Here is a 46,624-nt window from a genome sequence, read left to right as displayed (position 1 = left end):
GGAGTTGGAGTTGGAGTTGGGGTTGGGGTTGGGGTTGGGGTTGGAGTCGGGGTCGGGGTCGGCGCCGGCGCCGTCTGATCGCCACCCTCGTCGCCCCCGCCACCCCCGCACGCGGACAGCGCCACACTGGCGCTCACAAGCGCGCAGCAAAGTTTCTTATTGAATAACGTCATGGCGTTGAAGTTCGATGAATGCACGCGCCGCTTCATTGCAGGGTCTCCATGCGGACGTTGGCGGGAACGAGGCGCGGCAGATAGGCCTTGCCGAAAAAGTAGCCCGTATGGCCAGCCGACTCGATATGGAACGCGCTGTTGTGCTGGACCATCGGACCGATGCCTTGCGCGCGTCCTTCGCCGGGGTTGGCGAAGTTCGGGAAGTAGCTGCCGAGCAGTTCGCTCATGTCCGGGCGCACCGGACCTTGCCACGTAACGGCAAACACCACGTTGGTGGGCAATACGTATTCGCGGATCGTCACGCCGTCGGCGTCCTTCGCCTCGCGCACCGTGTACGACGCAGCCGAAGCGCCGGTTGTCACCGACGACTGCAGCAGCGATCGCGACGCCGCCATCGCGTGCGTGCGCGCGACTGGCGCCGCGCCCAATGCCGCGTAAGCGGCAAGCGGCGCCAACGCCGCGAGCGCCAGCGCGATCTTCAAAGATTTCATCTCAATGCTCCGGAAAACAGATCGGAGCATGATGCCCGTGGGCCGTTATTGGGATTGCAGGAAAATTCAGAATGGAGGATGGGAAAGGGCGTTGGATGGCGCGATCGGCTAGCGTCGCTCACGCATTCGTGCTGTCGTTAGCACGCGACGAACAGCCCGCTCCGTTGGCCGGTCGTCACAGTGCCGATCAGCGTATAGACGCTGGGGCCATGGAAGGACGACAGTCCACAAAGGCGCATGCGGTTGTCGATGGGAGCTACGAAGTAACGGCCGGCGTTGCCGAGCACCGCGTTGCCGGTTGCCATCAGGTTGTAGGCAGGCTGGTTGAAACGAAGCGGAGAAGCACAGAAGCGACGAACCAAAGCGCGCATGCCCCTACCTCTGCCCACCCCCATCCGGCACCACCCGTCGCCCAGGCTTCCCCGCCGCGCCTTTAGCCGCCAGCCCCGGATGCGGCACCGTCGGCGCCTGCGGCAGCGCGGTGAGCGTGCCGTCGTCGAGCGGCGACAGCAGCGCGCCCAACTGCAGCACGTCCTGATCCGTGAGACTCGCGCTCGACGCCTTCAGCTTGAGACTGTTGACCAAGGTGTCGTAACGCTCCTTCGCGAGATCGCGGCGCGCCGAAAATAGTTGGTCCTGCGCATTGAGCACGTCGATGTTGATCCGCACGCCGACCTGATAGCCGAGCAGATTCGATTCGAGCGACGTACTCGCGGACCGCTCGGCGGTCTGCAGCGCGCGCACCTGCGCGAGCCCGCTCACCACCCCGAGAAACGCCTGCCGCGCCGACAGCGCCGCGTTGCGCCGCGCCGTGTCGAGATCGGCGGCGGCCTGGTCTTCGAGCGCGAGCGTTTGACGCACGCGGCTTTGCGTGGCGCCGCCCGCAAAGATCGGAATCGTCACCTGCACGCCGATCGTGCTGTTCGTGTACGACGACCCCAGGTTGCCCAGTTCCGCAGCCAGCGCCGGTGTGCCACCCGGCAGCGTGTTCGCGCCGCTGCCGAAGCCGTTGCTATTGCCGGAAGAAGCGGGGAAGCCGCCGCCGAAATCGGTGTTCTGGCGGCTGCCGGTGAGCGATGCCGAGACTTGCGGCAGCAGCCTGGCGCGAGCGAGCGGCAGTTCCTCGCTGTTGGCAGCGAGCGCCGCGCGCGCGCTTTGCAGTTGCGCGTCGCTGGCGAGCGCCTCGTCGTAGAGTTGGGGCAGGCCAACGGCCCACACGGCAGCGTGCGAAACGCGCCGGCCAGCGTCAGCGCAGAACGGCCGCGCGGATCGGCGCCCGCTGGCGCGTCATCGCGGCAGTGAGCTCAGTAGGTGGGAACGGACGGATCGACCTGGCGTGACCACGCGTCGATGCCGCCTTGAAGATTGAACACGTTGGTGTGGCCGCGCGATTCGAGGAACATCGCGACCTGGGCGCTGCGCGCGCCGTGATGGCAGACGCAGACGATCTGCGCGTCGTCGTTGAGTTCTTCGCTGCGCGCGGGAATTTCACGCATCGGGATCGACACGGCGCCGGCGATCGACGCCGTTTGCAGTTCCCACGGCTCGCGCACGTCGAGCAGCACGGGCGCGGGACGCGAAGTGTCGGCGAGCCATTCGGCGAGCGCCGGAGCGGTCAGATTTTGCATCAGCGGAACATCCAGTTCAGATGACGGCCGCGTGGCGGCCGTGCGGATCGACGTATAGCGTTGTGTATCGCTTAGAACTTGAAACGCGGCGGCTGCACCGCGTTGATCAGCGGCTCGACGTAGGTTTCGAACACGTCGGCGATGCGGTACTGCTTCTCGTCGATACGCGTGATGATCTGCGCCTTCATGACCGGCGCGGTGCCGACGAAGGCCGCGAGGCGCCCGCCGATCTTCAGGTGTTCGAGGATTTCCTGCGGCAGCACCGGCAGGCCGCCCGACACGCAGATCACGTCGTAAGGCGCCGCGCCAGCCCAGCCGCGCGACGCGTCGCCAGTCACGACTTCCGCGTTCAGCACGCCGTTGGCGATCAGGTTGGTTTTGGCCAGCTCCGCCAGTTCGGGTTCGATATCCACCGTCAGCACGTGCTGCGCGCGGTGCGCGAGCAAGGCCGCCATGTAACCCGAGCCCGCGCCGATTTCGAGCACGCTTTCGTGCTTCTTCACCGCCAGTTCCTGCAGCACGCGCGCTTCGATGCGCGGCGCCAGCATGTGCTGGCCGGCCGGCAGCGGCACTTCGAAGTCGACGAAGGCCAGCTCGTGGTAGACGGCGGGGACGAAATTCTCACGTTTGACGATCGAGAGCAGATTCAGCACGTCCTGGTCGAGCACTTCCCAGGGGCGGATCTGCTGTTCGATCATGTTGAAACGCGCTTGCTCGATGTTCATGGTGGATTCGGCGGTTTTGGTTTGGCGAGCGGGCGACGAGCTTGACCGTGGATTTGGCCGGGGTTGGCCCCCAAGCCCGGCCAACGCCGCCGCTGACTTTTTGCCTCTGACCGGCCGCTTCGCGAAAACGATTCGGGATGCAAGCCGCGCCAGGGTAACTGCGGGATTGTACCAAATGGCGGCGGGCAGCCGGGTTCTCGCGGGCAGGGCGGCGGGCTGCGTGGAACATGGCTCGCGCGCCGGCGCGGCCCGTCGTCAGCCGTGGGGGCCCCCGTGTTAATCCCTAGCGATCTGTCCTTGCGCTTCGCGCTTCGATCACTCAAAAATGTAATCGATTACATTTTCGGCGCGAACTCACTTGACCAGATCGTCGTCCAAAGCGGCCCCGGCGCCCCAGTCCGGAGCGCGACCTCCGCCCGGGATTCGGCCGCTGCGCGCCGCCGATGGTCTGTCGATCGCCGGCGTGGCCGAGCAGGCGGGGGTCTCGGTGGCGACGGTGTCGCGCGTGCTGAACGGCCACGAGAACGTGCGGCCCGCCACGCGCGACAAGGTGCTCGCCGCGATCGACGCGAGCGGCTACCGTGTCAACGAACTCGCGCGCAATCTGCGCACCGCCGAGAGCCGGCTGCTGCTGACCATGGTGCCCGACGTCGGCAATCCGTTTTACGCGGAGATCGTGCGCGGCATCGACAGCGTCGCACGTCAGCACGGCTACTTCATGCTGCTGTGCGACACGGGCGCCGACCCGGGGCGCGAGCGCAGCTACTTCGACCTGCTGCGCCGCCGCCGCGCCGACGGCGCGATCTGTCTCGACCCGGCCACCATCCAGCAGGCGCTCGGCGAGGCGTCGCACGCGCTGCCGTGGGTCGCATGCTGCGAGTTCGATCCGGCGGTCGGCGTGCCGTACGTCGGCATCGACAACTACCGCGCGGCCGGCGACGCGGTGCGGCACCTGCTCGCGCGCGGCCACCGGCGCATCGGCCTGATCAATTCCGACGTCGACTACCTGTACGCGCGGCAGCGTCAGCAGGGCTATCTCGACGCGCTGACCGAAGCGGGCATTGCGCCGGACCCGCGCTGGCGGATGAACCTGAACAGTCTCGACTACGAAGCGGGCGCGTCGGCCGCCGTGACGCTATCCGAGCAGCCGCACGCGCCTAGCGCGATTTTCGCGGTGTCCGACACGCTGGCGATCGGCGTGATCCACGGCTTGCGCAGCGCGGGCAAGCGCGTGCCCGACGACGTCGCGGTGGTCGGCTTCGACGACATCTCGCTCGCCGCGCAGATCGATCCGCCGCTTACTACCATCGCGCAGCCGATGCGCGAACTGGGTGAAACCGCCGCGCGTCTGCTGTTGCAGCGTCTCGCGAATCCGTTGGCGAACGTGCCGGGCGTGCTGCTGCCGCATCGGCTGGTGATTCGCGGGAGCGCGTGACCATGAGCCTCGCGATCCGCTTCGACGACATCCGCAAAGACTTCGGCCCGGTGCGCGTACTGCACGGCGTGAGCTTCGAACTCGCGCCGGGGCGCATCTACGGTTTGCTCGGTGAGAACGGCGCGGGCAAGTCGACGCTGATGAAAATTCTCGCGGGCTACGAAACCGCGACGTCGGGCAGCTTGCTGGTCGACGGCCGCACGCAGCAATTCACCGGCTCGCGCGACGCCGAAGCGCAAGGCATCGTGCTGATCCATCAGGAGTTCAATCTCGCCGAGCATCTGACGATCGCGCAGAACATGTACCTCGGCCACGAGAAGCGGCGCGGTTGGTTCCTCGACGATGCCGCGATGCGCGCCGACGCCGCGCGCTATCTCGCGCAGGTCGGGCTGGAGAAAGCGCCGGAGACGCGGGTGCGCGAGCTGATCGTCGCGGAAAAGCAGATGGTGGAGATCGCGAAGGCGCTGTCGCGCAGCGCGCGTCTGCTGATCATGGACGAGCCGACCGCGACGCTCACGCCGTCTGAAACCGAGCGGCTCTTCACGCTGATGGCGAAGCTCAAGACCGACGGCGTGACGATCGTCTACATCTCGCACAAGCTGGACGAAGTGGAACGCATCACCGACGAAGTCATCGTGATGCGCGACGGCCGCTTCGTCGCGCGCGGCGAGACCGCGTCGCTCTCGCGCCAGCAGATGGCGAACCTGATGGTGGGGCGCGAGCTGTCCGACATGTTCCCCGACAAGCTCACCGTGCCCGCCGACGCGCCGCTTGCATTGAAAGTCACAGGGCTCGCGGTGCCCGAGTGGGTGGAGGATCTGAGCTTCGACGTGCGCGCGGGCGAAGTGCTCGGCTTCGCGGGCCTCGTCGGCGCGGGCCGCACCGAGGCGTTCGAAGCGATCATCGGTCTGCGCAAGCGCACGGCGGGGCAAATCGAAATCGCGGGACGGCGCGCCGATCTGAAGAGCCCGCGCGACGCGATGCGCCACGGTCTCACGTACCTCAGCGAGGACCGCAAGGGCAAGGGCCTGCACGTGAACCTGAACCTGCAGGACAACGTCACGCTGATGACGCTCGAACGCTACGCGCATCCTTTATTGGACCTGAAAGCGGGACGCGCGGCGTTGACGAAAGCGGTCGGCGAATTCGGCATCCGCACCGGCGATCTGTCGAGCCGCGCGCGCATGCTCTCCGGCGGCAACCAGCAGAAGCTCGCGCTCGCCAAATTTTTGCAGCCGGACCCGAACGTGATCGTGCTCGACGAGCCGACGCGCGGCGTCGATGTCGGCGCGAAACGCGACATCTATTTCCTGATTCACCGGCTCGCCGCGCAAGGCCGCGCGGTGATCGTCATTTCATCCGAACTGATCGAGCTGATCGGCTTGTGCCACCGTGTTGCCGTGATGCGCGCGGGGCGCCTGCAAGCCACGTTGACGCTCGAACATCTGACCGAAGAGGAGTTGATCGCTCATGCGACCGGCACCCACTGAAGCCGTGCAAGCCGGCCGCGCGCTGCGCTTCGCGCATCGTCTGTATGCGCTCGGGCCGCTCGTCGGGCTGATTCTGCTGTGCGTGATCGGCACGCTGCTGAACCGCGATTTCGCGACCGTCGACAACATGATGAACGTGCTCACGCGTACGTCGTTCATCGGCATCATCGCGGTCGGCATGACCTTTGTGATCATTTCGGGCGGCATCGATCTGTCGGTCGGCTCGATGGCCGCACTGATCGCGGGCAGCATGATCTGGCTGATGAACGGGCTCGCGTCGGGCTCGGCCGGGCACACGTTCGCGCCGCTCGCGATCGTGTCGATCGGCATCGTCGCGGCGCTCGTGCTCGGCGGGTTGTTCGGCTGCGCGCACGGATTGCTGATCACCAAAGGACGGATCGAGCCGTTCATCGTCACGCTCGGCACCCTGGGGATCTTTCGCGCAGTGCTCACATGGCTCGCCGATGGCGGCGCATTGACTCTGGATAATTCGTTATCCGATCTATACGGCCCGGTGTATTACGCGAGCCTGTTCGGCGTGCCGGTGCCGATCTGGGTGTTTCTCGTCGTGGCGGCGGGCGGCGCGCTGATCCTCAATCGCACCGCGTTCGGCCGGCACGTGCAGGCGATCGGCTCGAACGAGCAGGTCGCGCGCTATGCGGCGATCCGCGTCGACACGGTGAAGATCGTCACGTATGTGCTGCTCGGCATCTGCGTCGGCGTGGCGACCGTGCTCTACGTGCCGCGGCTCGGCTCGGCCACGCCCACCACGGGGCTCCTGTGGGAGCTGGAGGCGATCGCGTCGGTGGTGGTCGGCGGTACCGCGCTCAAAGGCGGCGAAGGGCGCGTGATCGGCACGGTGATCGGCGCGATTCTGCTTTCGGTGATCGCCAACATTCTGAACCTGACCAGCATCATCAGCGTGTATCTGAACGCGGCGGTGCAGGGCGTGGTGATTATCTTCGTCGCGTTCGTGCAGCGCGGACGGCGATAGTTTTAGTGCTTCAAGCTGCAATACCGGGTAACACCAGGCAATAGCAGGCAAAACCAGCAGGTCCAAAAATCGGGGCGCCGGAACGCCTCACCAACTGGATGGAGACACAACCATGAAACACGTCATTCGAGCGGTCGGCGCCGGCATGCTGGCGTTGGGGATACTGGGTACGGCAGGCGCTGCGCGCGCCGACGACAAGGTCACACTGGGCGTGGCGATTCCGACAGCCGACCACGGCTTCACGGGCGGCATCGTCTGGTGGGCGAACAAGGCGAAGGCCGATCTGGAGAAAGCGCACCCCGATCTGAAAGTGATCGTCAAGACCGCGGCCGGTGCGCCCGAGCAGGCGAACCAGTTGCAGGATCTCGTGACGGTCAACAAGATCAACGCGCTCGTGATCTTCCCGTTCGAATCGGCGTCGCTCACGCAGCCGGTCGCGCAGGTGAAAAAGAAGGGCGTGTACGTGACGGTGGTCGATCGCGGCCTGACCGACACCAGCGCGCAGGATGCGTACGTGGCCGGCGACAACACCGCGTTCGGCAAGATACCCGCCGAGTTTCTGGCGAAGGAGCTGGGCGGCAAGGGCAACATCGTCGCGCTGCGCGGCATTCCGACCACGCTCGACAACGAGCGCTGGGCCGCCTTCACCGGCGTGCTGAAGAACTATCCGGACATCAAGATTCTCGACGGCAAGTACGCGAACTGGAATCGCGACGACGCGTTCAAGGTGATGCAGGACTATCTGACCCGCTTCAAGCACATCGACGCCGTCTGGGCCGCCGACGACGACATGGCGGTCGGCGTCATCAAGGCGATCGATCAGGCCAAGCGCACCGACATCAAGATCGTGTTCGGCGGCGCGGGGTCGAAGGGCATGGTGAAGAACGTGATGGACGGCGCGCCGATGATCAAGGCCGACGTGTCGTACTCGCCGAAATTCATCTACGACGCGATCAAGCTCACCGCCGAGGCGCGTTTGAAGGGCGAGAAGCTGCCGGCGACGACGATCATTCCGTCGGTGCTGATCACGAAGGAAAACGCGCAGCAGTTCTACTTTCCGGACTCGCCATTCTGAGCGTGAGTGTTGAGTCAGCGCGCTCGCCGTGGTTTTGCCGCACTAGCATGGCGGGCGCGTGATCGTTCGAGGAACAGTACGATGAAAACCATCAAAGGGCCGGCGATCTTTCTGGCCCAGTTCATGGGCGACGAGGTGCCGTTCGACAATCTCGCGCATCTGGCGGGCTGGGCCGCGGGGCTCGGCTTCAAGGGCATTCAGGTGCCGTGCGATGCGCGCCTGATCGATCTGGAGCAGGCGGCCGCGAGTCAGGCCTATTGCGACGAACTGCGCGAGATCGCCGACGATGCGGGCGTGACGATCACCGAACTGTCGACGCATCTGCAAGGGCAACTGGTCGCCGTGCATCCGGCGTACGACACGTTGTTCGACGGCTTCGCCGCGCCGCAGGTGCGCGGCGACCCCGCCGCGCGCACGCAGTGGGCGATCGACCAGTTGAAGCTTGCGGCCAAGGCGTCGCAGCGTTTGGGCCTGAGCACGCACGTGTCGTTTTCCGGCGCGCTGGCGTGGCCGTATCTGTACCCGTGGCCGCAGCGTCCGGCGGGCCTCGTCGACGCTGCCTTCGACGAACTCGCGCGCCGCTGGAGGCCGATTCTCGATGCGTTCGATGAAGCCGGCGTGGATGTCTGCTACGAATTGCATCCGGGCGAGGACCTGCACGACGGCGTGACGTTCGAGCGCTTTCTCGACGCGCTCGGGCAGCATGCGCGGGCGAACATCCTCTACGATCCGAGCCATTTCGTTTTGCAGCAGCTCGACTACCTGGCGTTCATCGACATCTATCACGAGCGCATCAAGGCGTTCCATGTGAAGGATGCGGAGTTTCGGCCGAACGGCAAGCAGGGCGTATATGGCGGATATAGCGGCTGGGTCGAACGGGCGGGGCGTTTCCGGTCGCTCGGCGACGGCCAGATCGACTTCGGCGCGATCTTCTCGAAGATGGCGCAATTCGATTTCCCCGGCTGGGCCGTGCTCGAATGGGAGTGCGCGCTGAAGCATCCACACGACGGTGCGCGTGAAGGCGCGGAGTTCATTCGGCGGCACATCATTCGCGTGGCCGAGCATGCGTTTGACGATTTTGCGGGGAGTGGCGTGGATGATGCGCAGGTGAAGCGTGTGCTGGGGCTTTGATGAGGAGTAACGCGATGCCACACAGAAGGCTTGGCTTGGGCATGGTCGGCGGCGGGCAGGGTGCGTTCATCGGCGCGGTACATCGGATCGCGGCGCGGCTCGACGATCGTTTCGAACTGGTGGCGGGTGCCTTGTCGTCCGACCCGCAGCGCGCGCAGGCGAGCGCCGCCGAGGCGGGCATCGCGCGCAGCTATGCGGACTGGCGCGAGATGGCGCGCGCCGAAGCCACTCGCGACGACGGCATCGACGCGGTCGCGATCGTCACGCCAAATCATCTGCATGCGCCGGTCGCGACGGCGTTCCTCGAAGCGGGCATCCACGTGATCTGCGATAAGCCGCTGGCGATTTCACTCGCCGAAGGCGAAGCGCTCGCGAAGCTCGCGCGCGACAAGGGCAAGCTCTTCGCGCTGACTCATACGTACTCCGGTTATCCCATGGTGCGTCATGCGCGCGAACTGGTCGAGCGCGGCGAACTGGGCGAGATTCGCGTGGTGCAGGTCGAATACGCGCAGGACTGGCTGGCCGAACCGGTTGAGACAAGCGGCGCGAACAAGCAGGCCGGCTGGCGCACGGACCCGTCGCTGGCGGGACCGGCGGGCTGTCTCGGCGATATCGGCACGCATGCGTATCACCTCGCGTCCTTCGTCACGGCGATGACACCGCGGGCGCTGTCGGCGGAGTTGCACACCTTCGTGCCGGGACGCCGCATCGACGATCACGTGCAGGCGATGCTGCGTTACGCGAACGGCGCGCGCGGCATGTTGTGGGCGAGCCAGGTGGCGAGCGGCGCGGAGAATGCGCTGCGTCTGCGGGTGTATGGAACGAAGGCCGGCCTCGCATTCGATCAGGAGCAGCCGAACGAATTGTGGTTCACACCGCTAGGCGGGCTGGCGCAGCGCTTGACGCGAGGGCGCGTGCAAAGCGCGCTCGCCGCGCACGCGACGCGTGTGCCGTCGGGACATCCCGAAGGTTATCTGGAAGCGTTCGCGCAGTTGTACAAAGACGCGGCGTTGCAGATCGAAGCGCTGGACGAAGGCCGCGCGCTGCCTGCGGAGAGTCTGCTACTCACGACGGTGGACGATGGTGTCGCGGGGCTGCGCTTCATCGATGCCGTGCTCGCGAGTAGCGCGGCGGATGGGCAGTGGCGCGAGATTGAAAGGGCGTGAAGCGGAGAGGGCCGCTTAGCCGCCCTTACTCTTCCTGATCTGCTCTTCGAACGCGATATCGAGCTTGCTCGCCTTGCGCGGCTTCTGCGGACCGTACGCGTCGACGAACTTGACGAAGTCGTCGAGCGTCAACGGGTCAGAGACTTTCTTGTCGGAGCCGCTCGATTTGTCGACCAGATAGAACAGGCCGCCTGACAGGCTGATTGCGGCGAACAGCGGATTGCCGCTGCGCGTTTTCAGCCGTTCGACGGCGTGGATGGCTCGGGTGGTGCGCATGGTGTGGGACTGCTGATCGGGGAGAGACTGCTACTTTAACAATTTCGCCGACGCGGCGCGGCATGGCGTCAGCGCCTGAGCGCCTGACTACCCCTTACGCCGGAACACCGCGCGCGACCAGTCCGCCCGATCCTCCAGCACCGTATACACCACCGGCAGCGCCACCAGCATCAGAATCGACGACGTAATCACCCCGCCGATCACCGTCTGCCCGAGCGGGCCGCGTTGTTCGCCGCCTTCGCCGAGCGCGGCGGCGAGCGGCAGCATGCCGAAGATCATCGCGAGCGTAGTCATCAGAATCGGCCGGAGACGCACGCGCGCCGCTTCGAGCAGTGCCTCGCGCCGCTCCATCATGCGGCCCTGGCCGGCTGCATCGAGGAAGGTGCCGCGCCGCGCCTGGTTCGCGAAGTCCACCAGCAGAATCGCGTTCTTGGTCACGAGCCCCATCAGCATCGCGAAGCCGATGATCGAGAACATGTTCAGCGTGCTGCCGAACAGCAGCAGCGCGATCAGCACGCCGATCAGCGTGAGCGGCAGCGACGCCATGATCGCGAGCGGCTGCGCGAAGCTCGCGAACTGTGACGCGAGAATCATGTAGATGAAAATCACCGCCAGCGCGAGCGCCTCGATCGCGTACACGAACGACTCCTGCATGCTCCTGGTCGAGCCCTCGAAGCGGTAGCGATAGCCGGCCGGCAGATGCATCGCATCGAGCGTTTTCGCGATGTCGGCGGCGACCTCGCCCGGCGAGCGGCCGTTCACGTTCGCCGAGAGCATCACCTCGCGTTGCAGATCGCGCCGGTTCAACACGTCGGGCCCGGTCGTTTTGACGATGTCCGCGATCTGCCGCAGCGGCACCAGCACCGGCGCGCCGTTTGCATCGGTGCGGCTGGTCGCGATCATCAGCCGCGCGCACGGGCATTTGCGCTTTGCTTACTGGCTCAGATAAACAAACTTGCCGTTCCTGATGGTGCCCATCACGCTTGCGCGCTGATCCAGGCCGACGTGGTCCTTCGGGCTCGTGTTGACGACGCCGTTCGGCACCACCAGTTCATGGGCATGTTCCAGCTCGTCGCGCAACGCGGCGCGGAACGCCGGCGTGCCCGGCTGCGCCGTCTTCAATGCACGCGCTACCGCGTCCTGCAAACGCGGATAGACGCCCGCCGCATCGCCCGCGAATTGCGTCACGCTGCCCGCGCCGTACTTCGCTTCATACTCGTTGGTGAAGGCGAGCGCCGCTTTCTTCGCCGGATGATCGGCCGGCAGCGTGCGCGCGACCACCACCGGCTGGGTCGGGAACAGCGTGCCTTCGACGTCCTTGCCGCCCAGCTTGATGAACTCCGGCGTCGCGATGCCGTGCGTCTGGTAGATCGGCCCCTTGTAGCCGCGTTCGATCAGCGTGCGCTGCGGCAGCACCGTCGGCGTACCGGCCCCGGCGATCAGGATCGCATCGGGCTTCGCGGCCATCAGCTTGAGAATCTGGCCGGTGACGCTCGCGTCCGTGCGGTTATAGCGCTCGGTCGCAACCAGCTGGATATGGCGCAGCGCCGCGAACTTGCTGAACTCGTTGAGCCAGCTCTCGCCGTAGCCGTCCGCGAAACCGATGAAGCCCACCGTCTTCACGTTGTGATTGGCCATGTAGCGCGTCATCACGTCGGCCATCGCGCTGTCGGTCTGCGCCATCTTGTAGGCCCACACCTTCTTGCCTTCCTGCGGCTCGACCACGCTGGCCGAACCGATCAGCGTGATCATCGGCGTCTGGCTTTCGGCGACCGGATCGAGCGCGGCCATCGCGGCCGGCGTGATGTTCGGGCCGACGATCACGTCCACGTGGTCCTCGTTGATCAGCTTGCGGATGTTGCGCACGGCCGAGCCCGGGTCGGATGCGTCGTCGAGGAAGATGTAGTCGGCTTTCTGGCCGGCGATCGTCGCGGGCCACATCAGCATCGCGTTCTTGCTGGTGATGCCGATCACGGCCGCAGGACCCGTGCTCGACAGATCGATGCCGACCTTGAGGTCGGCATGGGCTGCGGTGGCGAGCAAGAGCGCGCCGAGAGCGGCGATGCCGCGAAGTTTGTTCTTATGCGACTTCATCGAGAAGGGTCTCCGTAGCAGGAAGCGAGGTGATATCAAAGTTCGTAGGTTTCGTGTTCGCCCTTGAGCGCCTGTTCGATCAGCTTGCGGTTCATGCTCGGCGACAGCAGTTCGACGAGCGTGTACACATAGCTGCGCAGATAGGCACCTTGTTTGAGCGCGACGCGCGTCACGTTGCTGCCGAACAGGTGGCCGACCGGCATTGCGCGCAAATGACGGTCGCGCTCGGCGTTGAACGCGATATCCGCCATGATGCCGACGCCGAGGCCCAGTTCCACATAGGTCTTGATCACGTCGGCGTCGATCGCCTCCAGCACGATGTCCGGATGCAGCCCGCGCAGACGGAACGCCTCGTTGATCTTGGTGCGGCCGGCGAATGCGTTGTCGTAGGTAATCAGCGGATACTGGGTCAGATCATCCAGCGCCAAAAGTTTGCGGTCGAGCAGCGGATGATCCGGCTGCATCACCGCGACGTGGTGCCACTGGAAGCACGGCAGCGACACCAGTTCCTTATAGTTGGCGATCGCTTCGGTGGCGATCGCGAGATCGGCCTGGTCGTGCAGCACCATCTCGGCGACCTGCGTCGGGCTGCCTTGCAGAATCGAAAGGTGGACTTTGGGGAAGCGCTTCTTGAACTCGGCGATCGCGGCGGGCAGCGAGTAGCGCGCCTGGGTGTGGGTCGCGGCGATGACGAGATTGCCCTGATCCTGCGCCGCGTAATCTTTACCGACGCGCTTCAGGCTCTCGACTTCCTGCAGGATTTTCTCGACCGACTGCAGAATGATGCGTCCCGGTTCGGTCAGCGAGCGCACGCGCTTGCCGTGCCGCGTGAAGATTTCGACGCCCAGCTCGTCTTCGAGCTCGATGATCGCCTTGGAAACGCCCGGCTGGCTGGTAAACAGCGCCTTCGCAGCTTCGGTGAGGTTGAAGTTCTGCCGCACAGCCTCGCGGACGAAGCGGAATTGGTGCAGGTTCATATATAACCTCTCCGCATATAAAAAGAATTTTTTAGTCGTTTGAAATATAAGGCGAGTTTATTACGATCTGTCCATCTTTTTCAATATGGATATCTGTCTTTGTCATAAGCAAATGAGAGATGGGTCTAAACGCTCGTTTGCGGCAGCTGACTAAGACGGATATTCAAGGCGCGGCGGAACCGGTGCGCCGGCCGCCGGACCGCCGTGTGTCACGCCAAAAAATTGGGGTCCCCGAATGTACCAATACGATCAGTACGACCAGACCATCGTCGATGAACGGGTCGCGCAATACGCCGATCAGGTTCGCCGCCGCTTGTCGGGCGAATTGAGCGAAGAGGAGTTTCGTCCGCTGCGCCTGCAGAACGGCCTGTACTACCAGCGCCACGCGTACATGCACCGCATCGCGATTCCGTACGGCAACCTGCGCAGCGACCAGATGCGCGTGCTCGCGCAGATCGCGCGTGAACACGACCGCGGCTACGGCCATTTCTCGACGCGCTCGAACATCCAGTACAACTGGATCAAGCTCGAAGAAACGCCGGAAATCCTGCGCAAGCTCGCTGCGGTGCAGATGCACGGCATTCAGACCTCGGGCAACTGCATCCGCAACATCACCGCCGACCAGTTCGCCGGCGTAGCACCGGACGAAGTGGTCGATCCGCGTCCCTGGGCGGAAATCCTGCGCCAATGGTCGACGTTCCACCCGGAATTCGCGTGGCTGCCGCGTAAGTTCAAGATCGCCGTGTCGGGTTCGAAGGAAGACCGCGCCGCTGTGCAGGTTCACGACATGGGCGTGTATCTGAGGAAGAACGAGCAGGGCGAGCTGGTGGCCGACATCCTGGCCGGCGGCGGCATGGGCCGTACGCCGATCATCGGCGCGATCATCCGTACAGATTTGCCGTGGCAACACCTGCTGACGTATTGCGAAGCCGTGCTGCGCGTGTACAACCGCTATGGCCGCCGCGACAACATCTACAAGGCGCGCATCAAGATTCTCGTGAAGGCGTTGAGCCCGGAGAAATTCTCGGCGCAGGTCGAAGAAGAATGGCAGCACCTGAAGGACGGCCCGTCGACGCTCACGCAGGCTGAAGTGGATCGCGTGGTCCAGTACTTCCAGCCGCCGGTGTACGAGAAGCTGCCGGATACGGATGCGTCGTACGAAAAGCATCTGCTGGAAAGCCGCGCGTTCGCGCGCTGGGTCGAGCGTAACGTGCGGCCGCACAAGGTTGCGGGCTACGCATCGGTGACGCTGTCGCTGAAGCCGACCACCATCGCTCCGGGCGACGCCACCGACACGCAAATGGAAGCGGTCGCCGATTGGGCCGACGAGTATTCGCTCGGCGAAATCCGCGTGTCGCACGAACAGAACCTGATTCTCGCCAACGTCAAGAAGCGCGATCTGTTCGCGCTGTGGGAAAAGGCCAAGGCACAAGGTTTCGCCACGCCGAACATCGGCTTGCTGACCGACATCATCGCGTGCCCGGGCGGCGACTTCTGCTCGCTCGCGAATGCGAAGTCGATTCCGATCGCACTCGCGATCCAGGAACGCTTCAACGATCTCGACTACGTGTACGACCTCGGCGACGTGTCGCTGAACATCTCGGGCTGCATCAACGCGTGCGGTCACCACCACGTCGGCAACATCGGCATTCTGGGTGTCGATAAGGACGGCTCGGAGTGGTATCAGGTGACGCTCGGCGGCGAGCAGGGCACGGGCGCGACCGGCGCGCACCTCGGCCGCGTGATCGGCCCGTCGTTCTCGGCGGAAGAAATGCCGGACGTGATGAGCAAGGTGATCGACACCTTCGTGGAAAACCGCCACGAAGGCGAGCGCTTCATCGAAACGTACAACCGCATCGGCATCACCCCGTTCAAGGAACGTGTGTACGCCTCGCGTCAACCGGCTCACGCGTAACCGCGAAAAGGATACTGAACAGATGGCTTCTATCATCAAGAACCGCGCAATCGCCAACGATGACTGGACCCTTGTGCGTCCGGCGGAAGACGGCGCGCTGCCCGCGGTGAACGAATTGCCGGCCGGCAAGGTGCTGGTGCCGCTCGCGCTGTGGCAGGCTGAGCGTGAAGCGCTCGCTGCGTCGCGCAGTGCGGCCGAGATCGGCGTGTGGCTCGCGCCGGACAGCGAACCGGCGGATATCGTCGCCGACTTCGACAAGATTGCGCTGATCGCCGTGGATTTCCCGGTGTTCCGCGACGGCCGCGGCTACAGCATCGGCCGCCTGTTGCGCGAGCGTTATGGCTACAAGGGCGAGCTGCGCGCAATCGGCGACGTACTGCGCGATCAGATCACGTTCATGTTCCGTTGCGGCTTCGACGCGTATGCGCTGCGCGCGGACAAGGACTTCGACGATGCGCTGAAGGCGTTCGACGAATTCAGCTTCAACTATCAGGGCGCGGTGAATTCGTCGCCGCTGTTCCGCCGCCGCGAGGCGGGCGAACTGCAAAAGGCGCCGGTATGAGCGACGCGCACACGCTGACGCCGGAACTCGCCGCGAAGGTCGAGCGCCTCGATGCGCTGCTCGACTCGATCGCCGCGCGCCACGCGAACGTGAAGCTTGCCAGCAGCCTCGCAGCGGAAGACATGCTGCTCACCCACGCGATCCTCTCGCGCGGCGTGAAGATCGGCATCTTCTCGCTGAATACGGGCCGCTTGCATGCGGAAACGCTCGGCATGCTCGATCGCGTGAAAGAGCGCTATGGCTACGAGATCGAACAGTTTCATCCGCAGGCAGCGGCAGTCGAGGAATACGTCGGCTCGCACGGTCTGAATGCGTTTTACGAAAGCGTCGATCTGCGCAAGCGTTGCTGCGAGATTCGCAAGGTCGAGCCGTTGAACCGCGCGCTGTCGGATGTCAGCGCCTGGGTGACGGGCCAGCGCCGTGAACAGTCGGTGACGCGTGCCGAACTGCACGCGGAAGAGCACGACGCCGCGCGCAACATCGCCAAGTTCAATCCGCTGACGGACTGGACCGAGGCTGAAGTGTGGGATTACCTGAAAGCGTTCGACGTGCCGGTCAATCCGCTGCATGCGCGCGGTTATCCGAGCATCGGCTGCGAGCCGTGTACGCGCGCGATCCGTCCCGGCGAGGACAGCCGCGCAGGGCGCTGGTGGTGGGAGTCGCGCGATACGAAGGAATGCGGCCTGCACATCACGACGATTACCCCGATCGCGGTCGAACGCAGCGAAAACGCTTCGGTCTGATATCCCGCTACACTGAGGGCAGGCTCCCGGTTTGAACGGGTTGAACGCCGCCCGGATCGATTTGAATACTTGTGCTCCGGCGGGCAACCGCTCGCCGGGCAATCAACGAAGGACCTGACATGAGCACCACGCTCGATTCCACTGTGAACGCTCCGCTTACCAACACGGCGAACCGTATGGATCACCTCGACTGGCTCGAAGCCGAGTCGATCCACATCCTGCGCGAACTGGTCGCCGAATGCAGCAAGCCCGCACTGTTGTTCTCGGGCGGCAAGGACTCGGTCGTGGTGTTGCACCTCGCGCTGAAGGCCTTCGGCATCGGCGCGAATCGCAAGACCGTGTTGCCGTTCCCGCTCGTGCATATCGACACCGGCCACAACTACGGCGAAGTGATCGACTTCCGCGATCGCCGTGCGCAGGAGATTGGCGCGGAACTGGTGGTCGGCCACGTTGAAGATTCGATCAAGCGCGGCACCGTGCGTCTGCGCCGCGAAACGGATTCGCGCAACGCCGCGCAAGCCGTGACGCTGCTCGAAACCATCGAACAGTACGGCTATACCGCGCTGATCGGCGGCGCGCGCCGCGACGAAGAGAAGGCCCGCGCGAAAGAGCGCATCTTCTCGTTCCGCGACGAGTTCGGCCAATGGGACCCGAAGGCGCAACGCCCGGAACTGTGGAGCCTGTACAACGCGCGTCTGCATAAGGGCGAACACCTGCGCGTGTTCCCTATCTCGAACTGGACCGAACTCGACGTGTGGCAGTACATCGCTCGCGAACAGCTCGAACTGCCGTCGATCTACTACGCGCACCAACGCGAGATCGTGCGCCGCAACGGTCTGCTCGTGCCGGTCACGCCGCTCACGCCGATGCGTGAAGGCGAAGTCAGCGAAAACGCGCAGGTGCGTTTCCGCACCGTCGGCGACATCAGCTGCACGTGCCCGGTGGAAAGCGACGCGGACGATATCGAGAAGATCATCGCCGAAACGGCCGTGACCGAAATCACGGAACGCGGCGCGACGCGGATGGACGATCAGGTCTCCGAAGCCGCGATGGAACAGCGTAAGAAGCAAGGTTATTTCTAAGCACACGAGGGTAAGACAATCATGAGTGGTATTCATCAACCAGAAGACCTCGGCGTGCTGCGTTTCATCACTGCGGGTAGCGTCGACGACGGTAAGAGCACGTTGATCGGCCGCCTGCTGTACGACAGCAAGGCCGTGTTGAGCGACCAGCTCTCGGCGCTCTCGCGCGCGAAGAACAAGCGCACCGTCGGCGACGAAATCGATCTGTCGCTGCTGACCGACGGCCTCGAAGCCGAGCGCGAGCAGGGCATCACGATCGACGTCGCGTACCGTTACTTCGCTACCGCGAAGCGCAAGTTCATCATCGCCGACACGCCGGGCCACGAGCAGTACACGCGCAACATGGTGACGGGCGCGTCGACCGCGCACGCGGCGATCATTCTCGTCGACGCGACGCGCGTGACGTTCGTCGATGGCGTCGCGCAACTGCTGCCGCAAACCAAGCGCCATAGCGCGATCGTCAAGCTGCTCGGCTTGCAGCACGCGATCGTCGCCATCAACAAGATGGATCTGGTCGACTACAGCGAGCAGCGCTTCAACGAGATTCGCGATGCGTATGTCGAACTCGCGCGCCAACTCGGCCTGACCGATGTGCGTTTCGTGCCGGTGTCGGCACTGAAGGGCGACAACATTGTGACGGCCAGCGAAAGCATGCCTTGGTACGCGGGCGAGCCGCTGCTGGACCTGCTCGAAGCGCTGCCGGTCGAAGTGCCGACCGGCCAGGCGCTGCGTTTTCCGGTGCAATGGGTGGCGCGCCAGGACGGCAACCAGGCCGACGATTTCCGTGGCTACATGGGCCGTGTCGAAGCGGGCGAAGTGAAGCTCGGCGATACGATCGTCGTGTTGCCGGCCAATCGCGAAGCAACGGTTGCAGAGATCATCGCGCCGGTGGTGGGCGGCACGGCTGCGGTGGATCGCGCGTTTGCGGGCCAGACAGTGACGATCCGCCTCGCGGAAGACGTCGACGTGTCGCGCGGCGACACCTTCGTGCTGCGTGAAGCGGCGCCGGAACCGGCGAAGAAGCTCGAAGCAGACCTGTGCTGGTTCGACGACACGCCGCTGTCGACGCAACGCAAGTATCTGTTGAAGCAGACCACCAGCACGGTGTTCGCGCGAATCGGTGCGATCAAGGAAGTGCTCGACGTGCATACGCTGTCGCAAGCAACCGATCGCAAGGAACTCGCGATGAACGATATCGGCCGCGTTGCGCTGACGTTGCAGAAGCCGCTGGTGTGCGACGTGTACGACTCGCATCAGGGCACGGGCGCATTCGTGCTGATCGACGAGGCGACGCACCACACCGTCGCGGCCGGGATGATCCGGGCGTTTTCGGCGTAAGCGGAGAGGGGCGTCCGGCGGCGCGGTGTGACGATGCAGCGCGATGCGATGTGATGCGTCGTTGCTCGGCGCTGGCGCCCTAACCAACAGGTTGATGCAAATGGGTAAGGTTTATCTGATCGGCGCGGGGCCGGGTGCGGCGGATCTGATTACGGTGCGCGGCGCACGGCTGCTCGGCGCCGCCGACGTCGTGCTGCACGACGCGCTGGTCGAGCCGGCCATGCTCGACTACGCGCCTTCGCACGCAAAGCGGATTGCGGTGGGCAAGCGCTGCGGGCAACTGTCGACGGCTCAGCAGTTCATCAACAAGCAGATCGTCGATGCCGCGTTGGAGCACGAGGTGGTGGTGCGTCTGAAGGGCGGCGATCCGATGCTGTTCGGGCGTGCCGATGAAGAAATGCGGGCGCTGGAAGCGGCGGGCATCGAGTATGAGGTGGTGCCGGGGATTACCGCGGCGCTCGCGAGTGCGGCTTCGCTGAAGCGCTCGTTGACGCTAAGAGGCGTGTCGCGCAGTGTGGCGCTGGCGACGTTCAGCCGTGCGCCTGGGTCCGATGAGATTCGCGAGCAGGTGAATGCGGATTCGCTCGTGTTTTACATGGGCCGCGATAGCGGGGTGGAGATCGCGCAACAACTGATCGATGCCGGGAAGCCGGTGACGACGCCGGTCGCGATCGTCGAGGCTTGCAGCACGGCGCGCGAGCGGATGCTCACGCTGACGCTCGAGGATCTGGCTGCGGGTGAGGCGCAACGGTGGGTGGACGCATCGCAACCGAGTTTGCTGATGATCGGCGAGGCGTTTGCTGACCGGCGGCAGTCGGTGGTGCGGATCGTGGATGGGATGTTGGTGGCGGCTTAGGTTTGTGTTGCCTGCGCTGACGGAATGTTCGGCGTTCGGCGACATCGCTTGCTTGCTACAGGAAAGGCGCATTGATTGCGCCTTTTTTCACGTCTGGGGCAGGGCGCAGCAAGGTTGTGTCAGTGTGTTGCGGCGATGGACCGTGGGGTGGTCTTGAAGCGAACCTGCTTGAGCTGCGCGGCCTTGGATGTGCTGATCCGTTTGCGACTCTCCGATGCCGCCCTTGTCACTTTTGCCAGAAGATTTGTTGCGCGGCGGGCGGTGATTCGGCTTTGGGCGATTCCCTTCGCATCCAGCGCGATGACCTGGTACAACTCCAGGTCAGTTTCTACTTCTCGCTGGTAATCCTCGCCCGTATCGATCAATAGTCCCGGCAGTCTCCGCTGGCGCGATCTTTCGTCTCGCGTTAGAGCGGGGCTTCTGTAGATCGACGCTGCGAGTGTGACCAGCTTGTCCAACTGGCTTATCTGTCTTTCGATGAGTCCGAAAGCGGATAGCGCGAGTTTTTCGTATTGGAGAGCATCAACAGGTGGGCGCGAGGCGGTTCGAAAATGCTTGGCGGATTTACTCATGTGCGATCTCCCTGAAACTTGGCTGGATCGCCCGACACTCGCTTGCAAGGGGTGAGCGGGCACAGTGACAAGGTTGGCAGACTGGCTCACACCCACACCAGCAGACCCGGAGGTCTCCTATATCACGGCCCGCCCATAGAAGGACGTGCAGAAGCAGACGCGTTCTGCTGAGCCCAGGTTGGGTGTGAGATGTGCAGACTGCCAAGCCTGACCGTTGCTGTCTTGACGGCGAAATCAGTTTAAAACGTGTCGCTCAGGGAGTGATTACGTGGGCACGTTAAAGAGCGCGCGAAGCGAGCATTTCTGAAATTTCCGAATGGCCTGATGAACGAAGGCCAGCGTGCCGAGCAGAAACTTCAGCGTAAAAGGTAGGGGATGTTTGATGAAGTACCGCGACGGCGCGCGCAGCGCCGCCGGAAGAATGACTGCCTTGTCACGGGGGCGGAATGTGCGAGAGCACAGATTCCAGATGCACCACTGCCCCCTCCAAGCCAGGGGACCCGCTTAAGAATTAGCGGTGTGAAGCCGCTTTCTTTGCTTACTTTCTTTGCGGCGGCAAAGAAAGTAAGTGCCGCCCCGCACAGGGGCAACGCTAATAGACCACCGTGAATTCAAGGAAAGGCCAACACCCGACTAGCACACCCAAAGCGCCGCGCAGGCAAAACAAACCAGGCATCAAACCTGCCGCAAACAATAAAGCGCGACAGCATCGAGCACACCCTCATCCTCACCCACAGCGCCAGCGCATTTAATCTCGACAGAAGGGTGCAACTCACGACACCGCTGGATGATTTCAGGCAAATCCCTCCTGACATGCCCACCTTGCCCAAAAAAAACAGGCACAACGGTAACCCCATCACATCCCTGAGCAACAAGCCCATCCACCGCCGTAGGCAAATCCGGCTCCATCAACTCAAGAAAGGCCAACATCACAGGCCCGCCAGCATCGCCAGAACCGCGCACGGCCCGCAGCTTGTCGGCAAGCCTCTCAAACGGCTCCCGCCACCGCACATCCCTCGCGCCATGCCCAAACAGAACCAACCCATGCATAGCCATGACGATAACCCCTAATGCCGGTCAACCCACTTCAACCCAACCAACCCAAGCACCAGATAAACGAGCCCAGGCGTAGCCGCAGTCAAAGGCGCCGGCCACGTATTCAACGTCCCGATATGCGAGAACAGCGTATTGAACAACTGGAAGCTCATCCCGAGCATAATCCCGCCGAACACCTTCACACCCACAACCCCAGCCCGCGTATGCAAATACGCAAACGGCAACGACAACACCAGCATCACGAACACCGCAAACGGATACAACACCTTGCGCCACAGCGCGATCTCATAACGCTGCGTGTCCTGATGATTCTCGGTCAAATGCTGGATATAGCGGAACAGATTGAACATCGACATCCGATCCGGCGCCACCAGCAGCACCGACAGAATCTGCGGCGTCAATTCCGAGCGCAGCGAGTATTCGGGCAACGACACCTGCTTCGCGCGATAGACCGGATTGAGCGCATCGGCCGGCGTGCCCGGAGGAGGGGGCACATCGAGCAATTGCGTATCAGTCACGCCCGTCAGTTGCCAGTGCCCCGGCGGCTGAAACCGGCCGCTTTGCGCGGTGCGCACATTCGACAACCGGAACTTCGAATCGAACTCATAGATGCGCACGTTGGCGATCGTCGCGTCCGGCTTCAACTCGCCGACGTTCACGAAGCGCGTCACCTGCTCGCCGTCCGCGCGCGCGGTGAGCGTGTCCTTCACCCACACGCCCGACTGAAAGTTGGTCGACACCGACGAACCCAGCGCCTCGAGCCGCACCCGCTCCGACAGCTGATCCGTGTACGGGCCGACCACTTCGCCAATCAGATACGTGAGGAACACGAGCGGAATGCCGATCTTCATCAGCGAGCGCAGTGCCTGATTGGTAGCGAGGCCCGACACACGAAAAATCGTGTACTCGGAATTCGCCGCCATCTGCGCAAACACGTAGATCGCGCTGATCAACGCGGCGACCGGAATGATTTCGTAGAAGCGCGACGGCGTTTGCAACGCAACGCGCAGCACCGCGTACTGGAACTTGTAGTTGCCGTGCCCGACCGAGTTCAGTTCGTTGATCAGGTCGAAGAAGAAGAACAGACCCGAAAACGCAAACAGAATAAAGATGAACGTGAGATAGATCTGACGCGCGAAATACCTTTCATAGATGCGCATCGGTCAGGCTCCCTGCGAACGGCTGAACATGGCCCGCGTGAAGAGCGGCCGGTTGCGCACGCGCAGCCAGAAGATGAACGCGACGATTGCCGCCACGATGACGTGCAGGATCACGAGGCCCACCCCGAACGACATCTTGCCCTGCTCGATCCACGACTGCACCACGTTCAGCAGATTCGAATACGTCAGATAGATCAGCACGGCCATCACCAGATTGATGGTGCGGCTGCGGCGCGGATTCTGGTGCGCAAGCGGAATGGCCAGCAGCATCAGGTTGATCGCGATCAGCGGCAGCCCCGCGCGCCACGCGAATTCCGCGAGGTTGTCTTTGGTCGGATTACGCAGCAGCGTGAGCGTGGGCGTGCCGGTGGTGGTCGGCGTATTGACGACCGGCTGGCTCTGGATCTTCACGCCATAGCGCTCGAACTCCATGATGCGGAAATCGGGATGGCCAGGCTCGCCGTCATAGCGCCGCCCGTTTTCCAGCACGACGAAGCGGTCGCCGTTCTTGTGCGTCTCGGTATGGCCGAACTTCGAGACCACCACGTTGACCTTGCCGCCTTCCGTGCTGGTCACGAAGACATTCTCGACGCGCCCCTGGTCGGGCGACATCTTCTCGATGAAGAACACCCGGTGGCTCGCAGCCGACTCGCGGAACTGGCCCGGCGCGAGCAGCGAGACCTCGTCGCGCTGCTGGAAGCGCGCGCGGATCAGCTTGCTCTGCTGGTTCGACCACGGCCAGCCGACGAACACGAAGAACATGATGAGGATGATGATCGGCGTGGCAAAAATACCGATCGGCTTGATGAATTGCGTGAGGCTCACGCCCGAGGACAGCCACACGACCATCTCGGAGTCTTTGTACCAGCGCGTGAGGACGAACAGGATCGACACGAACAGGGTCGCGACGAGCATGATCGCCAGATAGCCGATCACGGTGAGGCCGATCAGGACCAGCACGTCGCGCGGGTCGATCTCGCCCTGGGCCGCGAAGCCGACGATGCGGATCATCATCGTCGTCAGCACGAGCGTGAGGAGAACCATGAACACGGCACCAGCCGTATACGCGAGTTCGCGCTGGAGGGAGCGTTCGAAGATCATTATTGATGACGAGAGGGGGCGCTCTCAGTGACGCGCGGGTTCGTTCCCGTCACGCCTCCGGTGCAGCCGCCGCGGGAAAAATAGCGGATAATTGCGGCTTTCATCCTAAGCCCAGATTTTATCCGAGGACAAGCGCGATGGACTTTAGCATAAAAGCCTGTGATTGGACCAAAGGCTCGTCAAACGGTTTCCTGACCGGGAAGTCGGATTGCATCGTAATCGGTGTGTTCGAGTCGCAAACGCTCTCGGGCGCGGCGCTTGAGATCGACGAGGCCACCCGCGGCCTGCTGACCCGCATCATCAAGGCCGGCGACATGGACGGCAAGGCCGGCACCACGCTGTTCCTGCACGAAGTGTCGGGCATCGGCGCGTCGCGCGTGCTGCTGGTCGGCCTCGGCAAGCAGGATGCCTTCAGCCAGAAAGCCTATGGCGACGCCGTGCGGGCCGCATGGCGCGCGCTGCTGCCCACCAAGATCGTCCAGGTCACCTTCACGCTGGCCCAGTTGCCGGTGCTCGAGCGCACCGCCGATTGGGGCGTGCGCGCCGCGATCCTCGCGCTGCGCGAGCTGACCTACAAGTTCACGCAGATGAAGAGCAAGCCGGACAACTCGGCGCGCGCCTTGAAGCGCATCGTCTTCAGCGTGAATACCGGCGACGAGAAGGCCGCCAAGCTGGCCGCGAAGCAGGGAGCGGCGCTCGCCAACGGCATGGACCTCACGCGCGACCTCGGCAACCTGCCGAGCAACGTCTGCACGCCGAGCTACCTCGCCAGCACCGCGAAGAAACTCGCCAAGGACTGGAAGCTGAAGGTCGAAGTGCTCGGCGAGAAGCAATGCGAAGCGCTCAAGATGGGCTCGTTCCTGTCGGTCACGGCCGGCTCGGTCGAACCGGCGCAGTTCATCGTGCTGCAGTACCAGGGCGGCGCTGCGAAGGCCGCGCCGGTGGTGCTGGTCGGCAAGGGCGTCACGTTCGACACCGGCGGCATCTCGCTGAAGCCGGGCGAGGGCATGGACGAGATGAAGTACGACATGTGCGGCGCCGGCTCGGTGCTGGGCACGTTGCGCGCGGTCGCCGAAATGGGCCTGAAGATCAACGTGGTCGGCATCATCCCGGCGGTCGAGAACATGCCGTCGGCCACCGCCACCAAGCCGGGCGACATCGTCACCAGCATGAAGGGCCTGACGATCGAAGTGCTGAACACCGACGCCGAAGGCCGCCTGATCCTGTGCGATGCGCTCACTTACGCCGAGCGCTTCAAGCCGGCCGCGGTGATCGACATCGCCACGCTCACGGGCGCGTGCATCATCGCGCTCGGCCATCACAACAGCGGCCTCTTCTCGAAAGACGACGCGCTCGCGGGCGAGCTGCTCGACGCGTCGCGTGAAGCATCCGACCCGGCCTGGCGTCTGCCGCTCGACGACGAGTATCAGGACCAGCTGAAGTCGAATTTCGCCGATATCGCCAACATCGGCGGCCGCCCGGCGGGCAGCGTCACGGCGGCGTGCTTCCTGTCGCGCTTCACGGACGCTTATCCGTGGGCGCATCTGGATATCGCCGGCACCGCGTGGAAGAGCGGCGCGGCGAAGGGCGCCACTGGCCGTCCGGTGCCTTTGCTCGCGCAGTTCCTGATCGACAGGGCCGCGGACGGTCGCGCCGCACAATGACGCATTGCAGTCAGCCCGCGGGCGCAGTCACAACCGTTGCGGCGGAAGCTGGGGCGAGCCGCCGATGACGAGAATCGATTTTCACTCGAACGTCGGCGACTCGCTGCTGTATGCGTGCCGCCTGCTGCGCAAGGCGTATCAGGCGGGCCAGCCGACCATCGTGCTGGCCGAGCCCGCGCGCCTGCGGGCCCTCGATGAACAGTTGTGGACCTTTTCGCCGCTCGACTTCGTCCCGCACTGCATGGCCGGCACGCCGCTCGCCGCGCAAACCCCGATCGTGCTGACCACGAGTCTCGACGATGTGCCGCATCACCAGATACTGCTCAATCTCGGCGCCACGGTGCCGGCGCAGTTCGCGCGCTTCGAAAGATTGCTGGAAGTGGTCGGTAACGCACACGAAGAACTCGTTGCGGGCCGCGAGCGTTATCGCTTCTACCGCGATCGCGGCTATGCTTTGAACAACTACAAGCAAGGCAGTTAGTTTTCATCCGCCTGCATCGCGCCGGTTTCGTCGTGTGCAGGCGCATGACCGACGGCTGCGATTTGCTGGCATTCTGCTTCGGCTTCGACTCAAACACGGAGAGCGCACGTGTCCGACCCCAACGATAATTCGATTCCGGTTCTGCACGAGATTCTCGTACCGGGCCGCGAACCCCAGGCGCGCGAAGGAACGGCTGGTGCACCGGCGGCTCAGCCGGCGCCGCCCGAACAACCCGACCGGCTGCAGGAACCCGGTTTCAGGACGGAACCCGCGCTTGCGCCGCAACCGGTGCTGACGCCGGAGCAGACGCGCGCGCCGGAGCCAGTTCTCGCGCCGGAGCCTGCCCATGCGGCAGAACCCGCTTTCACGCCAGCCTCTGTGGCCCCCTCACAAGCGGCACACCCAGCGGAGCCCGCGCTCACACCGGAACCGCAACCGCTGCATGCGGCGGAGCATGCTCATCCGAAAAGGCGCCCGTGGCTGCAGCACGGCACTGAGCACGACGACCACGGGCATGTATCGCCGGGGGTGTTCGACCGAACCGAACCGGCTGCGCCGCTCGAAGCGGGCACGATCGTGCCGCCGGACATCGCTCACGAAGCCGCAGTCGCCGCGCCACCACAGCAGGATCTCGACGCCGACGTCATTGCCGAGCGTCTGCGCGGACGCTTCGCGGGTTTCCTGACGGGCGAGGGACGCGGCATCATCGAAGCGCGTTGCCGCGATGCTTTGCAGGAGCACACCACGTTGCTCGTCAGCCAGATCACGCGTGAAGTGGCGCTGACGCTGGAAACCGAAATGACCGGCTGGGTGCGTGAAGCGGTGGAAGAAGAGATCGCGCGGCGCGCGAGCCGCGGCTAAAGGTTCGCGGCGGATCGTACAAGGCGGCGTCGCGGAGGACGCCCGCACCGGGCGCCTTCAATGCGGCGCCCGTTTCATTTGAGCGTCAGCACCCAGGCCGCCAGTGTGGCCGCCTGATCGGGCGTGAGTTGGGTATTCGCGGGCATCGGCAACGGACCCCACACGCCTGTGCTGCCATCCAGAATCTTGTGCTTCAGGTAAAGGGCGGCGTCTTCGCGTCCGGCATATCTCGCCGCGACCTCGTGCAGTGCCGGTCCCATGAAGGAGCGCGTAACCGAATGGCAACTCATGCAGTTCTGCTGCTGGGCCAACACGAGACCGGCGGGCGCCTCGGCATGCGCGGCCGGACTGCCGGTGCTCAACGTGGCGCCCAGCATGACGGCTGCTGCGACCGCTGCATACGACATTGATTTCATTGTGGTCTCCGTCGGTGCAGGTGCCCGACTCGTGGTGCGAGCATTATAAAAGGAAAGGGGCGCACGTTTTCCCGTGCGCCCCTTGCGCTTTTACGTAACGCTCGCAAGCACTTTGCCACCGTCAATGTCGCGTCGAACTTGCCCTGAAAGCCGGTCGCGCCGGCAGCTTACGTGCGTGTGCTCAGCCTGTCACCGCGCCCCGGTTCGCCGGCAGCGCCAGCGCGAAATACTTCGCCAGCACGCCCCGCGTGTAACGCGGCTGCGGTTGCTGCCATGCGGCACGGCGGCGCTGCAACTCGGCATCGTCGACGTTCAGTTGCAGCAGCAGCTTGTGCGCGTCGATCGTGATCGAGTCGCCTTCCTGCACGAGCGCGATCGTGCCGCCCACGAACGCTTCCGGCGCAACGTGGCCGACCACCATGCCCCACGTGCCGCCCGAGAAGCGGCCGTCGGTGATCAGGCCGACGGTTTCGCCGAGACCTTTGCCGATGATCGCCGAGGTCGGCGCGAGCATTTCCGGCATGCCGGGGCCGCCCTTCGGGCCGAGGTAGCGCAGCACCACCACGTCGCCGGCGACGATCCTGTCGGCCAGAATCGCTTCCAGCGCGCTTTGCTCGTCTTCGAAGACACGCGCCGGTCCGGTGATGACCGGGTTCTTCAGGCCGGTGATCTTGGCGACCGCGCCGTCGACGGCGAGATTGCCTTTCAGGATCGCCAGATGGCCTTCCCTGTACAGCGCTTTTTCCAGCGGGAAAATCACCTGCTGATCGGCGCGGGGCCTGGCCGGCACGTCCTTGAGCTCTTCGGCCAGCGTCTTGCCGGTGATGGTGATGCAGTCGCCGTGCAGCAGACCCGCGTCGAGCAGGATCTTCATGACTTGCGGGATGCCGCCGGCCTTGTGCAGATCGGTCGCAACGTATTGGCCCGACGGCTTCAGGTTGCAGATCACCGGCACTTTCTTGCGCATGCGCTCGAAATCCTCGATCGACCATTCCACTTCGGCCGCGTGCGCGATCGCCAGATAGTGCAGCACGGCATTGGTCGAGCCGCCGGTCGCCATGATCAGCGCGACGGCGTTTTCAATCGACTTCTTCGTGATGATGTCGCGCGGCTTCAGGTCCTGCTTGACCGCTTCAACCAGCACACGCGCCGATTCGGCGGCCGAGTCGACCTTTTCCTGATCCGGATTGGCCATCGTCGACGAATACAGCAGCGACATGCCGAGCGCCTCGAACGACGAGCTCATCGTGTTGGCGGTGTACATGCCGCCGCACGAGCCGGTGGACGGACACGCGTTCTTTTCGATCCCTTCGAAGTCCTCTTCCGACATCCGGCCCGCCGTGAATTCGCCGACCGCTTCGAACGACGACACGATGGTCAGGTCAGTGCCCTTCCAGTTGCCCGGACGGATCGTGCCGCCGTACACGTAGATGCCCGGCACGTTCATGCGGGCGAGGCCGATCATGCCGCCCGGCATGTTCTTGTCGCACCCGCCGATCACGACCACACCGTCCATCCATTGGCCTTGCACGCAGGTCTCGATGCAATCGGCGATCACTTCGCGCGACACCAGCGAGTACTTCATGCCTTCGGTGCCCATCGACATGCCGTCCGAGATGGTCGGCGTGCCGAAGATCTGCGGGTTCGCGTCGGCGCGCTTGACCGCGACCACCGCCGCGTCGGCCAGACGCTGCAGGCCGGCGTTGCATGGCGTGATGGTCGAGTGGCCGTTGGCGATGCCGATCATCGGCTTGTCGAAATCGTCTTTCTGGTAGCCGAGCGCGTAGTACATCGAGCGGTTCGGCGAACGCGCCACGCCTTGCGTGATGTTCTTCGAACGACGGTTGTATGCCATGGGGAATCTCCAATCTGTTTTGTTTTGAGCCGCGCTGCGTGCTGTCTGCCCTGCGATTTGCCGGTATTGCCGCATTGGCCGGCTTGCTGGGCGGTGCTCCAGTTCAGTGTAGTTCCGCAGCGTCGAGCAAGGATGCAGTTTTGCAAACTGCGTGTCCAATATATTATTCAGGCACAATTAGGTCGTAAAATGTATTAATCATGCTGCCTGCCGTTCCCGACCTGCGCCAGTTGCGCTATTTCGTCACCGTCGCCGAAGAGATGCACTTCGGGCGCGCGGCTGCGCGTCTGACGATGACGCAGCCGCCGCTGTCGCAAGCGATCCGCGCGCTCGAAGAGACGCTCGGCGTCGAGTTGTTCGCGCGCACCAAACGTTCGGTCGAATTGACCTCGGTCGGCGCGGATCTGTTGCCCGAGGTGCGGCGCCTGCTGGCGAGCGCCGAGGGCTTGAGGCCGCTCGCGCAGAGCCTCGCGCGCGGCGAAGCGGGGGTGTTGTCGCTGGCGTTCGTGTCCACCGCGGACTACGGCTTGCTGCCCCCGCTGCTGCGGGATTTCGGCGCGCGCTATCCGAGGGTGCGGCTCGAATTGACGGAAGCCACCAGCGACGTGCAACTCGACGAGTTGACGGCCGGGCGCATCGACGCCGGCCTCGTGATCGCGCCGCTGCCGTCGCGCCACGCCGCGCAACTCGCGTGGCTGCCGATCGTGCGCGAGCCGCTGGTGATCGCGATGTCGGCGGACATGGCGGAGCAGGTGAGCCGCGCCGCCGGCTCCGGCGCCGGCTCGGACCCGCGCGCCGAATGGCTCGACACGCCGATCAGCCTGCGCGATGTCGCCGACGCGCCGCTCGTGATCTTCCCCAGACGTCTGGCGCCAGGCTTTTATGACATCATTATGGATTGCTACGGCGTCGCGGGCCTCGTACCCCGGATCGGCCAGGAGGCGATCCAGATGCAGACCATCGTCAGCCTCGTGTCGGCCGGCATGGGTGTCGCACTGGTGCCGCAATCGTTACGTAATCTGCGCCGCACGGGTGTCGTGTACCGGCCGCTGTCCGAGTCGGTGCCCGCGATCGAGACGGGGCTCGCGTGGCGCACCGACGAGGTGAGTCCGGTGCTGGCCGGTTTCGTCGACATCGTGCGTACGCATGCCGCCTCCGTCGGCGCGCCGGGTCTCGCGGCAGGCGATTAGCGGCGCTGCCGCGAACGCATCGCGGCTCGCACCGTCCAACGCATGCGCCGGATAACGCGCGAACCGCTGACGAACGACTAACCCGCCGCGCGCGAACCGATTACACCAACCCCGCTTCTGAACCTGAACTGCCCATAACAACACGATGCTCATTCATCCGAATTTCGACCCCATTGCCATTCATCTGGGGCCGCTCGCCGTGCGCTGGTATGGACTGATGTACCTCGTCGCGTTCATCGCGGCGATCGTCGTCGGCCGGCTGCGGCTGCGTTTGCCGTTTGTCGCGGCGCAAGGCTGGACCGTCAAGGATATCGACGACATGCTGTTCTACGGCGTGCTGGGTACGATCCTCGGCGGCCGGCTCGGCTATGTGCTGTTCTACAAGGCGAGCTTTTATTTCGCGCATCCGCTCGACATCTTCAAGGTGTGGGAGGGCGGCATGTCGTTCCACGGCGGCTTCCTCGGCGTGACGCTGGCGATGGTGCTGTTCGCGTATCAGCGCAAACGCTCGTGGCTGCAGGTCACCGACTTCGTCGCGCCGATGGTGCCCACCGGGCTCGCGGCAGGGCGCCTCGGCAATTTCATCAACGGCGAGTTGTGGGGCCGCGTGACCGACCCGTCCGCGCCGTGGGCGATGCTGTTTCCGGGCGCCGCGCCCGACGACGCCGCGTGGCTCGCCGCGCATCCGCAACTGGCCGCGCAATGGCATCTGAACGAGGTGTTCGCGCAATATCACATGCTGCCGCGACATCCGTCGGAGCTGTATGAGATCGCGCTCGAAGGCGTCGCATTGTTCTTCGTGCTGTTCTTCTTCTCGCGCAAACCGAAGCCGCTGGGCGCGATTTCCGCGGTGTTCCTGATCGGCTACGGTCTCGCGCGCTTCACGGTCGAATTCGCCCGCGAGCCGGACGACTTCCTCGGACTGCTGGCGATGGGCCTGTCGATGGGCCAATGGCTGTCGCTGCCGATGATCCTCGCGGGCATCGGCATGCTGGTGTGGTCGTATCGCCGTGCACGCCGTGAACCGGCGCAGGCGGTCAGCGCGAGCTGAGCGCTACGGTTCGTCGTAGCGAGCGCACGATGAAAAACGCCACGGCATGCCGTGGCGTTTTCTTTTGCAGCACGAGACATGCTGAGCGCGCAAACGCGGCCGCGCGCTAGCGTTACTTCATCTGCACCGAGCCCGATACGTTGACCGTCACCGTCGACGTGCCGCCTTCGAGCGGCATCGGCGCCATCGTCTTCGCGTCGGCGCTCATGGCGCGCGCGCTCATCATCATCATCGGACGGGGCATCACGCCGCTGTGATTCACGTTGACCTCGCGAATCGAATAGCCGCTGAAGCCAAATGCCTGCGCCGACGACGCGGCCTGATCGCGGAACGACCGGATCGCTTCGCCGGTGAGCTTCTGCTCGGCGGCGCGTTGCGCTTCCGGCGACAGCGAGAACTGCACGTTGCCGACCTGCATGACCGAGGCCATTTGTCCCGCGAGCTTCGACGCCGCGGCGAAGTCATGCGATTCGAGCACGACCTCCGTGCGGCCGCGCCACGCGGAAATACGCCCGTCACGATCGGTGGAGGGGAAGATGGCGAACGAACCCGTGCGGGCCGTCACGCCGCTCACGCCTCGCGCCTTCTGCAACGCCGCGTCGGCGCGCTGATTCAGCGTGGCCGTGAGCGCGGAGGGGTCGCTCGCTTCCTGCTCGTAAAACAGCGTGATATCGACGACGTCCTGCGGAATTTCCGCGCTGGCCTGAGCGTTCAGCGACAGCACGCCCGATGGCTGGGCCTGCATGACGCCTTGCGCGCGGGCCATGGCCGGGGTGAGCGCGAGCGCGACAGGCGCGGTGCAGACGAGAGCGAGTGCGAGTGCCCGTGCGGTTTTTTTCGACATTGCTGGACTCCTTGCTTGAACAGGGTTGTGCACGATTGGCGCGAACGCCACGCAGTGGTGGCATGACGTTTGCGGGCGCGTTTGTGCGCCTGTTAGGCGCTCGTAACCGGAGCTTGGTTCCCTAATTGACGTTGCCTGTCAGGGGCGACGGCGCGTCGAAGTGAGCGAGCCTTCAGGCGAGCCGTGTGGTGATGAAGCGCCATTCGGCTTCGGTCACGGGCGTGATCGACAGGCGATTGCCTTTGGCGAGCACGCGCATGTCCTGCAGTTCCGGATGCTCGCGCAGCGCGGCCAGCGGAATCAGCGGGATTTTCTTCTTGAACACCACGTCGACCAGCAGCCAGCGAGGCGTTTCCTGCGACGACTTCGCGTCGTAGTACGGACTCTCTTTATCGAACTGGGTCGGGTCAGGATACGCGGTGGACGACACTTGCGCGAGCCCCGCAATGCCGGGTTCAGGGCAGCTCGAGTGATAGAACAGCACGCCGTCGCCGACCTGCATCATGTCGCGCATGAAGTTGCGCGCCTGATAGTTGCGCACGCCGGTCCACGGCAGCGTGCGGTGTGGTGCGTGGGCGAGATGGTCGATGCTCGCCTCGTCCGGTTCGGACTTCATTAGCCAGTAGCGCATGAATCGAATTGAACGTTAAAGTTTGGACGACGTGAAAAAATCGAAACCTGTGAGGCGAGGCGCACCCACAGACACGCCAGCGGACGCACAAAGAAAAACGGCATCGAACCGAAGTCCGATGCCGTTCTAGATAAGGTCCCCGCCTTAGCCGCTAGGCCGGCATCCTGAACCGGGGGTTCAGAATTGGTCGCAGTTAGCAACACTTCGGGTACATCAGACAGAGTGACGCGCACGCCCGTGCTACAAATTTCCGCAACCGTGCACATGGCATTGGTTCAAGGAATATATGACCTTGGCGAACCAGGCAGGGAAGCTAAACCGATGAAACTTAAACGATAGAACTCAAACGTTTGCGGAGACTTCGCTTTGTTTGAATTCGCGGCAGATCTCAGGACCGGCCGATACTTACTGCATGCTGTACTGCTGAATCACAGTACCCAGTTGTTCGTTCATTTGCTGCATTGTACGCCGGATTTCCTCAGCGGGAAATGCTTCTCCGTGTCGTACGCTCGATTGCAGCCTAAGCAGTTCCGATGCCAGCGACAGCGCAGCCATGACAGCAATGCGATCCGTGCCGCGCACGTTGCTGTTATTGCGGATCTTCGACATTTCGGCGTCGACGCGTGCCACCGCTTCGAGCAGCGCGCCTTCCGTTTCCGGCGAGCATGCAAGGCGATAGGGCACGTCGAGAATCGATACTTCGATCTGCTTGGCGGTCATGCGTTTTCTCCGTGGCGGGTAACCTCGCTCTGCGCGTCGGCGGCGTCCTGAACCGGCTCGAGCAGATCGAGCTGGTTGTCAGGCTCGCTGCTCGCGCGAGCCCGCGGCAGTTTCTCGAGAATCGCATTCAGGCGCACCTGAGCGTCGTCGATCTTGGCGGACAGCGTGTCGCGCTCCGCTTGCAGTGCATCGCGCTCCTCGCGCAGCAGCGCAAGTTCCGTGCGCGTGGCATCCAGTTCGGCACGCGATTGGGCGAGTTGATCTTCGAGCGCGAGCCGCGCTTCATTGTGGCGCTGGCTGATCGCAATCAGCTTGCCGATATTCTGTGAGAGTGATTCGAGTTCGGTGAGCATGTGCTGCGTCCTCTAAAGACATCGCATTTTAGCGCGGAATATTGCAGGTTCCGACAATTGTCTCGTTTCGAGACGTAACAACATCGCTATGTGCAGGCTTTTCCCGACCATATGATGAAAAAGTACTCGCCCATCGGACAATAACCTGCACTTAACAGAACGGATTGCGCCCGGTTTGACCTTTCTTGACGCACGTCGAGGGCGCTCCTAAACTGCCGGCACTCTGGTGCCCGCGCCGCTGTTCACAGTGCGCGCGGTTAAACGGGAAGCAGGGCGCGCCACTCATCGAACTGAACGCGCGAACCTGCGCTGCCCCCGCAACGGTAAGCGACCGCATTCGTCATGCAGGTCGGTCCTGATCGCGTGTCTGAAAGTTCAACATGCGAGTGTGCCACTGCGCGTTACGCGTGGGAAGGCGGGATCGATGTGTCGTTAGCCCGGATACCGGCCAGAGGGAGAGGCACGTCCCCCGCGAAATGCAAGAAAGCGCGGGCGCTTCGTTATGCATCGGCCTGCGGGGAAGCGGGCCGCGCGAGCTATCCACAGGAATCGTCATCCCATGCTGTCCCCCATCGCCCGCGCGACGCTGCTTGCTTTTGCGGGCTTGCCGCTCGTCGTGCACGCGCAAACCGCGGACTCGTCGCCGGGTTCGTCCGCCGGTTCGTCTGCTGCTTCGGCCGGCGCTTCGGCCACCTCCGCGGCGCCTTTGTCGGCTCAGCCATCGTCCGCCTCCGATGCCAGTGCAAAAACCAACGCACAGGCGAACGCCGCCGCGCAGAATGCCACGCCCGCCGTGTTGTCACCAGTCGTCGTGACCGCGGAGCGCGGGCCGCAAGCGCTCGCGGACGCGATCCCGCAGACCTCGCTGTTCGATCAGCAGGATCTCGCCGATACCACCGCGACCGACTTGCCCGGCCTCCTGCAACTCGCGCCCGGTGCGCAAATCTCGCGCACAGGCGGGCCAGGTTCGACGACGAGCGTCTATTTGCGCGGCGCATCGTCGACGCAATCGCTATTGCTGATCGACGGCGTGCGCGTCGACTCGGTGAGTCTCGGTGCGCCGCAACTCGCGCAGATTCCGCTCGACCAGATCGATCATGTCGAAGTGGTGAACGGCAACGTCTCCGCGTTATACGGTTCGGGCGCGATCGGCGGCGTGGTGCAGGTGTTCACGAAAGAGGGCGGCGATCATCCGCCGCGTTTCAACTTTTCGGTGGGCTACGGCAGCTATCACACGCAAACGCAGCAGGCAGGCGTGAACGGCGCACTCGACAAAGACGGCCGCACGACCTTCAGCCTCTCGCTCGCGCGTTCGAAGGACGACGGCTTTTCATCGCTCAATCCGCAACAGGCGCCCGGCGCCAATCCGAATGCGAACGGCTATCTGAACGAGAGCGTCACGGGGTCGTTGCGTCACAAGTTCAACGACCGCTGGGACGCGGGCGTCAACTATTTCCAGTCGAACGGCAATAACAGCTACGACAACGCGTACGGCGTGCCGACCGATCTGAACAACCTGTACAGCAAGGTGCGCCAGGCGTCCGTGTTCGCGAACGGCAAGCTGACCGACTGGTGGACCACGCACTTCATCGTCTCCGAAGGCGACGACCGCAGCGTGTCGAAGACCAACGGCATCTACAACGGCCGCTTCGATACCGACAATCGGCAGTACACCTGGCAGAACGATTTCGCGTTCGCCGCGCGGCAGAAACTGCAGGTGGGCTACGAGCATCTCGATCAGAGCCTCGACTCCGATACGTTCGCGGCGCCGGATCGTCATGTGGATTCGGGCTTCATCGGCTACACGGGACGTTTCGGGCGCAACCAGTTTCAGGCCAACGTACGGCACGACCAGTATTCCGATTTCGGCGGGGCGAACAGTTACTATCTCGGCTACGGTTTCGACATCACCGAACACTGGAAGGCAACCGCAAGCTATTCGGATTCGTTTCGCGCGCCGAGTTTCGACGATCTCTACTATCCGATCAGCGGCAATCCGTCGATCCAGCCGGAGCACAGTCATTCGCTCGAAGCGGCGTTGCAGTACGCGTCGAACGCGCTCGGCGTGATGCGTCTGAGCGTATTCCAGACGCGCTATTCGAATCTGATCGACTACGCGCAGGTGACGCCCGGCATCTATCTGGCCGAGAACGTCGGCCGTGCGAAAGTGCAGGGGCTCGAAGGATCGTGGAGCGGACATGTCGGCGAGACGGACGTGCGCGCGTCGCTGACGCTGCAAAATCCCGTCGACCTCGACAACGATGTCGACCTCGTGCGGCGCGCGCGGCGATTCGGCTCGCTCACCGTGAATCGCAGCATCGCGGGATGGCGCGTCGGCGGCGAGTGGATCGTGAGCGGCCCGCGCGAGGACAGCAGCGGCAAGCTCGGGGGCTACGGCGTCGTGAATCTGTCGGCGCGCTACAACATCACGAAAGCGTGGTACGTGACCGCGCAAATCCAGAACCTGTTCGACAAGGACTATGAAACGGCCTACTCGTATAACTCGCCGGGACGCGGCGCGTATGTCACGATCGGTTGGCAGCAGCAGTGACGGCTTTGCCGCGTTGAGCGTGCGCGAATGAGCCGGCATCCTGGTTCGATGCCGGCCGCCGTGCGCGTGATGAACGCGAAACGGGCGGCCGCCATCTGGCTCGTTCTTGCGATGCTCGCGCTGGCGGTGCTGATGGCATCGCTCGCGCTCGGCAGTGTGTCGCTCGCCCCGTCGCGCGTGCTGGCGGCGCTGCTGCCGTCGCATGGGTTGTCTGGGTGGCCGGGCGAGTCGGCGGATCTTGCCAGCGAGATCGTGCGCACGCTGCGTTTGCCGCGCGCGCTGGCCGGCTTCGCATGCGGCGCGTTGCTGGCGTTGGCCGGTGCGCTGCTGCAGGTGCTGTTGCGCAACCCGCTTGCCGAACCGTACATATTGGGCGTGTCGGGTGGCGCGGCGAGCTTCGCGCTGGTGGCGATGATCGCCGGCAGCGCATGGTGGATCGTCGATGCCAGCGCATTCGCCGGCGCCTTCGTATCGATCCTGCTGGTGCTCGGTCTCGCGCGCCGCGAGTTGTGGCGCGGCGAGCCGCAGGACACGTCACCGCGTTTGCTGCTGACCGGCGCGGTGATCGCGGCGGGGTGGGGCGCGCTTATCACGCTGCTGCTCAATCTCGCGCCCGACAGCCGTTTGCGCGGCATGTTGTTCTGGCTGACCGGTGACCTCAATGGCGGCGCGTTGCCGTGGACCGCGCTCGTTGCGCTCGCCGTCGCGTTGCTGGCCATCGTGCCGGTGGCCCCGCGCCTGAACGTGCTGCTGCGTGGCGACGCCGCTGCGCAAGCCTTAGGCGTCGCGGTGATGCCGCTGCGTTTGCGCGTCTACCTGGTGGCGTCGCTCGCGGCGGCCGCCGCGGTGACGACGGCGGGCACCATCGGCTTCGTCGGTCTGGTGGTGCCGCATATGTTGCGCCTCGCGTTCGGCAACGATCAGCGCATGCTGTTGCCTGCCGCCGCGCTCGGCGGCGGCGTCGCGGTGATGGGCGCGGACCTGATCGCGCGCACCGTGATTGCGCCGGCGCAATTGCCGGTCGGCGTGATCACGTCGATTGTCGGCGTACCGGTGTTCCTCTGGATGCTGTTGCGCAAACGCCGATGACGCAAGCTCATACCAATCTCGAACCCGCCGTGCTCAGCGTACAACGCCTGACCTTGCGTGCCGGCGCGCGCACCTTGCTCGATGGGTTCACGCATACCTTCCATGCGGGCGAGATCTGGTGCGTCGCGGGCCCGAACGGCGCGGGCAAGACCACGCTGCTGTCCACGCTCGCGGGTCTGTTGCGCCCAGCGGCGGGCCATGTCGAACTGGATGGCGTGCGCATGTCCGACTGGGCGCCGTTGCCGCTCGCCCAGCGGCGCGCATTGATGCCGCAAAGCGCACCCGACGCGTTCAGCGCGAGCGTGCTCGACATCGTGACGTTGAATCGCTTTCCGCATCTGAGCGGCTGGGGTTGGGAGCGCGAAGCGGATCGCGTGGCCGCCCATGCCGCGCTGGACCTGCTGGGTCTCGCCGACTTCGCCGCGCGTGACGTGCTGTCGTTATCGGGCGGCGAACGTCAGCGCGTCGCGCTCGCGGCGGTGCTGTGTCAGGACGCGCCGTTGTTGCTGCTCGACGAACCGTTGTCGCATCTCGATCTGCATCATCAGATCGACTGTCTCGAAGCGCTCGCCGCATGGACGCGCGAGCCGCGCCGCACCGTGATGTTCTCGTGCCACGACCTGAATCTCGCACGCCGCTTCGCGACGCACGCGCTGTTGCTCGACGGTGCGGGCGGCGTGCATGCCGGACCGGTGCATGATGTGCTCACGCCCACGCTGACGAGCCGCGCATTCGGCTATCCGTTGATTCTGATTCGCGACGGCGAACACGAGGCGCTGATTCCCGCGCCGCGTGCGCGTCACGAATCGCCTGCCGGTTATGACACATCGGCAGGATAATCGCTCGAACCAAACACTCTCATTTCAGACCACGCTTATGACCTCCTTGCCACGCCCGACCGGTTTGCCCGAAGTCGCACCGCTCGATCAAACGCTACGCGCCGAGCTGCAACACATCATCGATACCAAGACCAAGCCGCCCGGCAGCCTGGGGCGGCTCGAAACGCTCGCGCGGCAGATGGGCCTGATTCAGCGCAGCACGCAGCCGACGGTGCAGCGCCCGGCGATGATCGTGTTCGCCGGCGACCACGGCATTGCCGCGGAAGGCGTGAGCCCGTATCCGCAAGCGGTGACTGCGCAGATGGTCGCCAACTTTCTTGCGGGCGGCGCGGCGATCAATGCATTGAGCCGCGTTGCCGGCATCGAACTCGAAGTGGTCAATGCCGGCATCGCGACGCCGTTGCCGTCGACCGACGGCCTCGTCGATATTCCGGTGGCGAGCGGCACGCGCAACTTCGCGCACGAACCCGCGATGACGCATGCGCAGGCACTCGCCGCGATGCAGGCGGGCGCGGCGCGCGTGCATCATCACGCGGTGCTCGGCACCAACGTGATCGGCTTCGGCGAGATGGGGATTGCGAACACGTCGTCGGCCGCGTGTCTGATGAGCCGTGTGTGCAACGTGCCGATCGACGAATGCGTCGGCCGTGGCACCGGTCTCGACAACGCGGGGCTCGCGAAAAAGCGCAACGTGCTCGCATCGGCGCTCGCGCAGCATGCTGGAGCCACGGCGCCGCTCGACGTGCTCGCGACCTTCGGCGGTTTCGAAATCGCGATGATGACCGGCGCGTATCTCGCGGCCGCCGAAGCGCGGATGACGATCCTCGTCGACGGTTTCATCGCGACTTCCGCGTTGCTGATCGCCGATGCGTTCGCACCGAACGTGCGCGAGTACTGCGTGTTCGCGCACGCGTCGAACGAAGCGGGGCACCGGCGCATGCTCGATCATTTCGGCGCGCTGCCGTTGCTGTCGCTCGACCTGCGTCTCGGCGAAGGCACCGGCGCGGCGCTCGCGGTGCCGCTCTTGCGCGCCGCCGCGGCGTTCATCAACGAAATGGCGAGCTTCGATTCGGCGGGCATTGCGAATCGCGAAGCCTGATCCGCATGACGGCAACTGACTGACACCCGGCCCATCCATGAACCCGCTCGCGGAACTGCGCTATTTCTTCACGGCGCTCGGTTATTTCACGCGCGTGCCCGTGCCGCGCTGGGTCGGCTACGAGCCGCATTATCTGAATGCGGCCGCGCGCTACTTCCCTTTGGTCGGCGCATTGGTCGGCGCGTTCAGCGCGCTGGTCTATCTGATGGCGCTGCGCGTGTTTCCGGCGGGCGTGGCGGTATTGCTGTCGATGGCCGCGTCGTTACTGGCGACAGGCGCCTTTCATGAGGATGGTCTCGCCGATTGCGTCGATGCGTTCGGTGGCGCATATAACCGCAGCGATGCGTTGCGCATCATGCATGACTCACGCATCGGCGCTTTCGGCGCCATCGCGCTGGTGATCGCGCTCGCGTTGAAGTGGCAGACGCTCGCGGCATTGCCGCCGGTGCGCGCCGCAAGTCTGATGATTGCCGCGCATGCGGCGAGCCGCGCGTGCGCGATCAGCTATCTGGCCACGCTCGAATATGTCCGCGCCGAAGGCAAGGCCAAGCCGGTCGCGCAGCGCCTGAGCGGCCCTGCGTTGCTGTGCGCGGCGTTGTTCGGCTTACCCTGGCTGCTGTGGCCGAATGGGCCTGGCGTGCCGGACTGGCGCTTCGCGGCCGTGACGTTGGCGGTGCTGATCGCGCTGCGGTTTGCACTGGGCCGCTATTTCGTGAAACGCATTGGCGGCTATACCGGCGACTGTCTCGGCTTCGCGCAGCAGATCTTCGAATTGATCATCTACCTGGTGGGGCTTGCATGGATATCGTCCTGATTCGCCATCCCGCCGTCGCGCTCGACGCGGGCGTGTGCTATGGGCACAGCGACGTTGCGCTCGCCGCCGACGCCGCGATTTCGTCGAGCGCGCTCGCGTTGAAGCTCGCGAAGTTGCAGGTGCCGGCGCCGCGCGTGTTGATCTCGAGTCCGCTCACGCGCTGCTCGGCGCTCGCCGCCGAGATAGCGAACGACTTCGGTTGCGTGCTCAGTCACGATGACCAGCTGATGGAAATGAATTTCGGAGAGTGGGAGACGCAGCGCTGGGACGAGATCGATCGCGCGCTGCTCGACGACTGGGCCGCGAATTTTGAACACGCGCGTGCGCATGGCGGCGAGAGCGTGGCGCAATTCGTCGAGCGCGTGCGCGCGTGGGTCGATGCGTTCGCGCAGACGCGCGAGCTGTCGCCGGCTTATGTGGTCACGCATGCCGGCGTGATGCGGGTGATCGCGTCGCTGGTGCTGGACGTGCCGCTGGAGCGGTGTCTGAAATGGTCGCTCGAAATGGCGGGAGTCGTCTGGTTGCGCCGGAATGACGACGCGCAGCGGTGGTCGCTGGTGCGGTGGAATGCGTGAAGGGGGCGGTTGGCGCGGTAAGTCGCGGTTGACTGCGAGGTGCGGCGTTTGCGCTTGAGGCTGGATTGATCGCACGGCAGTTGGCATGCAACGTCGAGGTCTGACGCAGCCGGTTGGCACGCGGCGACCGGCATGCCGGTATGCGATCGCCCTCGCGCCGCGTATCGGCATGCCTTCGCTTCACTGCGCAGCCGGTTTCCTGCGCGAGCGCGCCGTCTCCAGATCGTCACACAGCCGCTGCGCGCCCTGCACGATGCGTGGGGCTGGCCGGTTGATCAGGTCGCCATCGATGGCAAAGAGGTTCTGATTCGCCACCGCCGTGAGAGCGGGCCACGCGCGCCACGTGTCGAGTTGCGGCAAGCGGGTGTCCGGCTGCGTCGCGCCGGGCGCCGACGTGACGATCGCTTCCGGATTCGCGGCGAGCACCGCTTCGGTCGAGACGGTCGGCACCAGCGGTTGAAGTCCCGCGAACACGTTGCGGCCGCCGCACAGCGTGATTACGTCGCTGACCATGTGCTCGCCGTTGAGGGTCATCAGCGGCTTGTCCCACACCTGATAGAACACGCTGACCGGCGGCCGGCGCGCATACTGCGTGCGCAATCGTGCGATGTCGTGACGATACGCGGCCGCCGCGGCATCCGCGAGCGGCGACGTGCCGAGCAATTGCCCGAGTTTCGTTAGCGAGACGGCTACGTCGTCGAGATGATGCGGCTCGCTGAAGAACAGCGGCACGTGCAGTTCGCGCAGGCGTTCGAGTTGACGCTGCGCATTGCCATGCCGCCAGACGACGATCAGATCGGGCTTCAACGCGACGATGCGCTCGAGGTCGAGCGCCTTGTTGTCGCCGACGCGCGGCAGCTGCTGCGCTTGCGGCGGGTAGTCGCTGTACGACACGGCGCCGACCATTTTTGCCCCGCCGCCCGCCGCGTACAACAGTTCCGTGACGTGCGGCGCGAGGCTGATCACGCGTTGCGCGGGGCCGGGCAAGGTGACGGTTGCGCCGGTGTCGTCGGTGACGCTGATTGCGGCGCGGGCGTGCAGTGAGGTAACGCAAAGCGACGCGGCGATGAAGCACGGGATGAAGCGGGCGAGTCGGGTCATCGGGCGAAGAGGTTGGTGTGCGTGAAGGGCATGGGGCATGAGGGAACGCTGCAGGGTCGTGCCTGCTTCGCTACGTCAACCGGCTCGCGCGGTATCGAGTGCCTGCATCGCTTCGCGCAGGCTTTCTTCGAAGCGTGTCCATTCGGCTTCGCTAGCGGGCAGGCCGAAACGCACGCTGCCCGACGCGGTGAAGAGGCGGGTCCATATGCCACGCCGCGCCAGCGCTTCGTGTAAAGCGGCGGCGCGCGCGTCGTCGCTCCATGCGAAAAGCGGCGTGCTGTGTGTCGCAAAACCGTGAGCATGCAATAGCTCGACCAGTCGCGCGCTTTCGCTGTCGAGCCGCGCGCGCATTTGCCGTTGCCATGCTTCGTCGGCGAGTGCGGCCTTGACTGCATGACGCGCCGGACCACTGACCGTCCATGCGCCCAGCGTGCGCCGCAAGGTGTCGAGCAACGCGGGCGCAGCGAGCACGAAGCCCGCGCGCACGCCGGCGAGCCCGAAGAATTTCCCCGGCGAGCGCAGCACGATCAGTCCTTCAAGATGCGTGCTGGCCGCGAGCGACGCCTCGGGCATCGTATCGGCGAAGGCTTCGTCGACCAGTAACGTGCCGCCGCGTGCGTGCAATTGCGCATGCCAATGCAGCAGTGTGTCGGCGCTCAGATGCGCGGCCGTCGGATTGTTCGGATTCACGACGATCGCGTGAGTGAGCGCATTCGGCAAGCGCTCGCAGCACACGTCGAGCGGCGCGACGCGATGTCCTGCTCGTGCAAACGCGGGCGCGTATTCGCTATACGTGAGCGGCGCGATGCCGACCGTCGCGCGCGGCAGCAACGCGGGCAACGCGCGAATCGCCGCCTGGCTGCCGGCGACGGGCAGCACGTGCGCCGCGTCGGGCGCCCGGTAGTAGCGCGCGGCGCAGGCGGCGAAGTCGTCGCCTTCGTCAGGCAGACGCCGCCATGCATCGGCGGGAACCGGCGGCACGGGGTAGCCGTGCGGATTGATGCCCGTCGAGAGGTCGAGCCACCGCGCGTACGGGATGCCGTAGCGTTCGGCTGCTTCGTGCAGATTGCCGCCGTGGACCACGACGTCGTTCGCCGTGCGGCTCGGGTGGTCCGTCATGTGATCAACCATGAAAGGGCACGCTCAGCAACGCCAGCACGATCAGGACCGCCAGCCAGAGAATGATCGTCCGTTCGACCAGCGCCAGCGCAGCCCTCACGTGGCTGGCCTTGGCGGGGTGGCCGAAGCCGAGCGTCGGGCGATGTTCGAGCGCGCCGTGATACACCGCCGGCCCGCCAATCAGCACGTTCAGACTGCCGGCGCCGGAGGCCATCACCGGTCCCGCATTCGGGCTGTCCCAGCGCGGTGCCTGCTCGCGCCAGCAACGCCACGCGGTGTGCGTGTCGCCAAGCAGCGCATAGCTGGCAGCCGTGAGACGCGCGGGGATCCAGTTGAGCACGTCGTCGAGGCGCGCCGCGGCCCAGCCGAAACGCAGATAGCGCGGCGTGCGATAGCCCCACATCGCATCGAGCGTGTTGGCCAGACGAAACCCGAGCGCGCCCGGGCCGCCCGCGATCGCAAACCAGAACAGCGCGCCGAAGATCGCGTCGTTGCCGTTTTCGAGCGCCGATTCGACGGCTGCACGCGAGAGCGCGGCTTCATCGGCATGGGCGGTTTCGCGCGACACGATGCGCGCGGTCAGCTGGCGCGCTTCTTCAAGATCGCGTTGCAGAAGGGCCCGTGCGATCGGCGCAATATGATCGTGCAGGCTGCGCGCGCCGAGCGCGAACCACAGCAGCATGACGTGCACCGCGCAAGCCGCGAAGAACGGCAGCACCGCGACCAGCCACCACGCGATCAACACCGGCGGCAGCACCGCCAGCGCCCACGCGAGGAGTCCCTTGAGCCGCAAGCGCCGGCCGGTGTTATAGCGCTTCTCGAGACGCTTCGCCCAGTTGCCGAAACCCACCAACGGGTGTGCGACGCGCGGCTCGCCGAACCAGCGGTCGATGACCACGCCCGCGGTCGCAAGCGTTGCGAGCAGAGGAAGCGAGAGCATCATGCGCGGCTCGCTGTTTTCAGCGCGAGCGGCAAGCCGGCGACCATCATCGTGGCCGTGGTGCTCAAGGCGGCGATGCGCTGGTTGAGGCGGCCGAGTTCATCGACGTAAAGACGCGTGGCCGCGCCGAGCGGCACCACGCCCAGGCCGATTTCGTTGCTGACCACGATGATCTTGCCGTGGGCGGCCACGAGCGCCGCTTCGAGCGCGGCAACGTGCGCGTGATAGAGGTCGATCGGCAGCGCGTCGCCTTCGGCGGGACACAGCAGATTGGCGAGCCACAGCGTCAGGCAGTCGATCAGCATGCAATGGCCGGGGGCGTCGCTTTGCGCGACGGCACCAGCGAGGTCGACGCCTGCTTCGAGCAACCGCCAATGCGCGGGACGCCGCGCGCGATGGTGCGCGATGCGCGCGCTGAATTCGGCGTCGTCGGCCACGCGGGCGGTGGCGATGTAGGTGACGGGGAGGGCGCTGTCGCCGGCAAGCTGTTCGGCGTGCACGCTCTTGCCCGAACGGGCGCCGCCGAGAACGAAGGTGAGGTCGCGGGGAGTCATCGCGTGATTGTACCGGCGTGCAGTGCGGGCCGGCGCGATGGGATAATGCGGCGGGCGTGGTGGTGTGTGGGGGTGGGAGAGGCACGCGGCGCGGCGCGCTGAGCCGGAGCACACGGTGTGCTTCAACGCCCCACGCGATTTGTTTTTCCGTTGCGATTTCGTTGTCGTGTCTTGCCGCGTCCTTACCGCCTCAACGCCGCACTCACACCACCCTTTGCCGTTTCGCTACAACCTTCACCACCTTTTGCTTCATCGCCCTTTCACCGCCGACCCCGACCTCCCGTGACCACCACTTCGACTTCGCTTCCGCTTGCGCATGACGCCGTCCCCGTGCCGCGTGGCACGCTGATGATCCAGGGCACCACGTCCGACGCCGGCAAGAGCACGCTGGTCGCGGGCCTCTGCCGGCTCGCGCGCCGCGCCGGCGTGCGGGTCGCGCCTTTCAAGCCGCAGAACATGGCGCTCAACAGCGCGGTGACCATCGACGGCGGCGAGATCGGCCGCGCCCAGGCGTTGCAGGCGGTGGCCGCGGGGATCGCCGCGCATACCGACCTGAACCCGGTGCTGCTCAAGCCGACGAGCGATCGCGGCGCGCAGGTGATCATCCACGGCAAGGCGCGCATGAATCTCGACGCGCGCGCGTATCACGAGTACAAGCCCGTCGCGTTCGAAGCGGTGCTGCAGTCGTATGCGCGTCTGCAGGCCGCATACGACACGATCTTCGTCGAAGGCGCGGGCAGTCCCGCCGAGATTAATCTGCGCGAGCGCGACATCGCCAACATGGGTTTTGCGGAAGCCGTCGATTGCCCGGTGGTGCTGGTCGCCGATATCGATCGCGGCGGCGTGTTCGCGCATCTGACCGGCACGCTCGCCTGTCTGTCGGTGAGCGAGCAGGCGCGGGTGCGCGGCTTCATCATCAACCGGTTTCGCGGCGACATCGGCTTGCTGCAGCCGGGGCTCGACTGGCTCGAAGCGCAGACCGGCAAGCCGGTGCTCGGCGTCGTCCCGTATCTGCACGGCCTCACGCTCGACGCGGAAGACATGTTGCCGCCCGAGTTGCGCGCCGCGCACAGCGGCGGGGAACGGACGCTACGGGTAGTCGTGCCGGTGCTGCCGCATATCAGCAATCACACCGATTTCGACGCGCTGCGCGCACACCCGCAGGTCGACTTTCACTACGTGCGCAGCGGCACGCCGCTGCCGCCGGCCGATCTGATCATCCTGCCGGGGTCGAAAAACGTGCCCGGCGACCTCGCGTTTCTGCGCGCGCAAGGCTGGGACGTGGTCCTGCAACGGCATCTGCGCTATGGCGGGCGCGTGATCGGCATTTGCGGCGGCATGCAGATGCTCGGGCGCGAAGTGGCCGATCCGCACGGTGTGGAGGGCGTGCCGGGGACGTGGGCGGGGCTCGGCTGGCTCGACTACTCGACGGTCCTCACGCGGGAAAAAACGCTGAAGAACGTGACTGGAGGCCTCGCGCTGCCTGGTTCGCCCGAAGTGGCCGGCTACGAAATTCACATGGGCGAGACGCATGGCCCGGCGCTGGACGCGCCCGCGCTGCGTCTGGAAACCGCGCAAGGGACGCGTCCCGATGGCGCGATGTCCGCTGACGGCCAGATTCTCGCCACCTACGTGCACGGCCTGTTCGACACGCCGGCCGCGTGCGCCGCATTGCTCGCGTGGGCGGGTCTGAGCGACGCGCAGCAGATCGACTACCCGGCGCTGCGCGAGGCGTCGCTGGAGCGCCTCGCCGATACGCTGGCCGCCCATCTTGACCTGTCGAAGCTTTTTGCGGCGATTGGCTGAGGGGATCGGTTCGAGGTGAGGGGTTAAATTC

General features: G+C 64.6%; 46 protein-coding genes, 1 other RNA gene, 1 pseudogene and 1 riboswitch. Of the genes and pseudogenes, 24 read left to right on the top strand and 24 right to left on the bottom strand.

From position 1 onward, the window contains the following. Nucleotides 1-205: 205 nt before the first annotated feature. The 5 genes from PQQ53_RS14950 to PQQ53_RS14930 all read right to left on the bottom strand — a co-directional run bounded on the left by PQQ53_RS14950 (nucleotide 206) and on the right by PQQ53_RS14930 (nucleotide 3,017). Nucleotides 206-664, bottom strand: a complete 459-nt coding sequence (locus PQQ53_RS14950; RefSeq protein ID WP_408141522.1) for a DUF2844 domain-containing protein — start codon at nucleotides 662-664, stop codon at nucleotides 206-208. A gap of 137 nt (nucleotides 665-801) precedes the next feature. After that, nucleotides 802-1,035, bottom strand: coding sequence for a hypothetical protein (locus tag PQQ53_RS14945; protein ID WP_408324628.1), 234 nt, complete (start codon nucleotides 1,033-1,035; stop codon nucleotides 802-804). A gap of 4 nt (nucleotides 1,036-1,039) precedes the next feature. After that, on the bottom strand, nucleotides 1,040-1,882 hold the full coding sequence (locus PQQ53_RS14940) for a TolC family protein (RefSeq protein WP_408324626.1): 843 nt from the start codon (nucleotides 1,880-1,882) through the stop codon (nucleotides 1,040-1,042). Nucleotides 1,883-1,968: 86 nt separating this feature from the next. Next, the gene (locus tag PQQ53_RS14935) at nucleotides 1,969-2,292 is read right to left on the bottom strand and encodes a rhodanese-like domain-containing protein (protein ID WP_408324624.1); all 324 of its coding nucleotides are present in this window, start codon (nucleotides 2,290-2,292) and stop codon (nucleotides 1,969-1,971) included. Between the two features lie 71 nt (nucleotides 2,293-2,363). Beyond that, nucleotides 2,364-3,017, bottom strand: coding sequence for a protein-L-isoaspartate O-methyltransferase family protein (locus tag PQQ53_RS14930; protein WP_408141524.1), 654 nt, complete (start codon nucleotides 3,015-3,017; stop codon nucleotides 2,364-2,366). 358 nt (nucleotides 3,018-3,375) lie between these two features. Between PQQ53_RS14930 and PQQ53_RS14925 the strand changes: the two genes are divergently transcribed. The 6 genes from PQQ53_RS14925 to PQQ53_RS14900 all read left to right on the top strand — a co-directional run bounded on the left by PQQ53_RS14925 (nucleotide 3,376) and on the right by PQQ53_RS14900 (nucleotide 10,308). After that, nucleotides 3,376-4,452, top strand: coding sequence for a LacI family DNA-binding transcriptional regulator (locus PQQ53_RS14925; RefSeq protein WP_408141525.1), 1,077 nt, complete (start codon nucleotides 3,376-3,378; stop codon nucleotides 4,450-4,452). 2 nt (nucleotides 4,453-4,454) lie between these two features. Then, nucleotides 4,455-5,942: a sugar ABC transporter ATP-binding protein gene (locus PQQ53_RS14920; RefSeq protein ID WP_408324622.1), complete on the top strand. Its 1,488-nt coding sequence runs from the start codon at nucleotides 4,455-4,457 to the stop codon at nucleotides 5,940-5,942. Further along, nucleotides 5,923-6,936 carry an ABC transporter permease gene (locus PQQ53_RS14915; RefSeq protein WP_408324620.1) on the top strand — a complete coding sequence of 338 codons (1,014 nt, stop codon included), beginning with the start codon at nucleotides 5,923-5,925 and terminating at the stop codon, nucleotides 6,934-6,936. Before PQQ53_RS14920 ends, PQQ53_RS14915 begins: the two co-directional genes overlap by 20 nt. A gap of 112 nt (nucleotides 6,937-7,048) precedes the next feature. After that, nucleotides 7,049-8,011 carry a substrate-binding domain-containing protein gene (locus tag PQQ53_RS14910; protein ID WP_408141528.1) on the top strand — a complete coding sequence of 321 codons (963 nt, stop codon included), beginning with the start codon at nucleotides 7,049-7,051 and terminating at the stop codon, nucleotides 8,009-8,011. Nucleotides 8,012-8,092: 81 nt separating this feature from the next. Beyond that, nucleotides 8,093-9,142: a sugar phosphate isomerase/epimerase family protein gene (locus PQQ53_RS14905; RefSeq protein ID WP_408141529.1), complete on the top strand. Its 1,050-nt coding sequence runs from the start codon at nucleotides 8,093-8,095 to the stop codon at nucleotides 9,140-9,142. A gap of 14 nt (nucleotides 9,143-9,156) precedes the next feature. Beyond that, entirely contained in the window at nucleotides 9,157-10,308 is a 1,152-nt protein-coding gene (locus PQQ53_RS14900) for a Gfo/Idh/MocA family protein (RefSeq protein WP_408324619.1), read from the top strand. Nucleotides 10,309-10,323: 15 nt separating this feature from the next. Here the strand turns inward: PQQ53_RS14900 and PQQ53_RS14895 are convergent, their stop codons facing one another. The 4 genes and pseudogenes from PQQ53_RS14895 to PQQ53_RS14880 all read right to left on the bottom strand — a co-directional run bounded on the left by PQQ53_RS14895 (nucleotide 10,324) and on the right by PQQ53_RS14880 (nucleotide 13,655). Beyond that, nucleotides 10,324-10,584, bottom strand: coding sequence for a hypothetical protein (locus PQQ53_RS14895; protein WP_408141531.1), 261 nt, complete (start codon nucleotides 10,582-10,584; stop codon nucleotides 10,324-10,326). 87 nt (nucleotides 10,585-10,671) lie between these two features. Further along, nucleotides 10,672-11,490, bottom strand: a pseudogene (locus tag PQQ53_RS14890) (efflux RND transporter permease subunit); the annotation flags it as partial. A 27-nt stretch (nucleotides 11,491-11,517) separates the two neighbouring features. Then, entirely contained in the window at nucleotides 11,518-12,678 is a 1,161-nt protein-coding gene (locus tag PQQ53_RS14885; protein ID WP_408141532.1) for an ABC transporter substrate-binding protein, read from the bottom strand. Nucleotides 12,679-12,713: 35 nt separating this feature from the next. Further along, nucleotides 12,714-13,655 (bottom strand): CysB family HTH-type transcriptional regulator, encoded by a 942-nt coding sequence (locus PQQ53_RS14880; RefSeq protein ID WP_149671579.1) that lies wholly within the window; start codon nucleotides 13,653-13,655, stop codon nucleotides 12,714-12,716. A gap of 235 nt (nucleotides 13,656-13,890) precedes the next feature. Between PQQ53_RS14880 and PQQ53_RS14875 the strand changes: the two genes are divergently transcribed. The 6 genes from PQQ53_RS14875 (at nucleotide 13,891) to cobA (ending at nucleotide 20,151) form a co-directional block, all read left to right on the top strand. After that, nucleotides 13,891-15,570, top strand: coding sequence for a nitrite/sulfite reductase (locus PQQ53_RS14875; RefSeq protein WP_408141533.1), 1,680 nt, complete (start codon nucleotides 13,891-13,893; stop codon nucleotides 15,568-15,570). Nucleotides 15,571-15,592: 22 nt separating this feature from the next. Next, nucleotides 15,593-16,132, top strand: coding sequence for a DUF934 domain-containing protein (locus PQQ53_RS14870; protein WP_408324617.1), 540 nt, complete (start codon nucleotides 15,593-15,595; stop codon nucleotides 16,130-16,132). Then, entirely contained in the window at nucleotides 16,129-16,875 is a 747-nt protein-coding gene (locus tag PQQ53_RS14865; protein ID WP_408324616.1) for a phosphoadenylyl-sulfate reductase, read from the top strand. Before PQQ53_RS14870 ends, PQQ53_RS14865 begins: the two co-directional genes overlap by 4 nt. 119 nt (nucleotides 16,876-16,994) lie before the next feature. After that, nucleotides 16,995-17,957: a sulfate adenylyltransferase subunit CysD gene (gene cysD / locus PQQ53_RS14860; protein WP_408141536.1), complete on the top strand. Its 963-nt coding sequence runs from the start codon at nucleotides 16,995-16,997 to the stop codon at nucleotides 17,955-17,957. Nucleotides 17,958-17,978: 21 nt separating this feature from the next. Then, the gene (locus PQQ53_RS14855) at nucleotides 17,979-19,295 is read left to right on the top strand and encodes a sulfate adenylyltransferase subunit 1 (protein WP_408141537.1); all 1,317 of its coding nucleotides are present in this window, start codon (nucleotides 17,979-17,981) and stop codon (nucleotides 19,293-19,295) included. 100 nt (nucleotides 19,296-19,395) lie between these two features. Further along, the gene (cobA, locus tag PQQ53_RS14850; RefSeq protein WP_408141538.1) at nucleotides 19,396-20,151 is read left to right on the top strand and encodes a uroporphyrinogen-III C-methyltransferase; all 756 of its coding nucleotides are present in this window, start codon (nucleotides 19,396-19,398) and stop codon (nucleotides 20,149-20,151) included. A gap of 119 nt (nucleotides 20,152-20,270) precedes the next feature. On the opposite strand, the gene PQQ53_RS14845 is transcribed toward cobA, so the two are convergent. From PQQ53_RS14845 to lptF, 4 genes are all read right to left on the bottom strand, one after another. Further along, entirely contained in the window at nucleotides 20,271-20,723 is a 453-nt protein-coding gene (locus PQQ53_RS14845; protein ID WP_408324614.1) for a hypothetical protein, read from the bottom strand. A gap of 675 nt (nucleotides 20,724-21,398) precedes the next feature. Next, the gene (locus tag PQQ53_RS14840) at nucleotides 21,399-21,779 is read right to left on the bottom strand and encodes a sirohydrochlorin chelatase (protein WP_408324613.1); all 381 of its coding nucleotides are present in this window, start codon (nucleotides 21,777-21,779) and stop codon (nucleotides 21,399-21,401) included. A gap of 11 nt (nucleotides 21,780-21,790) precedes the next feature. Next, complete coding sequence (gene lptG / locus PQQ53_RS14835; protein WP_408141541.1) at nucleotides 21,791-22,939, bottom strand: LPS export ABC transporter permease LptG; 1,149 nt, start codon at nucleotides 22,937-22,939, stop codon at nucleotides 21,791-21,793. A gap of 3 nt (nucleotides 22,940-22,942) precedes the next feature. Further along, nucleotides 22,943-24,040 carry an LPS export ABC transporter permease LptF gene (gene lptF / locus PQQ53_RS14830; protein ID WP_408141542.1) on the bottom strand — a complete coding sequence of 366 codons (1,098 nt, stop codon included), beginning with the start codon at nucleotides 24,038-24,040 and terminating at the stop codon, nucleotides 22,943-22,945. Nucleotides 24,041-24,177: 137 nt separating this feature from the next. Between lptF and PQQ53_RS14825 the strand changes: the two genes are divergently transcribed. The 3 genes from PQQ53_RS14825 to PQQ53_RS14815 all read left to right on the top strand — a co-directional run bounded on the left by PQQ53_RS14825 (nucleotide 24,178) and on the right by PQQ53_RS14815 (nucleotide 27,046). Further along, nucleotides 24,178-25,704, top strand: coding sequence for a leucyl aminopeptidase (locus PQQ53_RS14825; protein WP_408152903.1), 1,527 nt, complete (start codon nucleotides 24,178-24,180; stop codon nucleotides 25,702-25,704). A 64-nt stretch (nucleotides 25,705-25,768) separates the two neighbouring features. Beyond that, entirely contained in the window at nucleotides 25,769-26,185 is a 417-nt protein-coding gene (locus tag PQQ53_RS14820) for a DNA polymerase III subunit chi (RefSeq protein ID WP_408324611.1), read from the top strand. A gap of 108 nt (nucleotides 26,186-26,293) precedes the next feature. Continuing rightward, a complete protein-coding gene (locus PQQ53_RS14815) occupies nucleotides 26,294-27,046 on the top strand; it encodes a DUF2486 family protein (RefSeq protein WP_408324610.1) in 753 nt (250 codons plus the stop codon). Nucleotides 27,047-27,120: 74 nt separating this feature from the next. Here PQQ53_RS14815 and PQQ53_RS14810 read toward each other — a convergent pair whose 3' ends face one another. Together PQQ53_RS14810 and ilvD are read right to left on the bottom strand one after the other, a co-directional pair. Continuing rightward, entirely contained in the window at nucleotides 27,121-27,462 is a 342-nt protein-coding gene (locus PQQ53_RS14810; protein WP_408324608.1) for a c-type cytochrome, read from the bottom strand. Nucleotides 27,463-27,643: 181 nt separating this feature from the next. Further along, the gene (gene ilvD, locus PQQ53_RS14805) at nucleotides 27,644-29,317 is read right to left on the bottom strand and encodes a dihydroxy-acid dehydratase (RefSeq protein ID WP_408152897.1); all 1,674 of its coding nucleotides are present in this window, start codon (nucleotides 29,315-29,317) and stop codon (nucleotides 27,644-27,646) included. Between the two features lie 200 nt (nucleotides 29,318-29,517). Here ilvD and PQQ53_RS14800 point away from each other — a divergent pair, with 200 nt between their 5' ends. Together PQQ53_RS14800 and lgt are read left to right on the top strand one after the other, a co-directional pair. Next, nucleotides 29,518-30,507, top strand: a complete 990-nt coding sequence (locus tag PQQ53_RS14800) for a LysR family transcriptional regulator (protein WP_408324606.1) — start codon at nucleotides 29,518-29,520, stop codon at nucleotides 30,505-30,507. A 145-nt stretch (nucleotides 30,508-30,652) separates the two neighbouring features. Then, complete coding sequence (lgt, locus tag PQQ53_RS14795) at nucleotides 30,653-31,558, top strand: prolipoprotein diacylglyceryl transferase (RefSeq protein ID WP_408324604.1); 906 nt, start codon at nucleotides 30,653-30,655, stop codon at nucleotides 31,556-31,558. A 112-nt stretch (nucleotides 31,559-31,670) separates the two neighbouring features. On the opposite strand, the gene PQQ53_RS14790 is transcribed toward lgt, so the two are convergent. The 5 genes from PQQ53_RS14790 to PQQ53_RS14770 all read right to left on the bottom strand — a co-directional run bounded on the left by PQQ53_RS14790 (nucleotide 31,671) and on the right by PQQ53_RS14770 (nucleotide 34,106). Continuing rightward, nucleotides 31,671-32,402: an SIMPL domain-containing protein gene (locus tag PQQ53_RS14790; RefSeq protein WP_408141550.1), complete on the bottom strand. Its 732-nt coding sequence runs from the start codon at nucleotides 32,400-32,402 to the stop codon at nucleotides 31,671-31,673. A gap of 172 nt (nucleotides 32,403-32,574) precedes the next feature. Next, a complete protein-coding gene (locus PQQ53_RS14785) occupies nucleotides 32,575-33,033 on the bottom strand; it encodes an EVE domain-containing protein (RefSeq protein WP_408152894.1) in 459 nt (152 codons plus the stop codon). A gap of 132 nt (nucleotides 33,034-33,165) precedes the next feature. Beyond that, a non-coding RNA gene (ssrS, locus tag PQQ53_RS14780) (6S RNA) lies at nucleotides 33,166-33,347 on the bottom strand. A gap of 91 nt (nucleotides 33,348-33,438) precedes the next feature. Then, nucleotides 33,439-33,753, bottom strand: coding sequence for a cell division protein ZapA (locus PQQ53_RS14775; protein ID WP_408141552.1), 315 nt, complete (start codon nucleotides 33,751-33,753; stop codon nucleotides 33,439-33,441). Further along, nucleotides 33,750-34,106 carry an ATPase gene (locus tag PQQ53_RS14770; RefSeq protein ID WP_408141553.1) on the bottom strand — a complete coding sequence of 119 codons (357 nt, stop codon included), beginning with the start codon at nucleotides 34,104-34,106 and terminating at the stop codon, nucleotides 33,750-33,752. Before PQQ53_RS14770 ends, PQQ53_RS14775 begins: the two co-directional genes overlap by 4 nt. A gap of 207 nt (nucleotides 34,107-34,313) precedes the next feature. Next, nucleotides 34,314-34,573: riboswitch (cobalamin riboswitch) on the top strand. A gap of 92 nt (nucleotides 34,574-34,665) precedes the next feature. Between PQQ53_RS14770 and PQQ53_RS14765 the strand changes: the two genes are divergently transcribed. Genes PQQ53_RS14765 through cobC form a run of 6 tightly spaced genes read left to right on the top strand, consistent with a single transcriptional unit; the run spans nucleotide 34,666 to nucleotide 41,073 of the window. Next, the gene (locus tag PQQ53_RS14765) at nucleotides 34,666-36,657 is read left to right on the top strand and encodes a TonB-dependent receptor domain-containing protein (RefSeq protein WP_408324602.1); all 1,992 of its coding nucleotides are present in this window, start codon (nucleotides 34,666-34,668) and stop codon (nucleotides 36,655-36,657) included. Nucleotides 36,658-36,684: 27 nt separating this feature from the next. Further along, nucleotides 36,685-37,746, top strand: a complete 1,062-nt coding sequence (locus tag PQQ53_RS14760) for a FecCD family ABC transporter permease (RefSeq protein ID WP_408141555.1) — start codon at nucleotides 36,685-36,687, stop codon at nucleotides 37,744-37,746. Next, nucleotides 37,743-38,585 carry an ABC transporter ATP-binding protein gene (locus PQQ53_RS14755; RefSeq protein ID WP_408141556.1) on the top strand — a complete coding sequence of 281 codons (843 nt, stop codon included), beginning with the start codon at nucleotides 37,743-37,745 and terminating at the stop codon, nucleotides 38,583-38,585. The genes PQQ53_RS14760 and PQQ53_RS14755 overlap by 4 nt, the downstream gene beginning before the upstream one ends. Nucleotides 38,586-38,622: 37 nt before the next feature. Further along, nucleotides 38,623-39,684, top strand: a complete 1,062-nt coding sequence (gene cobT / locus PQQ53_RS14750; RefSeq protein ID WP_408324600.1) for a nicotinate-nucleotide--dimethylbenzimidazole phosphoribosyltransferase — start codon at nucleotides 38,623-38,625, stop codon at nucleotides 39,682-39,684. Nucleotides 39,685-39,721: 37 nt separating this feature from the next. Continuing rightward, nucleotides 39,722-40,498, top strand: a complete 777-nt coding sequence (locus PQQ53_RS14745) for an adenosylcobinamide-GDP ribazoletransferase (protein ID WP_408141558.1) — start codon at nucleotides 39,722-39,724, stop codon at nucleotides 40,496-40,498. Further along, the gene (cobC, locus tag PQQ53_RS14740) at nucleotides 40,483-41,073 is read left to right on the top strand and encodes an alpha-ribazole phosphatase (protein ID WP_408141559.1); all 591 of its coding nucleotides are present in this window, start codon (nucleotides 40,483-40,485) and stop codon (nucleotides 41,071-41,073) included. Before PQQ53_RS14745 ends, cobC begins: the two co-directional genes overlap by 16 nt. A 180-nt stretch (nucleotides 41,074-41,253) precedes the next feature. On the opposite strand, the gene PQQ53_RS14735 is transcribed toward cobC, so the two are convergent. The 4 genes from PQQ53_RS14735 to cobU form a co-directional block, all read right to left on the bottom strand. Next, complete coding sequence (locus PQQ53_RS14735; protein ID WP_408324599.1) at nucleotides 41,254-42,174, bottom strand: cobalamin-binding protein; 921 nt, start codon at nucleotides 42,172-42,174, stop codon at nucleotides 41,254-41,256. 75 nt (nucleotides 42,175-42,249) lie between these two features. Next, nucleotides 42,250-43,293 (bottom strand): threonine-phosphate decarboxylase CobD, encoded by a 1,044-nt coding sequence (gene cobD / locus PQQ53_RS14730; RefSeq protein ID WP_408324597.1) that lies wholly within the window; start codon nucleotides 43,291-43,293, stop codon nucleotides 42,250-42,252. A gap of 4 nt (nucleotides 43,294-43,297) precedes the next feature. Then, on the bottom strand, nucleotides 43,298-44,233 hold the full coding sequence (cbiB, locus tag PQQ53_RS14725; RefSeq protein ID WP_408141732.1) for an adenosylcobinamide-phosphate synthase CbiB: 936 nt from the start codon (nucleotides 44,231-44,233) through the stop codon (nucleotides 43,298-43,300). After that, entirely contained in the window at nucleotides 44,233-44,787 is a 555-nt protein-coding gene (cobU, locus tag PQQ53_RS14720) for a bifunctional adenosylcobinamide kinase/adenosylcobinamide-phosphate guanylyltransferase (protein ID WP_408324595.1), read from the bottom strand. The genes cbiB and cobU overlap by 1 nt, the downstream gene beginning before the upstream one ends. 348 nt (nucleotides 44,788-45,135) lie before the next feature. Between cobU and PQQ53_RS14715 the strand changes: the two genes are divergently transcribed. Beyond that, the gene (locus PQQ53_RS14715) at nucleotides 45,136-46,593 is read left to right on the top strand and encodes a cobyric acid synthase (protein WP_408324629.1); all 1,458 of its coding nucleotides are present in this window, start codon (nucleotides 45,136-45,138) and stop codon (nucleotides 46,591-46,593) included. The last annotated feature ends 31 nt before the right edge of the window (nucleotides 46,594-46,624 follow it).

This window comes from Paraburkholderia strydomiana (genome assembly GCF_046030495.1).
Classification (GTDB): domain Bacteria; phylum Pseudomonadota; class Gammaproteobacteria; order Burkholderiales; family Burkholderiaceae; genus Paraburkholderia; species Paraburkholderia strydomiana_A.
This window is presented reverse-complemented; position numbering and strand designations above follow the sequence as displayed.

Coding starts and splice junctions, on each gene's coding strand:
- PQQ53_RS14950 (WP_408141522.1), bottom strand. CDS start 664: ATGAAATCTTTGAAGATCGCGCTGGCGCTCGCGGCGTTGGCGCCGCTT.
- PQQ53_RS14945 (WP_408324628.1), bottom strand. CDS start 1,035: ATGCGCGCTTTGGTTCGTCGCTTCTGTGCTTCTCCGCTTCGTTTCAAC.
- PQQ53_RS14935 (WP_408324624.1), bottom strand. CDS start 2,292: ATGCAAAATCTGACCGCTCCGGCGCTCGCCGAATGGCTCGCCGACACT.
- PQQ53_RS14930 (WP_408141524.1), bottom strand. CDS start 3,017: ATGAACATCGAGCAAGCGCGTTTCAACATGATCGAACAGCAGATCCGC.
- PQQ53_RS14920 (WP_408324622.1), top strand. CDS start 4,455: ATGAGCCTCGCGATCCGCTTCGACGACATCCGCAAAGACTTCGGCCCG.
- PQQ53_RS14915 (WP_408324620.1), top strand. CDS start 5,923: ATGCGACCGGCACCCACTGAAGCCGTGCAAGCCGGCCGCGCGCTGCGC.
- PQQ53_RS14910 (WP_408141528.1), top strand. CDS start 7,049: ATGAAACACGTCATTCGAGCGGTCGGCGCCGGCATGCTGGCGTTGGGG.
- PQQ53_RS14905 (WP_408141529.1), top strand. CDS start 8,093: ATGAAAACCATCAAAGGGCCGGCGATCTTTCTGGCCCAGTTCATGGGC.
- PQQ53_RS14900 (WP_408324619.1), top strand. CDS start 9,157: ATGCCACACAGAAGGCTTGGCTTGGGCATGGTCGGCGGCGGGCAGGGT.
- PQQ53_RS14895 (WP_408141531.1), bottom strand. CDS start 10,584: ATGCGCACCACCCGAGCCATCCACGCCGTCGAACGGCTGAAAACGCGC.
- PQQ53_RS14885 (WP_408141532.1), bottom strand. CDS start 12,678: ATGAAGTCGCATAAGAACAAACTTCGCGGCATCGCCGCTCTCGGCGCG.
- PQQ53_RS14880 (WP_149671579.1), bottom strand. CDS start 13,655: ATGAACCTGCACCAATTCCGCTTCGTCCGCGAGGCTGTGCGGCAGAAC.
- PQQ53_RS14875 (WP_408141533.1), top strand. CDS start 13,891: ATGTACCAATACGATCAGTACGACCAGACCATCGTCGATGAACGGGTC.
- PQQ53_RS14870 (WP_408324617.1), top strand. CDS start 15,593: ATGGCTTCTATCATCAAGAACCGCGCAATCGCCAACGATGACTGGACC.
- PQQ53_RS14865 (WP_408324616.1), top strand. CDS start 16,129: ATGAGCGACGCGCACACGCTGACGCCGGAACTCGCCGCGAAGGTCGAG.
- cysD (WP_408141536.1), top strand. CDS start 16,995: ATGAGCACCACGCTCGATTCCACTGTGAACGCTCCGCTTACCAACACG.
- PQQ53_RS14855 (WP_408141537.1), top strand. CDS start 17,979: ATGAGTGGTATTCATCAACCAGAAGACCTCGGCGTGCTGCGTTTCATC.
- cobA (WP_408141538.1), top strand. CDS start 19,396: ATGGGTAAGGTTTATCTGATCGGCGCGGGGCCGGGTGCGGCGGATCTG.
- PQQ53_RS14845 (WP_408324614.1), bottom strand. CDS start 20,723: ATGAGTAAATCCGCCAAGCATTTTCGAACCGCCTCGCGCCCACCTGTT.
- PQQ53_RS14840 (WP_408324613.1), bottom strand. CDS start 21,779: ATGGCTATGCATGGGTTGGTTCTGTTTGGGCATGGCGCGAGGGATGTG.
- lptG (WP_408141541.1), bottom strand. CDS start 22,939: ATGCGCATCTATGAAAGGTATTTCGCGCGTCAGATCTATCTCACGTTC.
- lptF (WP_408141542.1), bottom strand. CDS start 24,040: ATGATCTTCGAACGCTCCCTCCAGCGCGAACTCGCGTATACGGCTGGT.
- PQQ53_RS14825 (WP_408152903.1), top strand. CDS start 24,178: ATGGACTTTAGCATAAAAGCCTGTGATTGGACCAAAGGCTCGTCAAAC.
- PQQ53_RS14820 (WP_408324611.1), top strand. CDS start 25,769: ATGACGAGAATCGATTTTCACTCGAACGTCGGCGACTCGCTGCTGTAT.
- PQQ53_RS14810 (WP_408324608.1), bottom strand. CDS start 27,462: ATGAAATCAATGTCGTATGCAGCGGTCGCAGCAGCCGTCATGCTGGGC.
- ilvD (WP_408152897.1), bottom strand. CDS start 29,317: ATGGCATACAACCGTCGTTCGAAGAACATCACGCAAGGCGTGGCGCGT.
- PQQ53_RS14800 (WP_408324606.1), top strand. CDS start 29,518: ATGCTGCCTGCCGTTCCCGACCTGCGCCAGTTGCGCTATTTCGTCACC.
- lgt (WP_408324604.1), top strand. CDS start 30,653: ATGCTCATTCATCCGAATTTCGACCCCATTGCCATTCATCTGGGGCCG.
- PQQ53_RS14790 (WP_408141550.1), bottom strand. CDS start 32,402: ATGTCGAAAAAAACCGCACGGGCACTCGCACTCGCTCTCGTCTGCACC.
- PQQ53_RS14785 (WP_408152894.1), bottom strand. CDS start 33,033: ATGCGCTACTGGCTAATGAAGTCCGAACCGGACGAGGCGAGCATCGAC.
- PQQ53_RS14775 (WP_408141552.1), bottom strand. CDS start 33,753: ATGACCGCCAAGCAGATCGAAGTATCGATTCTCGACGTGCCCTATCGC.
- PQQ53_RS14770 (WP_408141553.1), bottom strand. CDS start 34,106: ATGCTCACCGAACTCGAATCACTCTCACAGAATATCGGCAAGCTGATT.
- PQQ53_RS14765 (WP_408324602.1), top strand. CDS start 34,666: ATGCTGTCCCCCATCGCCCGCGCGACGCTGCTTGCTTTTGCGGGCTTG.
- PQQ53_RS14760 (WP_408141555.1), top strand. CDS start 36,685: ATGAGCCGGCATCCTGGTTCGATGCCGGCCGCCGTGCGCGTGATGAAC.
- PQQ53_RS14755 (WP_408141556.1), top strand. CDS start 37,743: ATGACGCAAGCTCATACCAATCTCGAACCCGCCGTGCTCAGCGTACAA.
- cobT (WP_408324600.1), top strand. CDS start 38,623: ATGACCTCCTTGCCACGCCCGACCGGTTTGCCCGAAGTCGCACCGCTC.
- PQQ53_RS14745 (WP_408141558.1), top strand. CDS start 39,722: ATGAACCCGCTCGCGGAACTGCGCTATTTCTTCACGGCGCTCGGTTAT.
- cobC (WP_408141559.1), top strand. CDS start 40,483: ATGGATATCGTCCTGATTCGCCATCCCGCCGTCGCGCTCGACGCGGGC.
- PQQ53_RS14735 (WP_408324599.1), bottom strand. CDS start 42,174: ATGACCCGACTCGCCCGCTTCATCCCGTGCTTCATCGCCGCGTCGCTT.
- cobD (WP_408324597.1), bottom strand. CDS start 43,293: ATGACGGACCACCCGAGCCGCACGGCGAACGACGTCGTGGTCCACGGC.
- cbiB (WP_408141732.1), bottom strand. CDS start 44,233: ATGCTCTCGCTTCCTCTGCTCGCAACGCTTGCGACCGCGGGCGTGGTC.
- cobU (WP_408324595.1), bottom strand. CDS start 44,787: ATGACTCCCCGCGACCTCACCTTCGTTCTCGGCGGCGCCCGTTCGGGC.
- PQQ53_RS14715 (WP_408324629.1), top strand. CDS start 45,136: ATGATCCAGGGCACCACGTCCGACGCCGGCAAGAGCACGCTGGTCGCG.